Annotated in this window: 53 protein-coding genes and 5 tRNA genes (2 of these 58 cut by a window edge); 22 read left to right on the top strand and 36 right to left on the bottom strand. The window is 47.3% G+C overall.

Annotation, left to right across the window (positions count from 1 at the left end):
- The 18 genes from CBE68_RS08810 to mak all read left to right on the top strand — a co-directional run.
- Nucleotides 1-210, top strand: partial view of a glycosyltransferase gene (locus tag CBE68_RS08810; RefSeq protein WP_158100548.1) — the 3' end only. The gene continues 2,727 nt to the left of window position 1, outside the view; the window shows 210 of its 2,937 coding nt (coding positions 2,728-2,937); the start codon falls outside the window, past its left edge; it ends in the stop codon at nucleotides 208-210.
- 12 nt (nucleotides 211-222) lie between these two features.
- Nucleotides 223-1,182 carry a putative capsular polysaccharide synthesis family protein gene (locus tag CBE68_RS08815; protein WP_087505720.1) on the top strand — a complete coding sequence of 320 codons (960 nt, stop codon included), beginning with the start codon at nucleotides 223-225 and terminating at the stop codon, nucleotides 1,180-1,182.
- 43 nt (nucleotides 1,183-1,225) lie between these two features.
- Nucleotides 1,226-2,182 carry an alginate O-acetyltransferase AlgX-related protein gene (locus CBE68_RS08820; protein ID WP_229744716.1) on the top strand — a complete coding sequence of 319 codons (957 nt, stop codon included), beginning with the start codon at nucleotides 1,226-1,228 and terminating at the stop codon, nucleotides 2,180-2,182.
- A 39-nt stretch (nucleotides 2,183-2,221) separates the two neighbouring features.
- On the top strand, nucleotides 2,222-3,256 hold the full coding sequence (gmd, locus tag CBE68_RS08825) for a GDP-mannose 4,6-dehydratase (protein WP_087505722.1): 1,035 nt from the start codon (nucleotides 2,222-2,224) through the stop codon (nucleotides 3,254-3,256).
- Between the two features lie 2 nt (nucleotides 3,257-3,258).
- A complete protein-coding gene (locus CBE68_RS08830; RefSeq protein ID WP_087505723.1) occupies nucleotides 3,259-4,164 on the top strand; it encodes an NAD-dependent epimerase/dehydratase family protein in 906 nt (301 codons plus the stop codon).
- On the top strand, nucleotides 4,157-5,362 hold the full coding sequence (locus tag CBE68_RS08835) for an FkbM family methyltransferase (RefSeq protein WP_087505724.1): 1,206 nt from the start codon (nucleotides 4,157-4,159) through the stop codon (nucleotides 5,360-5,362). The genes CBE68_RS08830 and CBE68_RS08835 overlap by 8 nt, the downstream gene beginning before the upstream one ends.
- Before the next feature lie 67 nt (nucleotides 5,363-5,429).
- Nucleotides 5,430-8,999, top strand: coding sequence for a rhamnosyltransferase WsaF family glycosyltransferase (locus CBE68_RS08840; RefSeq protein WP_188708130.1), 3,570 nt, complete (start codon nucleotides 5,430-5,432; stop codon nucleotides 8,997-8,999).
- A gap of 48 nt (nucleotides 9,000-9,047) precedes the next feature.
- On the top strand, nucleotides 9,048-10,175 hold the full coding sequence (locus CBE68_RS08845; protein ID WP_087505726.1) for a polysaccharide pyruvyl transferase family protein: 1,128 nt from the start codon (nucleotides 9,048-9,050) through the stop codon (nucleotides 10,173-10,175).
- Nucleotides 10,176-10,195: 20 nt separating this feature from the next.
- Complete coding sequence (locus CBE68_RS08850) at nucleotides 10,196-12,226, top strand: sulfotransferase family 2 domain-containing protein (RefSeq protein WP_158100550.1); 2,031 nt, start codon at nucleotides 10,196-10,198, stop codon at nucleotides 12,224-12,226.
- A gap of 598 nt (nucleotides 12,227-12,824) precedes the next feature.
- Nucleotides 12,825-14,072 carry a glycosyltransferase family 2 protein gene (locus tag CBE68_RS08855; RefSeq protein WP_158100551.1) on the top strand — a complete coding sequence of 416 codons (1,248 nt, stop codon included), beginning with the start codon at nucleotides 12,825-12,827 and terminating at the stop codon, nucleotides 14,070-14,072.
- Nucleotides 14,073-14,123: 51 nt separating this feature from the next.
- Nucleotides 14,124-15,083 carry a glycosyltransferase gene (locus CBE68_RS08860; RefSeq protein ID WP_229744710.1) on the top strand — a complete coding sequence of 320 codons (960 nt, stop codon included), beginning with the start codon at nucleotides 14,124-14,126 and terminating at the stop codon, nucleotides 15,081-15,083.
- Nucleotides 15,080-15,952 carry a glycosyltransferase family 2 protein gene (locus CBE68_RS08865; protein ID WP_087505729.1) on the top strand — a complete coding sequence of 291 codons (873 nt, stop codon included), beginning with the start codon at nucleotides 15,080-15,082 and terminating at the stop codon, nucleotides 15,950-15,952. The genes CBE68_RS08860 and CBE68_RS08865 overlap by 4 nt, the downstream gene beginning before the upstream one ends.
- A gap of 252 nt (nucleotides 15,953-16,204) precedes the next feature.
- Nucleotides 16,205-17,122, top strand: coding sequence for a sulfate adenylyltransferase subunit CysD (gene cysD / locus CBE68_RS08870; protein WP_308477810.1), 918 nt, complete (start codon nucleotides 16,205-16,207; stop codon nucleotides 17,120-17,122).
- Complete coding sequence (cysN, locus tag CBE68_RS08875) at nucleotides 17,122-18,546, top strand: sulfate adenylyltransferase subunit CysN (protein ID WP_087505731.1); 1,425 nt, start codon at nucleotides 17,122-17,124, stop codon at nucleotides 18,544-18,546. The genes cysD and cysN overlap by 1 nt, the downstream gene beginning before the upstream one ends.
- Complete coding sequence (locus CBE68_RS08880) at nucleotides 18,546-20,273, top strand: SLC13 family permease (RefSeq protein ID WP_087505732.1); 1,728 nt, start codon at nucleotides 18,546-18,548, stop codon at nucleotides 20,271-20,273. Before cysN ends, CBE68_RS08880 begins: the two co-directional genes overlap by 1 nt.
- 15 nt (nucleotides 20,274-20,288) lie before the next feature.
- Nucleotides 20,289-20,891: an adenylyl-sulfate kinase gene (gene cysC, locus CBE68_RS08885; RefSeq protein ID WP_087505733.1), complete on the top strand. Its 603-nt coding sequence runs from the start codon at nucleotides 20,289-20,291 to the stop codon at nucleotides 20,889-20,891.
- 147 nt (nucleotides 20,892-21,038) lie between these two features.
- Entirely contained in the window at nucleotides 21,039-21,803 is a 765-nt protein-coding gene (gene cysQ, locus CBE68_RS08890; protein ID WP_188708134.1) for a 3'(2'),5'-bisphosphate nucleotidase CysQ, read from the top strand.
- Between the two features lie 122 nt (nucleotides 21,804-21,925).
- Nucleotides 21,926-22,840 (top strand): fructokinase, encoded by a 915-nt coding sequence (gene mak / locus CBE68_RS08895; RefSeq protein ID WP_087505735.1) that lies wholly within the window; start codon nucleotides 21,926-21,928, stop codon nucleotides 22,838-22,840.
- On the opposite strand, the gene CBE68_RS08900 is transcribed toward mak, so the two are convergent.
- The 5 genes from CBE68_RS08900 to CBE68_RS08920 form a co-directional block, all read right to left on the bottom strand.
- The gene (locus CBE68_RS08900) at nucleotides 22,841-23,476 is read right to left on the bottom strand and encodes a CBS domain-containing protein (RefSeq protein WP_087505736.1); all 636 of its coding nucleotides are present in this window, start codon (nucleotides 23,474-23,476) and stop codon (nucleotides 22,841-22,843) included. It lies immediately after the preceding gene.
- A 257-nt stretch (nucleotides 23,477-23,733) separates the two neighbouring features.
- Nucleotides 23,734-24,699 (bottom strand): lipoyl synthase, encoded by a 966-nt coding sequence (gene lipA, locus CBE68_RS08905; RefSeq protein ID WP_087505737.1) that lies wholly within the window; start codon nucleotides 24,697-24,699, stop codon nucleotides 23,734-23,736.
- Nucleotides 24,692-25,348: a lipoyl(octanoyl) transferase LipB gene (gene lipB, locus CBE68_RS08910; protein ID WP_087505738.1), complete on the bottom strand. Its 657-nt coding sequence runs from the start codon at nucleotides 25,346-25,348 to the stop codon at nucleotides 24,692-24,694. Before lipB ends, lipA begins: the two co-directional genes overlap by 8 nt.
- Before the next feature lie 11 nt (nucleotides 25,349-25,359).
- Nucleotides 25,360-25,623 (bottom strand): DUF493 family protein YbeD, encoded by a 264-nt coding sequence (gene ybeD / locus CBE68_RS08915; RefSeq protein ID WP_087505739.1) that lies wholly within the window; start codon nucleotides 25,621-25,623, stop codon nucleotides 25,360-25,362.
- A 177-nt stretch (nucleotides 25,624-25,800) separates the two neighbouring features.
- On the bottom strand, nucleotides 25,801-26,313 hold the full coding sequence (locus CBE68_RS08920; RefSeq protein WP_087505740.1) for a lactoylglutathione lyase family protein: 513 nt from the start codon (nucleotides 26,311-26,313) through the stop codon (nucleotides 25,801-25,803).
- Nucleotides 26,314-26,424: 111 nt separating this feature from the next.
- On the opposite strand from CBE68_RS08920, the gene CBE68_RS08925 reads away from it, so the two are divergent.
- The gene (locus tag CBE68_RS08925) at nucleotides 26,425-27,297 is read left to right on the top strand and encodes a LysR family transcriptional regulator (RefSeq protein WP_087505741.1); all 873 of its coding nucleotides are present in this window, start codon (nucleotides 26,425-26,427) and stop codon (nucleotides 27,295-27,297) included.
- Nucleotides 27,298-27,311: 14 nt separating this feature from the next.
- Here the strand turns inward: CBE68_RS08925 and CBE68_RS08930 are convergent, their stop codons facing one another.
- The 12 genes from CBE68_RS08930 to leuS form a co-directional block, all read right to left on the bottom strand.
- The gene (locus tag CBE68_RS08930) at nucleotides 27,312-28,739 is read right to left on the bottom strand and encodes a hypothetical protein (RefSeq protein ID WP_087505742.1); all 1,428 of its coding nucleotides are present in this window, start codon (nucleotides 28,737-28,739) and stop codon (nucleotides 27,312-27,314) included.
- Nucleotides 28,740-28,864: 125 nt separating this feature from the next.
- Nucleotides 28,865-30,049: a D-alanyl-D-alanine carboxypeptidase family protein gene (locus tag CBE68_RS08935; protein ID WP_087505743.1), complete on the bottom strand. Its 1,185-nt coding sequence runs from the start codon at nucleotides 30,047-30,049 to the stop codon at nucleotides 28,865-28,867.
- An 81-nt stretch (nucleotides 30,050-30,130) separates the two neighbouring features.
- Complete coding sequence (locus CBE68_RS08940) at nucleotides 30,131-31,024, bottom strand: septal ring lytic transglycosylase RlpA family protein (RefSeq protein ID WP_087505744.1); 894 nt, start codon at nucleotides 31,022-31,024, stop codon at nucleotides 30,131-30,133.
- A gap of 5 nt (nucleotides 31,025-31,029) precedes the next feature.
- On the bottom strand, nucleotides 31,030-32,052 hold the full coding sequence (gene mltB, locus CBE68_RS08945) for a lytic murein transglycosylase B (protein ID WP_229744711.1): 1,023 nt from the start codon (nucleotides 32,050-32,052) through the stop codon (nucleotides 31,030-31,032).
- Nucleotides 32,049-33,176, bottom strand: coding sequence for a rod shape-determining protein RodA (gene rodA, locus CBE68_RS08950; protein WP_229744712.1), 1,128 nt, complete (start codon nucleotides 33,174-33,176; stop codon nucleotides 32,049-32,051). Before rodA ends, mltB begins: the two co-directional genes overlap by 4 nt.
- Nucleotides 33,173-35,068, bottom strand: coding sequence for a penicillin-binding protein 2 (gene mrdA / locus CBE68_RS08955; RefSeq protein ID WP_087505745.1), 1,896 nt, complete (start codon nucleotides 35,066-35,068; stop codon nucleotides 33,173-33,175). The genes rodA and mrdA overlap by 4 nt, the downstream gene beginning before the upstream one ends.
- 11 nt (nucleotides 35,069-35,079) lie before the next feature.
- On the bottom strand, nucleotides 35,080-35,550 hold the full coding sequence (gene rlmH / locus CBE68_RS08960; RefSeq protein WP_087505746.1) for a 23S rRNA (pseudouridine(1915)-N(3))-methyltransferase RlmH: 471 nt from the start codon (nucleotides 35,548-35,550) through the stop codon (nucleotides 35,080-35,082).
- 3 nt (nucleotides 35,551-35,553) lie between these two features.
- Nucleotides 35,554-35,871, bottom strand: coding sequence for a ribosome silencing factor (rsfS, locus tag CBE68_RS08965; RefSeq protein WP_087505804.1), 318 nt, complete (start codon nucleotides 35,869-35,871; stop codon nucleotides 35,554-35,556).
- Nucleotides 35,872-35,946: 75 nt separating this feature from the next.
- Complete coding sequence (gene nadD / locus CBE68_RS08970) at nucleotides 35,947-36,585, bottom strand: nicotinate-nucleotide adenylyltransferase (protein WP_087505747.1); 639 nt, start codon at nucleotides 36,583-36,585, stop codon at nucleotides 35,947-35,949.
- Nucleotides 36,586-36,607: 22 nt separating this feature from the next.
- Entirely contained in the window at nucleotides 36,608-37,657 is a 1,050-nt protein-coding gene (gene holA / locus CBE68_RS08975; protein ID WP_087505748.1) for a DNA polymerase III subunit delta, read from the bottom strand.
- Nucleotides 37,658-37,685: 28 nt separating this feature from the next.
- The gene (locus tag CBE68_RS08980; protein WP_087505749.1) at nucleotides 37,686-38,165 is read right to left on the bottom strand and encodes an LPS-assembly lipoprotein LptE; all 480 of its coding nucleotides are present in this window, start codon (nucleotides 38,163-38,165) and stop codon (nucleotides 37,686-37,688) included.
- 77 nt (nucleotides 38,166-38,242) lie between these two features.
- The gene (gene leuS, locus CBE68_RS08985) at nucleotides 38,243-40,819 is read right to left on the bottom strand and encodes a leucine--tRNA ligase (protein ID WP_087505750.1); all 2,577 of its coding nucleotides are present in this window, start codon (nucleotides 40,817-40,819) and stop codon (nucleotides 38,243-38,245) included.
- A gap of 192 nt (nucleotides 40,820-41,011) precedes the next feature.
- Here leuS and CBE68_RS08990 point away from each other — a divergent pair, with 192 nt between their 5' ends.
- Nucleotides 41,012-41,509 carry a zinc ribbon-containing protein gene (locus CBE68_RS08990; protein WP_158100552.1) on the top strand — a complete coding sequence of 166 codons (498 nt, stop codon included), beginning with the start codon at nucleotides 41,012-41,014 and terminating at the stop codon, nucleotides 41,507-41,509.
- A gap of 556 nt (nucleotides 41,510-42,065) precedes the next feature.
- On the opposite strand, the gene lnt is transcribed toward CBE68_RS08990, so the two are convergent.
- From lnt to miaB, 5 genes are read right to left on the bottom strand one after another with little or no spacing between them, the layout of a single operon-like run.
- On the bottom strand, nucleotides 42,066-43,610 hold the full coding sequence (gene lnt, locus CBE68_RS08995) for an apolipoprotein N-acyltransferase (RefSeq protein ID WP_087505752.1): 1,545 nt from the start codon (nucleotides 43,608-43,610) through the stop codon (nucleotides 42,066-42,068).
- A 42-nt stretch (nucleotides 43,611-43,652) separates the two neighbouring features.
- The gene (corC, locus tag CBE68_RS09000) at nucleotides 43,653-44,534 is read right to left on the bottom strand and encodes a CNNM family magnesium/cobalt transport protein CorC (RefSeq protein WP_087505753.1); all 882 of its coding nucleotides are present in this window, start codon (nucleotides 44,532-44,534) and stop codon (nucleotides 43,653-43,655) included.
- 22 nt (nucleotides 44,535-44,556) lie between these two features.
- On the bottom strand, nucleotides 44,557-45,027 hold the full coding sequence (ybeY, locus tag CBE68_RS09005; RefSeq protein ID WP_087505754.1) for an rRNA maturation RNase YbeY: 471 nt from the start codon (nucleotides 45,025-45,027) through the stop codon (nucleotides 44,557-44,559).
- Nucleotides 45,027-46,103, bottom strand: coding sequence for a PhoH family protein (locus CBE68_RS09010; RefSeq protein WP_087505755.1), 1,077 nt, complete (start codon nucleotides 46,101-46,103; stop codon nucleotides 45,027-45,029). Before CBE68_RS09010 ends, ybeY begins: the two co-directional genes overlap by 1 nt.
- 41 nt (nucleotides 46,104-46,144) lie before the next feature.
- On the bottom strand, nucleotides 46,145-47,575 hold the full coding sequence (gene miaB / locus CBE68_RS09015) for a tRNA (N6-isopentenyl adenosine(37)-C2)-methylthiotransferase MiaB (RefSeq protein ID WP_087505756.1): 1,431 nt from the start codon (nucleotides 47,573-47,575) through the stop codon (nucleotides 46,145-46,147).
- Between the two features lie 235 nt (nucleotides 47,576-47,810).
- On the opposite strand from miaB, the gene CBE68_RS09020 reads away from it, so the two are divergent.
- On the top strand, nucleotides 47,811-49,010 hold the full coding sequence (locus tag CBE68_RS09020) for an FAD-dependent oxidoreductase (protein ID WP_087505757.1): 1,200 nt from the start codon (nucleotides 47,811-47,813) through the stop codon (nucleotides 49,008-49,010).
- Nucleotides 49,011-49,014: 4 nt separating this feature from the next.
- On the opposite strand, the gene CBE68_RS09025 is transcribed toward CBE68_RS09020, so the two are convergent.
- The 7 genes from CBE68_RS09025 to CBE68_RS09055 form a co-directional block, all read right to left on the bottom strand.
- Nucleotides 49,015-49,731: a phytanoyl-CoA dioxygenase family protein gene (locus tag CBE68_RS09025; RefSeq protein WP_087505758.1), complete on the bottom strand. Its 717-nt coding sequence runs from the start codon at nucleotides 49,729-49,731 to the stop codon at nucleotides 49,015-49,017.
- A 196-nt stretch (nucleotides 49,732-49,927) separates the two neighbouring features.
- Nucleotides 49,928-50,002: transfer RNA gene (locus CBE68_RS09030), tRNA-Gln, on the bottom strand.
- 122 nt (nucleotides 50,003-50,124) lie between these two features.
- Nucleotides 50,125-50,199, bottom strand: a tRNA-Gln gene (locus tag CBE68_RS09035).
- 6 nt (nucleotides 50,200-50,205) lie between these two features.
- Nucleotides 50,206-50,290: transfer RNA gene (locus CBE68_RS09040), tRNA-Leu, on the bottom strand.
- 13 nt (nucleotides 50,291-50,303) lie between these two features.
- Nucleotides 50,304-50,380 (bottom strand) — tRNA-Met (locus tag CBE68_RS09045).
- 216 nt (nucleotides 50,381-50,596) lie between these two features.
- On the bottom strand, nucleotides 50,597-51,373 hold the full coding sequence (locus CBE68_RS09050) for a substrate-binding periplasmic protein (protein ID WP_158100553.1): 777 nt from the start codon (nucleotides 51,371-51,373) through the stop codon (nucleotides 50,597-50,599).
- A gap of 521 nt (nucleotides 51,374-51,894) precedes the next feature.
- Nucleotides 51,895-52,452, bottom strand: coding sequence for a hypothetical protein (locus tag CBE68_RS09055; RefSeq protein ID WP_087505760.1), 558 nt, complete (start codon nucleotides 52,450-52,452; stop codon nucleotides 51,895-51,897).
- Between the two features lie 299 nt (nucleotides 52,453-52,751).
- Between CBE68_RS09055 and CBE68_RS09060 the strand changes: the two genes are divergently transcribed.
- The gene (locus tag CBE68_RS09060; RefSeq protein ID WP_087505761.1) at nucleotides 52,752-52,991 is read left to right on the top strand and encodes a TIGR02922 family protein; all 240 of its coding nucleotides are present in this window, start codon (nucleotides 52,752-52,754) and stop codon (nucleotides 52,989-52,991) included.
- A 71-nt stretch (nucleotides 52,992-53,062) separates the two neighbouring features.
- Here CBE68_RS09060 and ychF read toward each other — a convergent pair whose 3' ends face one another.
- The 7 genes from ychF to lolB all read right to left on the bottom strand — a co-directional run.
- On the bottom strand, nucleotides 53,063-54,154 hold the full coding sequence (gene ychF / locus CBE68_RS09065; RefSeq protein ID WP_087505762.1) for a redox-regulated ATPase YchF: 1,092 nt from the start codon (nucleotides 54,152-54,154) through the stop codon (nucleotides 53,063-53,065).
- A gap of 60 nt (nucleotides 54,155-54,214) precedes the next feature.
- The gene (gene pth / locus CBE68_RS09070; protein ID WP_087505763.1) at nucleotides 54,215-54,802 is read right to left on the bottom strand and encodes an aminoacyl-tRNA hydrolase; all 588 of its coding nucleotides are present in this window, start codon (nucleotides 54,800-54,802) and stop codon (nucleotides 54,215-54,217) included.
- Between the two features lie 18 nt (nucleotides 54,803-54,820).
- A complete protein-coding gene (locus CBE68_RS09075; protein ID WP_087505764.1) occupies nucleotides 54,821-55,450 on the bottom strand; it encodes a 50S ribosomal protein L25/general stress protein Ctc in 630 nt (209 codons plus the stop codon).
- A 270-nt stretch (nucleotides 55,451-55,720) separates the two neighbouring features.
- Nucleotides 55,721-56,665 (bottom strand): ribose-phosphate pyrophosphokinase, encoded by a 945-nt coding sequence (locus CBE68_RS09080; protein WP_143824520.1) that lies wholly within the window; start codon nucleotides 56,663-56,665, stop codon nucleotides 55,721-55,723.
- A 43-nt stretch (nucleotides 56,666-56,708) separates the two neighbouring features.
- Nucleotides 56,709-56,783 (bottom strand) — tRNA-Gln (locus CBE68_RS09085).
- 4 nt (nucleotides 56,784-56,787) lie between these two features.
- Nucleotides 56,788-57,636, bottom strand: a complete 849-nt coding sequence (ispE, locus tag CBE68_RS09090; RefSeq protein WP_087505766.1) for a 4-(cytidine 5'-diphospho)-2-C-methyl-D-erythritol kinase — start codon at nucleotides 57,634-57,636, stop codon at nucleotides 56,788-56,790.
- Nucleotides 57,633-57,671 carry the final stretch of a lipoprotein insertase outer membrane protein LolB gene (gene lolB / locus CBE68_RS09095; RefSeq protein WP_158100554.1) on the bottom strand. The gene runs 585 nt beyond the window's last position, so the window shows 39 of its 624 coding nt (coding positions 586-624); its start codon lies beyond the right edge, outside the window; it ends in the stop codon at nucleotides 57,633-57,635. Before lolB ends, ispE begins: the two co-directional genes overlap by 4 nt.

Genomic DNA, 57,671 nt, shown 5'->3' on the forward strand with positions numbered 1-57,671 from the left:
GAGCACTCCTATTTAGTAGATATTGAAATGGTCCATAGCCCAAAAGCATACGGGCCTTATCCTAAAGGCACTAAGTGGGCTAATCCGCTAATTGACTCTGCTGCTAGTAAACTAAAAGCAGCAAAAAATAGCCCCGTAGAGGCGTCAGACATTAAGTCTTTCATACACCAAAAGCTGTCTTCGCATACAGCCTATAAATTTATTAAGTAATAAGGGGGGCATATGAATGATAACTTTCTCCGCTTGAATCAATTAATTCAATCCGAAAAGCTATTTAATAATGCTTTGGGGAATGTTTCAAATATTGGGAATTTGAAATATCTTGTTTTGAGCGATCCTAAAACGGCTTCCACCACTGTAGCTGACAGTCTTCAATTTTCAATTAATGGCACGAAAAAGAAAGATAATGTTATTCATATGCACTCTAATGAAACTTGTTTGCATCGACTATTTCCTATCCTCAAGGAGAATGATGTCGGCATTAAAGAGCTAGTTGAACTGAGAAACTCTGTTAATCGTAATAAGCTGGTTATTTTTACTATTTATAGAGAACCTATAGGCAGAGGCATTAGCCATTTTTTTGAAGATCTCGATTATCGCCATGGTATTAATGCTGACTCTAAAAATATAAATAAATTTGATTATTTGAAAGAGTTGTTTTTATCAACTCAAATTGGTTATCTTTGGCCAAGGCACGTGCATTGGCAAATCAATAAATATTTTGGGTTAGATTTGTTTAAATCAAACTATGACCCTAGTTTGGGTTATGGATATCTTGAGGGGGACATGGCAGACCTGATCGTAATTAACATGCCTAGCCTTGATTCGGCTTCAAGTTTCGTAAAAGAAAAGTGTAATTTGGATTCATTTGTATTGAATGATTCCAACCTCTCCTCAAATAAGTGGTATTCCGAAGTTTATAAAAGGCTTGTGTCTGAAATTGAACTTCCAAAGGAAATTTTGGATAGGGTTGTTTGGTTAGAGGAGCCCTACTTAGATTTTTTCTTTGGTAATGATTCAAATAACTATAAACACGATCTATACCGAAGATTTGGTTACGATTATTTACCATTCTCTAAAGATATTGCACCGGCTACCCCAGAGATATTGCCTGACTTGGAATATGAAAATGCGCTGTACGCGCGTAGATTATCATATATTCATGATGTTCAATATGATTAATTAATTTTGTTTGTTCTAATTGATGGAGAGAGTTTTGAATAAAGTGGTATGCGGTAAAAATGGTCGTTTATTTCTGGACCATGATGCCAATCATGTAATGCTTCAACACTCGGGTGATTTGACCTTTACTGCAGAACAACTTAATGATTGGTTTGAGCTGTTGGCTCGTCGAGCGAATTTTTTTCAACAAAAGAACATTAAGTTTTGTTTCTTAATTGCTCCAGATGCTCAGTCTGTTTTTTATGACGAACTTCCTTTTGAGCCATCTTTAAGGCGTCCTATTCACGATTTTATGGAGCGTATGGCTCCTGCTTTAACGGAAGTGATACATTATCCATTAGATACGTTAAAGGCGCTTAGAAGTTCAAATTATACAGTTTACCCCAAAACTGATACTCACTGGTCTAGCTATAGTTGCTTCAAAATTTATCAGTCATTACAGGGCATTATTGACGAAGAGTTTCTTTCAGATGATGAAGTTTATTTTGACCAAATTAATATTGTCGGGGACTTGGGCAATAAGGTCGTTCCAGAAAGACAATCATCATTCACTGTTGCTAAGGTTAAGCAGCAGAAGTCTCAATTGATTTTTAATAATGGCATGTCAGTTCGAGGCAGGTGCCAAATATTTAGGAATTCCTCTGCTGTTGAAAATGGTAAGGTTTGTTTGTTGTTTGGAGATTCATTCAGTTATGATACTCTTGCCTTTTTTAAAGAAAGCTATGACACTTTTGTTTTTTGTCATTCAGCTTCGATAGATTACGATTTAATATCTTTGTATAAGCCTAATGTGGTTATCTGTGAGATGGCTGAAAGGTTTTTGTTAAATATTCCGTCGGATAACGTTGAATTCAATATAGCAGAAGTTTTTCGTCAAAAACTATTGTTAAACTATAGTGAGGTTGAGGGCGAAAGGATTATTAGCAATATCAATGAGCAAGCAAGTAAATTATCTTTTGATGAGGATATGATCTTCGCTCATCGATTTATTAAAAACTAAGTACTGTGACCGTATAATTATTTATTGCTAGAGGAATGTATGAAATCTGCTATTGTCACCGGTATAACCGGCCAAGATGGAGCTTATTTAGCTGAGCTTTTGTTGAAAAAAGGATATAAAGTTTATGGCACATTTCGCCGAACTAGCTCAGTCAATTTCTGGCGAGTGGAAGAGGTTGGTATTGTCAACCACCCAAACTTTGAGATGGTCGAGTATGACTTAACTGATCTGAGCTCTTCTATTCGCCTAATTGAATCTACAAAAGCGGATGAGGTCTACAACTTAGCGGCGCAAAGTTTTGTTGGCGTAAGTTTTGAACAACCGGTTACTACCGCTGAAATCACCGGTATTGGTGCGGTAAATCTACTCGAAGCGATTCGGATCGTTAACCCCAAGTGCCGCTTTTATCAAGCGTCAACATCCGAGATGTTTGGTAAGGTACAGTCCATTCCACAAACGGAAGATACCCCGTTTTATCCGCGTAGCCCTTACGGCGTGGCTAAGCTCTATGCACATTGGATGACCGTCAATTACCGCGAGTCGTACGGCATCTTCGGCGCAAGTGGTATTTTATTTAATCACGAGTCGCCACTGCGTGGGCGTGAATTTGTAACTCGCAAGATTACCGATTCAGTTGCTAAGATATCGCTCGGTAAGTTGGATGTGCTCGAACTCGGTAATTTAGACGCCAAGCGCGATTGGGGTTACGCAAAAGAATATGTGGAAGGCATGTGGCGCATGTTACAAGCTGATAAACCTGATACTTATGTTTTGGCGACAAATCGTACCGAAACGGTTAGAGACTTTGTATCTCTTGCGTTTAAAGCTGTTGACATCGAAGTTGCGTGGCAGGGCAAAGATGAGCAAGAAGTAGGACTATGTAAAAAGTCTGGAAAAACACTAGTCCAAGTAAATCCTAAATTCTATCGACCCGCTGAAGTTGATTTATTGATTGGTGACCCTGCTAAAGCCAAGCGAGAACTCGGTTGGGAGCCGAACACGACACTCGAGCAGTTATGCCAGATGATGGTTGAGAGTGATGTTAAGCGCAACAAAATAGGATTTTCGTTCTAATTATGGCTAAGAGAGTCCTTATTACAGGAATTGATGGGTTTACGGGCCATCATCTGCGTAGCTTGCTGGAGGCCTCTGGTTTCGACGTGTATGGGATATCTCGTACACAATCCAGTGAAGACACCTATGTTGCAGAACTGCTTGATATTGATGCCTTAGAACAGGTCGTTAAAAAGGTGAACCCTAACTATGTTATTCACCTAGCGGCGATTTCGTTCGTTCAACATGGCTCGGCAAGTGAAATATATCAAACTAATGTAATTGGGACTCTAAATCTTCTAGAAGCATTGAAAAGAAATGCACACCAACTCCAAAGCGTTATTATTGCTAGTTCCGCAAATATCTACGGTAACGACTGTTCGGGCAAAATTTCTGAAGAATCGCTACCGGCTCCTGTAAATTACTACGCGGCTTCTAAAGCTTCAATGGAGTTAGCTGTTGCACCTTACTTTTATGATCTGCCCTTAACTATCGTTCGTCCTTTTAATTACACCGGGGCTGGTCAAAGCAATAACTTTTTGATTCCTAAAATCGTTTCTCATTTCGCACAAGGAAAGCGCGTTATCGAGTTAGGAAATACCAATATCTCGCGAGACTTCTCCGATGTAAGAGATGTGGTTTGTTGTTACAAAGACCTAATGCTTAACTCTCAGTCTATTGGCAAGATATTTAATGTCTGTTCAGGTAAAAGCGTATCGCTTAATGAAATTATTGCTAAGTTAGAACGAATTGCCGGTTATAGTATATCGATAACAACGAATCCAGATTTTGTTCGTAAAAACGATGTGCTGGATTTGTGGGGAAGTAACGATTTGCTATACAAAACGATAGATTACAGATACAAATTTGACATGGATTTGACCCTAAGTTGGATGTTCGAGAGTTTTAAGGGGCAGACCAGTGAGTAGTATTACAGGGTCATTTATTATCGTTGCCCCGTATAAACTTGCAGGCTGGGTTTGGGATGAAAGTGATCCTAACGTAAGGTGTTCTGTTGAAGTCCATGTAAATGACTCCCCCGTTGCTAAACTTGACGCTAACTCCAAACGCCAAGATCTTGCTGATTCAGGCATTGGAGATGGCTGCTATGCATTTTTTCTGGACTTAGACGACTATCTAGTTTTAGGGGAGAATACGATCAATGTGTATGCAGATAATATTTACGAGCTGGATTACCGAAATAACCGGGTCGAAGTGACCAATAACTTTAAACTCCCTAAATTTGATCCTTTTTTCCAACAGGGACTTACATTGCGTCGCACAAAGTTCGGTCATTTAGTTTTAAATGGTCTTGATCGTGGCGTTGATGAAGCGCTGCTTGAGTATGGTGAATGGGGCGTTGACGAAGTTGATGTATTCGGCGCGATTTTATCCGAAGGCGATATTGCTCTTGATGTAGGGGCTAATTTAGGGGCTTCAGGCCTTCCTATGTCGAAAATTGTTGGTAACAGTGGCCAAGTTCATTGTTTCGAACCTCAACGTTATAACTTTTATAGGCTCTGTGCTCATATTTTGATGAATCAAGCAGAGAACATTACACCACATAATGTTGCGGTTGGCGCAGATAGTGGCTCGAAAGTAAAAATACCTGCTATTGATTACAGTAAAATTCACTCAAGTGGCAGCGTTTCAGTAACACACGGTCGTAATGGCAACTATGAAGTTGATTGTATTTCGTTGTCTGATTTTTGTTTTGAGCACGATATTCAGCCCTCTTTAATAAAAGTTGATGTTGAAGGTTTTGAAGTAAATGTAATTAAAGGTGCTCAAAGACTTTGTGAAAGATACGCGCCTGCGGTTTATTTCGAGTGTCATGCTCATAGCGATTTTGAAAGCATTTACAATATGCTTAAATCTTGCAATTCGGATTATCAGTTTTACTGGCATGTGGCTCGCATATTTTCAAATTCTAATTTCAACCGAAGTGAAAGGGATATTTATAATGGAGGCGGGCTTTCATTTAACGTTTTAGCCTCTGTAAATCCCGTTGATGATATAAATCAACCAGGGTTTGTTCCTGTTGCTTCCGTTGCAGAATTTTGGCCGGAGGAACGCTTTCCTCTTTCGTTCAGAAATAAAATCAATATAGTTAAAGGTGAAGCCTGATTTTTTGGGCTTTCAATATTTTTAGATGATTCACAATTTAAAGAAATTACTTCATAAAGCAAAAGCTATGAAGGTTTTGAATGGTTCTCATATTTTCGATCATGAGTACTACAATTTTTTCTCCAATAAGCCTCATTCTAAACAAGAAGCAGTTCGCCATTACTTGGATATTGGCGTTAAGCAGGGGATTAACCCTTGTGAGATGTTTTCGACTAATTACTACTTATTGACTTACCCTGATGTTTTGGAATCGGGTAACAATCCACTCGTTCACTTCATACGCAGTGGCGCTCGCGAGGGGAGGCTCTGCCACCCAGACTTTAACTACGAACGAGCATTAGTTTTGCTGGCGCAGCATCAAGTACCTGGAGACAACTATCTCGAAGGTATTTTAAGCCTTATTAACTCAGGAAAAATCAAAAAGTCAGAAGTTTTCGATAGCAAAGAGCAGTTTATTAGCGAATCAGATATATCAGCTATTGAGTCAAGTGGAGTATTTGACCGAGATTTTTATCTCAATGCATATCCTGATGTATTCGCCGCAAATATGGACCCTTTGCACCACTATCTGCATTTTGGTTTTGCCGAGAAGCGAAACCCTTCATTGGCGTTCGATGGTGATTACTACCAGCGTAAACATATGCAAGCGGGTGATCATTTAAGTCCGCTTTTGCACTATATCCGTGATGAGCAACGTCAACCAGATATCCGGCCTTCTTATGGTTTAGATCTATCTCAAGATGAACACGTTACGTCAAATGCAAAGTTGGCAATACATATTCACCTTTTTTACCCTGATGTACTTGATGAGCTCGTTCCAAAGTTAAGGACGCTCGATCCGAGCATCAATCTGTTGGTCTCAACTTCCAGTAAAAACAAGAAAAAACAGATTGAGTCAAAAATTGCTAGGGCTTCTCTTGAAAATCACGTTGAACTGCGGGTTGTTGAAAACATAGGCCGGGACATTGCCCCCTGGTTTGTTGGTTTTGCTGACCTTTGGCCCCGATACGACTACGTATGCCATTTGCACTCAAAGAAAAGCCCTCACACTCACTTTGGCCGGCGTTGGCGTAGTTACTTGTTCGACCAACTAATAGGGTCTCAAGAGACAGTGAACTCTATCATTGCTCACTTTGAAACTAACTCAAATACAGGGTTCATGTACCCCGATAATTATCATGAAATAAAACCCTTTGTCGGCTGGAATGGGAATGAAGTCGAAGCCAAAGCGTTTCTTAATAGCATAGGGTTCTCAGATGTTGATTTCGACTCGTTACATTGTGAATTTGCTGCTGGCTCTATGTGTTGGGTTCGTACCTCTGCGTTTTCATCAATAAACAGTGGTGAGCTTAAGTTGGAGGATTTCGAATCCGAAAACAACCAAGAGGAAGGTACTCTTGCCCATGTGCTAGAGCGTTGTTTGCCTATTATTCCTCAACTCAACGGTTTTGAAGTTAAGAAATTTTATGCACCAATTAATGATGTTGAGACATACCGCTTAGATTGGTCTAAGGGAGAAGACTTTCCTGCGAAAAATACTCAGGTAACTCAATCAAGGTGGTTACGTGATAACCCCGCTATTGCACTAAACGAGCGTGTAGCGCTAGCGCCGCAATATCCTTATTACAATGAAGACTCTCTTAACATTCACTGGGTGATCCCTGATTTTGGCATTGGTGCTGGCGGGCACATGACTATCTTCAGAATGATAAAATTTCTTGAAGAGTTCGGCCATAGGCAAACAATATGGATTCAGAATGCCCATAATTACAAAACGCCAGCCGAGGCCAAGTTATGTATTCAGGATAATTATCAAGAAATTGGTGGAAATGTTATCGTTCAATTTCTTCCGGAAGATGTCGAGCGTATTGCAGGCGACGTTATTATTGCTACAGATTGTTGGACAGTATTTCCCACCTTAGCAATGTCGCGTTTTAAAGAGCGCTTTTATTTTATACAAGACTGGGAGCCTATGTTTCACCCAGTTGGTGATGCGCATTTGATTGCTCAGCTAACTTATAAGCTCGGCTTCAATGCTTTGTGTGCTGGTAATTGGCTGCACCAGAAAGCTACCGAGGCTGGTTTGTGGGCCCGCAAATGGGACCTCGCGACAGATCAGCGGTTTTATTATCCTGATATTCAGTCAAAACCTCATAATGAAATTCTGCATATAGCGTTTTACGCTAGAGCCTACACTCCTAGACGTGCTGTTATGTTAGGTGTAACAGCATTGAAAGAATTACATCGCAGAGGTGTGGAATTTCATGTGTCCTTTTTTGGTCAAGATAATTTGAATTTCGACGTGGATTTCTCGCATGAGTACTTGGGGATCTTGTCACCAGAGGAACTAGGGAATCTATACCGTGAAGCCGATATAGGCATGGTTTTTTCTGCAACAAATTACTCATTGATTCCACTTGAAATGATGGCTTGTGCGCTGCCAGTCCTTGAGCTAGACGTAGAAAGTACACGAGCAGTATTTGACGACTCTTTTATCGAAATGGCTTCTCCTGACCCTCTCGATATAGCAACTCGCCTTGAGCTTCTTGTAAATGACCGAGCATACGTTGAGAACAAAGCGAAGAAAGCCGAAGAGTTCAGTAAAACGCTGAGTTGGAAGAACAGTGCCCTTGCAATCGAGTCGGCTTTGAAGGAGAAGTTAGTTGAGAGTAATTATGTTCCTATAAACATTGATACTCTAGTGACTCCGCCAGAAAAGCCATATTTGCACAAGGCTGCAGTTATTATTCCTACCTATAATGCAGGAGAGGAATTTAAGCCTGTATTGGAGCAACTGCTAAGGCAACAGTGCGAGTTTAGCTATGAAATCGTAGTCGTCGATAGTGGTTCAACAGACCAAACGATTGAACTTATTAATAGTTATAACGATTCAAAAATTAAGCTAGTGACTATTCCAAACTCCGAATTCCAACACGGTAGGACCCGGAATTTTGCGATCTCACAAACCGATGCTGAATTTGTAGCGGTTATTACCCAAGACGCAACACCGAAGGATAAACACTGGTTAACAAACCTAGTCAAGCCCTTTGATGATGAGCGTGTTGCTGGTGTGTTCGGTGCACACGAAGCGTACCCTAACCATTCAGCTTATGTTCAACGCGACATAAAGAGTGTTTTCGAGCGGTTTGACATGTTTGGCGACAAGTACAAGTGGAGTACAGACTGTGTGGAGCCGGGCAGCATCGAGTGGCAGTTCCTTCTGCAATTCTACTCTGACAACAATTCCTGTATGCGCCGATCAGTTTGGGATGTAATGCCTTACCCAGAGATTGATTGGGGAGAAGACCAAGTATGGGCATGGATGATCGTCCAGTTAGGGTTTGTAAAGGCATATGCAGCTGAATCCATCGTTTACCATTCCCATGATGATAGTTATCAAAAACGCTTTGATACTGCAAAGATTGAAGGGCGATTTTTCACTGAGTGCTTTGGGCTGAAACTATACAAGAGTGATGATGATATTGATGCCATTATCCGTGCTGCTCAGGATAATGACAGGCATTACGGGACAGAGCTTAAGTTAAACGATGAAGAGATTGATTCGCAAATGGCGTTGATCGAGGCTTCTCATCTTGGTCGCTTCAACGGTAACTTTATTAACGATAGAAACAGCTAACTATAGCTTTGTAATCATACATATAAAATATTAAATATTAGGCTGAAAATGTTAACCAAACCATATTTAACCGGGATCGCTGGTGGTGTAAGGAATGTTGAAAAATACACCGTTTCAGAGCTATTTAAGCGAGCAGGAGCTAATACCGGGAACTTCCTATTTGTTTCTGCTTTGAGAAATATTTTAGGGCAAGAAAAGCATATTTATGATCACCAAGCTGATATTAAATATGAACAAGAAAGCTTCGACTATATTGCGATGTCTGCAGCTAACTGGATTAACCCCGATGTTGACCTAACTCGAACTGTAGATTTCATTGAGTCAACAGATTTACCTTGTTTACTTGTTGGCTTGGGTGCGCAGGTTAACTTTGGTGAAAAACCACCAAAATTGAAAAAAGGTACTGAACGTTTTTTAAAAGTAGTATCGGAAAGGTGTAAGCATATTTCTGTCCGGGGACCTCATACTCAAGAAGTTCTTGAGCATTATGGAGTCACTAATACTTGGGTCACTGGTTGTCCATCTATAGTCGGTGCTAATTTGGCATTCGATCCAAGTGTGATTAATGTTGACGTCAACATTCAACTTAAAGATGTAATTCTTCAAGGAACTCGGCATGATGATAACAATAAAGTTTTTTCAGACAAGCTTGTAGATCAGATTAACCTTAGTATTTATAGGACCGCATTTAAACGGCGCTCGCCGTTGCTTCTTCAAAGTGAACTTCCAGATATCTATCACGCATTAGGTCGATTAAATAATGAAAAACTAATCGAAAAGTCGAAAGGTTTTCTAGAAAAAGTCTATAACGCTCCATTAAATGAGGTATCTCCATACCTAAAGGAGTCGGCAATGATTTTCTGGGATGTCGATCTTTGGTTTAATGAACTTTCAAAGTTTAAATACTTAATTGGCAATCGAATCCATGGTGTTGTATCTGGCTTGTTGTCAGGTGTGCCATCTGTTTTGCTAGCGCACGATTATAGGACGTTAGAGCTTGCAGAAACAATGAATATTCCACATGTTGATTTGCGTGATTTGGATAAATTTGATGAGGCTACTATTTATTCAATCATAGATTCATCTGATTTTTCTAAGTTTAAGTCAGGATTCTCTGAATATAAAGATAACTTCATCAAGTTCTTTGAAGCAAATGATTGTAAACATTATCTATAATTTAATTCCGGTATTTTATTTTGGATAATATCAATGCTCTAATTCATATTGGCTCTCCTAAGGCTGGCTCATCTGCGCTTCAGAAGTACTTAGTTACCAATGCAATTCAATTACGCCAGCAAGGTTTCTTTTATCCCAAGCATTCGCTCGATAATAATGGAATAAGTTCGGGTAATGTTCTGTCTGTTTATGATCGTTTGGAAGATGGGAGCCTTGTTTTAAGTAGACGTAAAATCGCTAAGTTAATTGATGATTTTAAAGGTTCGGGCTGTCATACTCTGCTATTGAGTTCGGAGGCATTTTTTCAAAGAGTAATCGAACTTAGCAGGGTGTTCACGGACTGCAAGTTTATTGCTTATGTTCGATCACCTCTAGATGTTTTCGAGTCAGGGTACAATCAGCTTATTAAAAGGCATGGGCAACATAAATTTATTGGTTTAAATAAAAAACTGTCAATTAATGGGATTGAGCTTTTAATCAGAAGTATTGAAGGTGTTGGAGCCGATAGGTTTGATTTGAGAGCATACGCTATAAACTGCTTTCAAGGCGGAAATATAATAAATGATTTTTTCAAGGCTACTGGGATTTCTGATTGTTCAGTTCAAGATGGAGCTTATGTTAACCGGTCTTACTGTTTAGAAGCATTGGAAGCTAAAAGGTGGCTAAACTCCTTGTTACTTCCTAAGAAAATTGATGATCAAATAGACTTACTTCTTCAGTCTTATAATGGGCCGACAAGAGAGTACTCATTACTCCCTTGTGATGTTTATGAAAGATTACGGCAGCAGGCTATCACTGCTTTGGAAAGGTTAAATAGTGTGACCGCTATTGAGTCATTTGATAGATTTATTGAGTCTGTTAAGACAACCCCTCAACGTAAATACATTTCTCAAGCTGAATCAAGACACTTTGCATTAAATGGGTTTGAATTTATTTTTAAAGAAAATCCGCGATTGTATTTTTGTATTGCGGAGTATGTGTCGAAGGAAGTTGATGGTGCTTCTGATTTCTTTTCCGTCTCAAAACCAAATAGCTATTTAGAAAGGCTGTATTATTTTTTTAAGGGCAGAAGATCTCCTAACCGTGATTTGCAGAGCTCCTTTTTGATTTTTTTGCACGTTCCTAAGACTGCTGGAACTAGCTTTAGGAGTGCTCTTTGTTCTTACTATGGAGCGCGTAAGGTTTGCACAGATTATCGCGGTGGCTCACAATTAGTTAGTAGTATTATTCGAAAGTATTTAATAGAAAAAAATGATTTAGACGGTTTTAAGTCTGCGCTAGGTCGAAGTTCTTATAAAGCGTTAAGTGGTCACTTTAACGCTGAACGATACTCAGGAAGCTTTCGTCCCGATATGTTTGTTTCATTTGTGCGAGAGCCAATATCTCGATTAGTCTCCCTATACCTACATAAAAAACGCCATAATAACTTGTCGTGCGGATTATTTGAGTTTGCTTTGGAACCCAAACTTCACAACGTTCAAACTAAATTATTTTCTGGCCTCCCTTGGCCTTGCTTTTCTTTTGTTGGGGTTACCGAGCGTTATACAGATTCTCTGACCTGTATTAACAATCAATTAAATACTAAATTCGTAGAGCTAGTAAAAAATACTGCGTCGAACGACATAAAGGATGAAGTAAGTATTTCCGACGAACAGCTCGAAGTTCTGAGAGCCAAAAACTTAGATGATATTGCGCTGGTTAACTCGGTTAATCAATACTTAGATTATCAGCTCGCTGCTCAGGTTGAAGGTTACTCATTTATCAAGGGATGGTTTTCAATCAATGAGTCTGGTCAACTTGAGGGCTGGCTATTTCCTAAGGAACATATGTTGTCAGTCAGTATTGAGGTGTGCTCTAAAGATGAATCAATCAGCTACATTGATGCGGAAGTTAAACGAATCCGAGACTCTCAGTCGCCGCTGAATGGTATGCGGGCTGCTCGACTGCATATGCAATTACCCGAAACCTGTATTGGCGAAAAGATTGAGCTCTATGTTCAAGATACAAAGCAGCCTATATTGAAGTTGAAAAAGGGATTTTCAGGCTGCTAGTTTAGTGGGCCCTTACAACCTAACTTTTAATGCCTTTTAGTCTAAATTGTTCTGCTTGGCTCTATTGGTGATTGCTCACAATTTTATGAAGAAGCCTCTTATTCGCCTGTTGAAAGGCGTAGTGAATACACTACCCAAAAGTGTTAAGCAACTTCTGGCCGATTTGTCTGGGTTAACAGCTTGGTATCGAAAAAACTTAAATCAACACTACTTTGAGTCTTATAACTTCGACTCAAGCGCTAGGACCTCAACTTATCAAGACTGGTGCCTCAAGCAGTCCGCTCATACAGAGCATAGCGATCCACAAGTTGCTATTGCGTGCGTTATCAACGCCAGCACTGCTAATAGGTTAGAGAAACTTCCTGACTCTCTGAATTCAATCTCAAATGGCTCTATACAGCCATCTTTGGTCCTAGTTAATGCAGATAGCGAGCTGAAGCCGCAAGTTTTAAACTTAGTGGGGCAGTGCCTGTGTCCCTCGATAACTTGGGCATTTGCTGATCAAACAGAAAATGTAGTCGAGCAGGCCCTTTATTGTTGCTTTATCAATGCTGGTGATCGATTAGCAGCCGATGCATTTGCACAGTTGCAATATGAGGTGACTCAACACCCCAACAGCTCGGTTATCTATGCTGACCATGACTATTTGAATCAACATGGCGAACGTTATCTGCCCCAGTTTAAACCTGCATGGAATTTAGATCTGCAACTGACTACTCACTACGTCTCCAATGCTGGGTTCTGGCTATTGGGTTGTGAGGAGCTAGAAGGGGTATTGTCGGCGACTGATAATTTGGACAATATCTTATATAACTTAACTGTTGAGCGAGCATTGAATGGCAAAAGTGATATTAGCCATACCGCCAAAATGCTTTTCCATTTCGATGGAAACCCCACGTCTCACAACCTTGAAGCACTAAATTTATCTTCGGCTAATCTCGCATCATTAGGTTTGTCTGCCGGTGCGGTGACATTTAGCAACGGTTGTTTCAATATAAGTTGGCCATTACCTGCTGATAAGCCACTTGTTAGCCTGATCATCCCTACAAAAAATGCGCTCAAGCTCGTCAAATCATGCATCAACTCCATTCTGGAAAAAACTGACTACGACAACTTTGAAATATTGCTAGTCGATAACCAAAGTGATGAGCCAGCATCGCTAAAGTATTTTGAGCGGTTAAGCCATCATCCTAAGATTCGAGTTATCAAATATGATGCGCCGTTCAACTACTCTGCCATTAACAATTTTGCGGTTGAGCAAGCGAGCGGTGAGATTATCGCGCTGGTAAATAATGATATTGAAGTGATCGATGACAATTGGCTTTCAGAAATGGTGAGCCATGCATTGCGGCCAAGCGTCGGCTGTGTTGGTGCCAAGTTGTTTTATTCCGACAATACCATTCAGCATGCGGGGGTTATTATTGGCTACGGTGGTGTGGCGGGGCATGCCCACAAGCATTTTCCTATGCACCATTCGGGCTATATGAATCGATTACAGGCGGTGCAAAACTTCAGTGCCGTCACCGCAGCTTGTTTAGTAGTGAAGAAAGACATTTATCATCAAGTTGGCGGACTCAACGAGCAAGATTTAACGGTAGCCTTTAATGATGTCGATTTTTGTTTGAAAGTTCAGGCGGCTGGCTACCGCAATGTGTGGACGCCTTATGCGCGATTGTATCACCATGAGAGCGTTTCTCGAGGTAGCGATCAAAGTGGAGCCAAACTGAAGCGCTTTGAAGCAGAAATAGATTTCATGAAAAACACATGGAAAACAGACATTCAGCCAGATCCAGCATATAATCCCAACCTAACGCTTAAGCGGGAAGACTTCGGCTTGCCCGAATAGAACTTGTTTCGGCCTCAAATTTACTGCACAAGGATGTGGAGTGTCACCTGAATGGAATTATCTATTGATAATGCGCAACTAAGGAATACCGTTAGCCCCATGCTGATGGAAACCAGAAAACAATCCGATTTTGTTATCTACTCACATTTCCACCTCGCTAACATCGAGGTTGAAAGTATTGTTGGTATGGCTGTTTATGCCGGGGATCGGGTAGATTGGGTCGCTCTGGCTATTGAAAGTGTACTTCGTCAAACTTATCAAGATTTTTTGCTTTGTGTGGTTATTGATGGCCCCATAGCACCTGATATGCGTGACCTGCTAACGAAGTTGGACAAAGAGCAGCAGCGAATGGTGTTAATTGAGTCCGAAACAAATCTTGGCTTGGCAGCTTGCATGAACGGTGTGATTGATTATGCCAATGAATTTTCGCCGAGCTTCTTCTTTCGGATGGATTCGGATGATATCTGCTTCCGTGGTCGCCTAGCTCGACAAGTTAAGTTTTTCAGAGATAACCCTGGCGTGTCAGTCGTTGGTTCTTCACTAGTTGAGATTGATGAAAAAGGTAGCAGTGTTGGTCGGCGTAAAATGCCAAAGAAGCACCATGAAATTATGAGGTTCATGCCAAAGCGGTGCTCATTAAACCACCCGACTATCGCGATACGATACGATGTACTGGAACAAGGATTTCGATACAACCCTCAATTACAGAATACGCAAGACTACTTTCTATGGGTTGACCTCGCAGTGGCTGGTTTTCAGTTTGCTAACATCAATAAACCGCTGCTTAAGTTTCGTCGCGCCAAAGGTTTTTTCAAGCGCCGCGGGTTGAGTAAATCATTTAACGAGTTTAGGGCTCGACTCTATGCAATGAAAAAACTCGACCGAGTCAGTCCGGGCAATTTGTTTTATGCCTGCTCAGTTTTCGTTATCCGAATGATGCCACCTCCACTATTAAAATTCGCATACAAGTTAGATCGGGTATTGCTCCATTTTCTGGTTCGCAATAAATGATCGCAGCCATTGTCGTCGCCTATTTTCCTGAGGCGGCTCAGCTTGTTAGCCTATTGTTAAAATTGTCCAAACAAGCGCAACATGTCGTTGTTGTTGACAATACGCCAGAACAGTTCGGTACTCCATCTTGGTTGGCTGATTTGGCCACGAGTAACATTCAATGGATAGCTCAAGGTGCCAACGTTGGTATTGCCGAAGCACACAACATAGGAATCAAAGCCGCACAGCTCAGCGGCGCAGAGCAAGTCATCTTATTTGATCAAGACAGCCAAGTTGGTGATGATTTTATTTTGTTACTCTCTAGTGCGGCCTATAAGTTGCGGCAACAGGGGATAAAATTAGCTTGTATCGGTCCTCGGCCATTTTGCATCCATGCGAATCAGCAATCGCGGCCACGTGTCCAACGAGAGTTGCAGCGCTTGGCGGATGTGACGTTAGTTCGGCAGATTATCGCATCGGGCATGCTTATTCGTGTAGCGGACTATAAAGATATTGGCCCAAAAGAAGCGGGGTTGTTTATCGATGGTGTTGATCATGAATGGTGTTGGCGTGCAGCTAGCAAAGGCTACACGGTTGCGATTTGTGAGTCGGTGATTATGCCCCACAAACTGGGTGATGACAGGGGGCGAATAATCGGTATCAGCTACAAAGTTGGTAGTCCTATCCGCCTTTACTACCAGTTTCGCAATACCTGGGTATTAGCTCGCAGATCATATGTGCCAACCTATTGGAAGCTTAGAAACATTGTTGCTCAGCCCGTTCGTTTTGTTTTGATGGGGCTGTTTCAATCGCCTCGGCGGCTGCGCATCAGATATATGCTTAAAGGCGTTTTACATGGTCTGCTGAAGAAACAAGGTCCATACAAATAGCTAGAAGTTGCTCTTGAAGGTTTACAGCTTTTAATTTGGTCTATATTTCTGTTCGCTATAAAAACCCATCTTTATATAGCTATTCCAAACTTATCTTTTCCTTCAACCATAAAAGCTTTACTATTGGCTCCAACTCGAGGCCCAACAACAGAAAGCTGCCAGGCCAAGATTATAGAGTGAGATCTACCTCACGGTTTTCTGGTGGAATCAGATTTCATTCGTTAGACTCCTGATTAGTTTAGCTGGACGAAGATATCGCATATGGACGCTCATACCCTTACCCACCTCAAGGCGCTTGAAGCCGAAAGTATTCACATTATCCGCGAAGTAGCTGCCGAGTTTGATAACCCGGTGATGCTTTACTCTATTGGTAAAGATTCTGCTGTGATGTTGCACCTTGCCCGCAAGGCGTTTGCGCCGGGGAATCTGCCATTTCCACTACTTCACGTCGATACTGACTGGAAATTCCGCGAAATGATTGAGTTTCGCGACAATCTAGCCAAGAAGTATGGCTTTGAACTGTTGGTGCACAAAAACCCCGAAGGCATGGCAATGGGAATGAACCCATTTGACTTTGGTAGTGCTAAACACACCGACGTGATGAAAACCCAAGGCTTGAAACAAGCGCTGGATAAGTATCAGTTTGATGCTGCATTTGGTGGCGCTCGTCGTGACGAAGAGAAGTCGCGCGCGAAAGAACGAGTTTATTCATTCCGCGATAAAAACCACCGTTGGGATCCAAAAAACCAACGCCCGGAGTTGTGGAACATCTACAACGGTAAAGTGAACAAAGGCGAAAGTATTCGCGTGTTCCCATTATCGAACTGGACTGAACTCGATATTTGGCAATACATCTACCTCGAAAACATTGAAATTGTGCCGCTATACAAGTCTGCGGTGCGTCCGGTGGTTGAGCGTGATGGTACATTAATCATGGTTGATGATGACCGTATGCCGCTGGAAGAAGGCGAAGTGCCGATGCAGAAGATGGTTCGCTTCCGTACCTTGGGTTGTTACCCATTGACCGGTGCCGTCGAATCTGAGGCGACAACCTTGCCAGAAATTATTCAGGAAATGCTGCTGACCAAGACGTCAGAGCGTCAGGGCCGAGTCATTGACCATGATCAGGCTGGCTCCATGGAGCAGAAGAAGAAGGAGGGCTACTTCTAATGAGTCACGCATCTGATTTAATCGCCGAAGATATTCAGGCCTACCTGAAACAGCACGAACAAAAAGAACTGCTGCGCTTTTTAACCTGCGGCAGCGTCGATGACGGCAAAAGCACCCTGATTGGTCGTTTGCTGCACGATTCGAAAATGATCTATGAAGATCAACTGTCAGCGATCAAGAAAGACTCGCAGAAGTTCAACACTACCGATGAAGAGTTTGACTTGGCGCTGCTAGTTGATGGCCTGCAGTCTGAACGCGAGCAAGGTATCACCATTGACGTGGCTTATCGCTACTTCTCTACCGACAAGCGTAAGTTCATTATTGCCGACACCCCAGGCCATGAGCAGTACACGCGTAACATGGCGACCGGTGCCTCAACCTGTGATTTGGCCATTTTGATGATTGATGCCCGCCATGGCGTGCAAGTGCAAACCAAGCGTCACAGCTTTATTGTGTCGCTATTGGGCATTCGCCAAGTGGTTGTTGCGGTAAACAAAATGGACTTGATGGACTTCTCTGAAGAGGTCTACAACAAGATCAAAGCCGATTACGAGAAGTTTGCTGAAAAGCTCAATATCCCAAACATTAAGTTTGTACCTATCTCAGCGCTGAAAGGCGACAACGTGGTTGAGCGCAGTGACCAAAGCCCTTGGTATCACGGTGAAACCTTGATGTCGATGCTGGAGAGTGCGGAAATTGCCGCCGCTCGCAACCTGTCTGACTTCCGTTTGCCAGTGCAGTACGTGAATCGTCCTAACCTTAACTTCCGTGGCTTCTGCGGCACTATTGCTGCCGGTATTGTTCGCGTCGGTGACGAAATTACGGCATTACCATCGGGTAAAAGCTCGAAGGTGAAGTCGATTGTTACCTTCGAGGGAGAGTTGCAAGAGGCCTATGCGCCAATGGCAATTACTTTGACGCTGGAAGATGAAATCGACATCAGCCGTGGTGACATGATTGTCCATAGTAACAATCAACCAGAAGTGGCTGGCGCGTTGGACGTCCACATTGTTTGGATGTCTGAAGATGCCTTGGTGGCAAACAAACAGTATGACTTCAAGTTGGCGACTAAGACTGCTAGCGGCTCAATCGCTGACATTCAGTACGCCATTGACGTTAATACCCTAGAGCATGACGATTCTGCGGTCCGTTTGAGCCTTAATGAAATTGGCCGTTGCCAGTTGCATCTGAATCAGCCCGTTGCTTTTGATGCCTATGACAAAATTCCGGGTACTGGTGCCTTTGTCATTATCGACCGCTTGACCAACGTCACTGTTGGCGCAGGTATGGTGATTGGTAAGGGCTCTGATGATAAGTCAGGTGCACAAGCAACTTACAGTGAATTTGAGTGGGAGCTCAATGCACTGATTCGCAAACACTTCCCGCACTGGGAAGCAAAAGATCTGCGCGAGTTATTGAAGTAATGACAACGCAAAGCTGGCTGGTGGTGGCAATATTTATTGCTACCCTGGCCGGTTTAATTCGCTTTCAAAAGCGACCAGCAAAAGTGTTTGGCTGCACTTTGTTGGCGGTCTTTGGTTTTGGTTTGGTATCCACCGAGCAAATGCTATCTAGCTTGGTGAATCCGGGCCTCATCACTCTCATTCTACTGATCATCTGTTCGTTTGCCTTGGAGAAGACCCGTTTTCTGCGATTGATTGCATCAACGGTGATCAAACCTGGGTTTAAACTCACTTGGTTGCGCTTGTTTGGCTCGACCGTCGTTTCATCCGCCTTACTTAACAACACTGCAGTGGTTGCCACCCTGATCGCGCCGATTCGCAGCAACCCGCATCATCCGGCTGGCAAGCTGTTGCTGCCGTTATCCTATGCCGCAATATTGGGCGGCACGCTGACCCTGATTGGCACCTCTACCAACCTGATTGTCGATAGTATGCTGTATGAAACCAGCAACGAGCGCTTAGACTTTTTCGCCTTTACTAGTGTCGGGGTGTTGTTGGTGATTGCTGGAGGCGTGACGTTGTTTTTGTCATCCCGCTGGTTGCCAGATACGCGCGTCACCCAGGGTGACAGCGCCGGCTATTTTCTTGACGCCCAAGTACAGCCCGACTCATCCATGATTGGTAAATCGGTTGAAGAGAATGGTTTGCGTCACCTTGAATCGTTGTTCTTAGTGGAGATTGCCCGCGCTGACCGGCTAATTTCTCCGGTAACACCCGCGGAGACCATTCTTCCTGGCGATCGTTTGGTGTTTTCAGGTGATATTTCCAAGGTGATGCAATTGAGCCAGTTTGATGGCTTAAAAACATTTGCTGATGAAAGCGGCATGCTCGCCTCAAACTTGACTGAAGTGGTTGTTCGCCCCGACAGTTCACTGATTGGCTTATCGCTTAAAAATGCCGGTTTTCGGGCCCGCTTTGATGCCGCTGTCGTTGCCATGCGGCGTGACGGTCAACGTCTGTCTGGCAAGTTAGGTGAAGTGAAGATTCAAGCCGGCGACTTTTTGGTGTTAGCCGTTGGCCCAGACTTCTCATCTCGAAACAACTTAACCAAAAACTTCATTGTTATCTCCGGAGTGGAGCCAGAGACGCGGCTGTCTGGTCAACGAGAATGGATTGCCGGTTTAGGTTTTCTCGCTGTTGTGGCCCTTGCGGCTACTGGAACTTTGAGCTTACTCAAAGGTTTAATGCTATTTTTGGCTGTCCTCTACTTCACCGATTGCCTAAGCTTAAATGAAGTGCAGCGGCGCTTACCGCTCGATATTTGGTTGGTGGTGGCATCAGCACTAACGTTAGCCCATGCGCTAACAAACTCCGGCATGGTGGCAGAGTTTGCAAATTTATTTGCACAGTCATTTGATACCAGCCAGATTTATTTGGCCTTTGTTGGGGTCTATATCATGACGCTGGTGTTGACCGAGTTGGTTACCAATAATGCAGCAGCTGCGTTGGTGTTTCCGATGGCGTACGGCATGGCCCTCGGTTTTAATGTCGACCCAATGCCGTTTGTTATGGCCGTGGCGTTTGGCGCTAGCGCCAGTTTTGTTAGCCCTTATGGCTATCAAACTAACTTGATGGTGTATAACGCCGGTCAGTATCAATTAAAAGATTTTTTACGCGCCGGACTACCGGTGTCACTGGTGTACAGTGTGGTGGTGCTGCTCGCAGTACCTTACTTCTTCCCTTTTTAATGGTGGGACAAGAGCATGGCTGAGAATATTGTTTGGCATGAGCACAAAATTACCCGTGAGCAACGTAATGAGCTTTGTGGACATAAATCTTGCGTACTGTGGTACACAGGTTTAAGCGGCTCCGGTAAATCAACCGTTGCCAACGCAGTAGATGAATTACTGCACAAGCGAGGAGTTCACACTTACGTGCTCGATGGCGACAATGTTCGCCATGGTCTAAATGGTGACTTGGGATTTTCTGACAAAGAACGGGTGGAAAACATCCGCCGCGTTGGTGAGGTGTCTAAGTTGTTTGTGGACGCAGGCATCATCGTTACAACGGCCTTCATTTCACCATTTCGTGCCGATCGCAAATTGGCGCGAAAACTGTTTCCGGAAGGCGAATTTGTTGAAGTGTTTATCGATACGCCGCTGGATGTCTGTGAGAGCCGCGATCCAAAGGGTTTATACAAGAAGGCTCGCGCTGGCAAGATCCCGCACTTTACCGGTATTGATTCGGCTTACGAAGAGCCAGAAGCCGCTGAAGTTCGAGTCGAAACCGATGGCCGCAGTGTGATTGATTGCGCGCATCAAATCGTTGCTTACTTGTCTGACAACGGCTATCTCGCCAGCGAGTAACACATTAAGAAGGGCGGGTCGTTCCGCCTTTCCTGACAGTTTGGTGTGGTGATCTCGCCATACTTACCCTTAAACTAATATTGCTAGCAAACCGCTAGTCGCAATAATCTGCTATTACAAAACAAGGACGACTTGATGTCTGAACTTATTAACCAAGGTTTGGTCGATGCCGTCATCGCAACGGCAAAGAAAGCCGGTGCGGAAATCATGGCAATCTACGACCGAGATTTTTCCATTTACGAGAAAGATGACAAGAGTCCGTTGACTGAGGCTGACTTAGCGGCTCATAAAGTGATTGTCGCCGGTTTGCAGCAACTGCCAGTGTTCTATCCCATTCTTTCTGAAGAGAATGCCGATATTGATTGGGCTGAACGCCAACAATGGGATACTTACTGGTTGGTTGATCCGCTGGATGGCACCAAAGAATTCATCAAGAAAAATGGCGAGTTTACCGTCAATATTGCCCTAGTCAGCAATGGTGTGCCGGTGATGGGCGTGGTTTATGCACCTGCAATTGATACCTTGTACTGGGGCGCAGAAGGCCTTGGTGCTTACAAACAAGTCGCGGACGCAGCGGCCACAACAATCAAAGCCGCTGCAGCTGCAGCCGGTGAAACGGTCAAAGTGGTCGGCAGTCGTTCTCACCCAAGCCCAGATATGGCCGCTTACTTAGAGCAGTTCGACAGCCATGAAATGGTCGCCATGGGAAGTTCACTGAAACTATGCTTGGTGGCCGAAGGCGCGGCTCATGTGTATCCTCGCTTGGGGCCAACATCGGAATGGGACACTGGTGCTGCTCACGGTGTTGCTTTGCAAGCCGGGGCTCGTGTGGTGACTGTTGAAGGTGCGCCGCTGACATATAACCAAAAAGAGTCAGTACTCAACCCGTACTTTATTGTTGAGCCAGTGTGATATCGAATACCTGTGTCGGATCATGATTGACAGAAAGCTGGTAGCCTTTGGCGCCAGCTTTTTTCGTTTTTGGCTCCAACCAATCAGCGCTAACATGAATTCATTTAATCCCAGAGGACAGCATGACCCAGCAACTAAGAATCGGGATTGATCTCGGCGGCACTAAAATCGAATGCATTGCTTTGTCTGCAAACACCGGCCAAGAGTTGTGGCGCCGCCGTGTTGCCACGCCGCGTGGCGATTATTCTGCCACACTTAAAGCCATTACTGACTTGGTCGCTGACGCCGAGTCGACGCTCGCCATCTGTGGTACGGTGGGTCTGGGCATTCCAGGGACCATCTCGGGTCAAACCGGGCGCGTCAAAAATGCTAATTCGACATGGCTTAATGGCGAGGATTTGCAGACTGATCTGGAACAACGATTAAAGCGCCCTGTTCGCATCAGTAACGACGCCAACTGCTTTGCCGTGTCAGAAGCTGTCGACGGTGCCGGCGCTGGTTATGACGCGGTATTTGGCGTCATCCTGGGCACAGGGGTTGGAGCTGGCATTGCTATTCATCAGCAAGCTTGGGGAGGGCACAATGGTGTTGGTGGTGAGTGGGGCCACAACCCGTTGCCTTGGACCACCGAGCAAGAACAGCGGCTGCAGCAAGATTGCTATTGTGGTCGCAGCGGCTGTATCGAAACTTGGCTGGCAGGACCGTCTTTTGCTCGGGTTTACCAACAAATGGGTGGTGAGCCGCTGACTGCGCCGGAAGTGATGAAGCGGGTTACTCATCAAGAGCCTCTGGCCCAGCAAGCCTTTGAGGATTATTGTCAGCGATTAGCGCGATCGCTGGCACATGTGGTCAATGTGCTCGATCCCGGAATCATCGTGCTCGGCGGCGGTATGTCCAATGTCGATGCTATATATCCCAAAGTGAACGAGCTATTGGCTGATTGGGTGTTTGGCCAAGAATGCGTCACGCCAGTTGTGAAGAATCAGCATGGCGACTCCAGCGGCGTTAGAGGTGCCGCTTGGTTGTGGAATACTTGACTAGCACCACAATGACAGTGGCGGATCTTTTGCCAAACAGGACAAAATATCGCGCTTGGTCACTATACCCAACACCCCACCATTGGGTTCAACGACCGGTAATGACGGCGTTTGTTGTTCGATAATGATTTGCGCTGCGCGACGAACATCGGTCACTGGCGCGGTTGAGATCACTTCTGGCTCCAGCAGCTCTGGCGTGTCATTGAGCGTCAGCTGGTGGAACTTAGGAGATGGTAGCTCTAATAGATAATCGGTGAATTTGTGACGCTGGATCAACGAGTGAAGCTGCTGGTTGGCATTGACCACAGGAAAGGCGCTGAATTGATATTGCTTAAATGCTTGGTATATCGACGATAGGCTGGCTGTAAGGTCCAACACTTTAACCGGCTTGGTCATCACCTGATACACGTGGTAGATCAATTCGCGTTGGTTTTTTTCCGGCAGAGTTGCCTTGTAACGAGCAATGGCGCTATGGCTTGGCTGTTGTGATTCCTCGTCGCCTTGAGATAGGTGCACCGATGAATTGGAAAAGTCGGTATTCAGTGACGGCGTGGTTCGGTCGGTGTGATTAACCTGGTAGAGCTTTTCTAAGGGACCGCCAAACAACTTGCCGTTGGTGCTAAATACATAAAACATCCGCGTTCTCCTGTGGTTGCGAATATTGATGCCGCCTCAGCTAAGATGCGGACTGGTTCTTGCTCTCCCGTATAATCATTGTTGTTCTTGGCAGTCTAATGATTGCAATCATTTGAAAAATGCACTGTGCTTGTTCGGCTTACGAATCCAAGCTCGATCGGATCACTACCGTTGTTTTTGTTGTCACAGTAATCTGGTTTTTTGCGACAAAAAAGCCAGTCACAAAGGACTGGCTTGAAAATCAAGTTGGTCAGCGGTTACTTCACTTCTTCACCAGCTGCTTGCTTATCAGCGTGGTAGCTGGAACGAACCAACGGGCCGCAAGCTGCATGCTCAAAGCCCATCTCATAGGCTCGCTCACGGAACATGTCAAACTCGGTTGGATGGACGTAGCGAGTGACAGGTAAGTGATGCAAGCTTGGCTGCAAATACTGGCCAATGGTTAACATGGTGGCATTGTGAGCGCGTAAATCTTCCATCACTTCGAGGATTTGTTCGTTGGTTTCGCCTAAACCCACCATCAAACCTGACTTGGTTGGGATATCTGGGAACATTTCACCAAAGCGACGAATCAATTCCAACGACCACTTGTAGTTGGCACCGGGGCGAGCCATTTTGTATAGCGCTGGTGCTGTTTCCAAGTTGTGGTTGAAGACATCTGGTGGATGCTTCGCCAGCGCTTCCAGTGCGACATCCATCCGGCCACGGAAATCCGGTACTAGAATTTCAATTTGAATATCAGGGCTGTGGCGTCGAATTGCTTCAACACAGGCTGCAAAGTGAGCTGCGCCGCCATCGCGCAAATCGTCACGGTCCACCGATGTGATGACCACATAACGCAAACCCATATCGGCGATAGTACGGCCTAACTTCTCTGGCTCATTCTCGTCGAGCGGTAACGGCTTACCATTGGCGACGTCGCAGAATGGACATTTACGAGTGCAAATGTCACCCATGATCATAAAGGTCGCTGTGCCTTTGTGGAAACATTCTGCGAGGTTAGGGCAGGATGCTTCTTCGCACACTGAGTGCAGGCCGTGTTTACGCATGCCATCTTTAACGCGTTGAATATTGGCGTTATTGGCTGGCAGCTTTACTTTCATCCACTCGGGTTTGCGGAGCAATTGCTCCTTCTCACTGGGGATGACAGTAATCGGAATATGTTGGACTTTATCGGCGTCGCGCTTTTTTACGCCTGCTTCATTTCTTACAGACTTAGTCATTAACTACACTCGGCAATTGGTCAGTATGTTGGGTTGCTGCGTATCCCAAGCGCTCAGCCAATAGTTTGGCGAGTTTGGGTGCGGCTTCGGAGGTGGTGTTGGGGCCGCCCAGAGCTGAACTCTGAGTCATTGCCATGCCGGCGTAGCCGCATGGGTTTATTGTCAGAAATGGTGACAGATCCATGTCGACGTTTAATGCCAAACCATGGAAGGTACAGCCTTTGCGAACGCGGAGCCCTAGGGATGCAATTTTAGCATCATCAACATAGACCCCAGGAGCATCGCACTTGGCGTAAGCTTCGATACCATACTCGTTGAGCAAGCCGATAATAGCCTGCTCCATGTGGGTCACTAGATCGCGAACGGAGATTTTCAAGCGCCGCAAATCCAGCAATAAGTAAATGATTTGCTGACCCGGGCCGTGATAAGTCACTTGACCACCACGATCGGCTTTAACGATAGGAATCTTAGTTTGGCTCAGAATGTGCTCTTCTTTGCCTGCCTGACCTAAAGTAAACACAGGATCGTGCTCGAGCAGCCACAGCTCATCGGCCGTGCTGCTATCACGGCTATTAGTAAAGTCTTGCATCCATTGCCAGCATTGCTGATACGGCTGCTGGCCAATGGTGCGAATAATGAGATTGCTCAACGTCGTCAGTCTTACAGTACGTAACGGACCAAGTCGATGTCACCGAGCGCTTTGTAAAGCGTCTCAACATGTTCTTTACTGGTCACAGTGACGTCGATAGTGACGCTGTGGTAGTTACCTTTTGAGCTTGGCTTTACCTTAGGGGCGTAATCGCCGGGGGCATGCTGCTGAACGACGGCAACAATTTTATCTGGCAATGACTCGTCAGCAACACCCAACACTTTGAAAGGGAAGTTGCAGGGAAAATCGAGTAATTCACCAAATTTGGTATCCATCTTGTTGCTCCAAAAGCTAGCGGTTAAACAGGTAAAGCGGATAAATGGGGATTCTATCACGATCTTTCAACAGTGGATTGCAGATCTTTGTCTGAGTTGTTCTCGCAGCATTCGATAGCTAGTGTATAAAAAACAAACCCCAGGCCTTTGGCGCTGGGGTTTTGATAGTAACTAAGGTTAGTTATAGGCACCGCTAGAGTAATGTAACTCATAGCTATGGCTGTAGATTTCTAGAATGTTGCCAAACGGGTCTTCCATGTAGATCATCCGGTATGGCTTCTCCCCTGGGTAGTAATAACGTGGCGCCTTCATGCGTTTTTTACCGCCAGCAGCAACAATTTTTTCTGCCAAACCTTCAACATCAGGGTCTTGAACACAGAAGTGGAAAACGCCGGTTTTCCAGTATTCAAAGTTGTTTTCAGGGTTTTCCTGATTATCGAATTGGAACAATTCAACACCAATGCGATCGCCAGTCGACATGTGAGCGATGCGAAAGTGTTTCCACCCTGAGCCGAATACATCAGTACACATTTCACCAATGGCAGAGTCGTCTTCGTTGACGTCTGTTGGTGGCATGATGAGATACCAGCCTAGTACTTCGGTATAGAACTTTACTGCTGCTTCCAAGTCAGGCACCGAAATACCGATGTGGGAAAAGGTGCGAGGGTAAGTTGTGTGTTGTTCGGTCATGGGTCTCACCTGTTGTGGTCAATGTCAACTGGGATGAAGTTTAGTCGGACAACGATGAAATTTTAAATTATCATTAATCATCATTTTGATAATTTATATTTATTATTATTCATGTTGAATCCGCTTTATTTGCGTACGTTTTGTCAGTTGGTTGAGACCAAAAATTTTACTCGTACAGCAGAAGCTCTGTTTATGACCCAGCCAGGGGTGACACAGCACATCAAACGCCTCGAGGAGGCTGTCGGTCAACCCTTGCTAAACCGCTTTGGCAAGCAGTTTGAATTGACCATAGCCGGCGAACAGTTGCACCGCTACGCCTTGCAACAACGAGTTGCGGAGCAACAGCTCATGACAGCAATGCAACAAGATCGCGATGATGCCGGTGAGTGTCGCTTAGCTTGTTCTGGTGCCGTCGCTTTGCGCTTGTATCCGGCATTACTGGCGTTGCAGCAGCGGCGATCAGGGTTGAGCTTCTATCTGGAGGCTGCGCCATCAGGACGGATTATTGAGCGAATCAAACTTGGCGATATCGCGGTTGGCATTTGTTCTGAGCAGGTCAATGATGCCACATTGAGTCAACAGAGTTTTGCCACTGACGAGCTGTGCTTGGTGCTGCCGCATACCACTAAGCTCAGTTGGCAGGCATTGATTGAGTTGGGCTTTATCAATCATCCGGATGGTCATCACTTTGCCACGTCGGTATTGCAAGCAAATTTCGCCGAACAGTTTGCTGGCATGGCCGCTATTCCGGAACGAGGTTATGTCAACCAAATCGGTCAGATCTTAACGCCTGTTGCTCTCGGGTTGGGTTTCACTGTGTTGCCAAGGTCGGCAGTTGCAAGCGCGGCAGAGGGGCATCGACTGAAGGTCGCGGCATTGCAACAACCGGTGTATCAAACCTTGTATTGGACAGAAAAAAGACACAAACCACTGGCCAAGCGTTATGGCCGAGTGTTTGATACCGTCAAGCAGCTACTCAATTGAGCAGCTGCGTGTTGTTAGTCGCCAAGCCAATCAATGAGTAGTTCGAAAATTCCGGCTTCGTTACCGGCAAAGACGCTATCTTGATTGTCCAGTGGATGTTCGTTGCTGTTAGGTAATGCGACCAGACCTGCTGAAATCCCCGCGGTAGTGATATAGCCCTCACTACTATCCGGCATATTGCTGGCGGCATACACACCGACAAAAACACTATCAACGAGTCGCTCGATGTCCTCGATGGGAAATTGAAGCTTTGATTGGCGCAGCACCTTCGGATCCATGCTCATAAACGCATAGGTTTGCGTGGCGCTGTCATCGAATATGATGCCAGAGATGACTTTCGGCTTAGCCACGCCATTGTCACTCCAATCGATAGATATTGGATCCAGGCTGATATCTCCGATGTCAATTTGCTGAAGTTCGAAAGCTATTTCCTCCGAGCTGGCGGCGAATTCTCGATTGTGAAGAGCGGAAGACTCTGCTGACCAAACAAAGCGATCAAAGCCGATGGCATCAAATGCTGGCAGTAAGCCGGAAGTGATTGGCGCGGGCAATGACTCTGCTTCTTCCTCTTGCAACGGAGGGGTGTAAAGCCTAATGATGGTCTCCCAGTCTTGGTGCTTACCCGAGACGGTGTAGTAGTAATTGACCGGCACGCTTGAGGTCCAGGGTACCATCCGTGCTTCATGCTCGATGCGAAGCTCCAACACATCGTTGTCGTTGAGTTGCTGGTAGAATTCAAAGCCATAGCTAATGTCGCCATCAATGTCTTGAGTAACAACCATTAAGTAACTATCAGTGCCTTGAAGCGGGCATAGGCTAACGGAATCTATCCACGCCTTTGCGCCCTCAACGATGTCGGCTTTGGTCTCTTGTCCGTTTAACAATAACCGCCTATTTGCTGCAGTGGTAAGGTCATCAATACGAACCGAAACATCTCGACAACCTGAATCAGTTGGTTGCGCTGGCGAATCGATGTCGCTGGAGTCAAACGTCATGTAATCGCCGGCCGGTACGCCGTAGAACAAATGTACTCGTTCTGAGCCATTGGCCTTGGTATTGATCACTCGAAAATATGCCAGTTCATTGTCTTGTAATTCGATGTGATAGCTACCATCGGCACTGACATCAACCGGTTCATATATGCCCAGAGGGGTTAGCTGTTCTACTTCGCCATTGGGACTAAGCGCAGAATCGGAACTATCACCAGAGAGAAAAGCATCGCGATAGATATGGGTAAGTCGAGCGTAACTCAAGGCTGGAGCCTGTTGCTTTGGGGATACGTCTGGCCCATTTGAAGGGAGCACTGCAGTGGTGGTTGGAATAGCAGATTTAGGCTGAGATGTGGAACTCGAACCGCCAGAGCCACCGCCGCAACCACTGAACACAACGGCAAAAATAACAACGAGAGAAAACCGAGCCAAGCGGCTTAGCTGCGTAAACATAATGGAATCCTTTCCAAACTAATTTTGGGGTTGTTGAATTGAGCCAAGCGCGACGCGCTGAGCATTTATTCAAGTTCGCCAAAAAGTATAAAAGAAAAAGCCGCCAGGCGGCGGCTTTTTGAGTATTAGTTTGTCAAATTATGTATAAACAATAAGATATGGTCGATTAACTTGCTCATCCAACCGGCTTCTTCGACATCATGCAAAGCGACGAGCGGGTAGGTGGCAATGTCTTCACCGTCCAGAGTGACGTGAACAACACCGAATTGCTGCCCCTTGCTAATCGGCGCTTCTGGCCGCGAGGTCAGTTCAAAATCTGCTTTTAGGTTCTTCCGTTGACCTTTTGGCAGCGTGGTGGCGACCGTTTCCAAAACACCCAGCTCAATAGTTTCTTGGGTACCAAACCACACTCGCTCTTCAGCAAACACAGTGCCTGGATCATAAGGCACCACGGTTTCAAAGAAACGGAAGCCGTATTGCAGTAGCTTGCGGCTCTCGGCGTTACGAGCACGAGTACTGTCAGTGCCCATCACCACCGCGACCAAGCGCATGTCATCTTTTACTGCAGAAGATACCAAGCTATAACCGGCCTCATTGGTATGGCCGGTTTTAATGCCATCAGCACCTAGGTCTTTGTCCCACAGCAGCGCATTGCGGTTGAACTGCTCACGGCCATCCCAGGTGTAACTTTTATCAGCATAAATGGCATATTCTTCGGGCAAATCGCGGATCAGCGCAGAACCAAGAGTGGCCATGTCGCGAGCGGTAGTGTAGTGCTCAGGATGGTCGAGGCCATGGCTGTTCATAAAATGCGAACCGGACATACCAAGGTGATCGGCATAGGCATTCATCATATCGGCGAAAGCATCTTCAGTGCCGGCCAAATGTTCTGCCACCGCAATACAAGCGTCATTGCCCGATACCACGATAATCCCGCGATTCAATTCACCAAGCGGTACTTCGGTATCGACTTGAACAAACATTAGCGAGGAGCCACGTAACTCTGCATTGGTATAAAGCGAAGCGTTTGGGCCAATTTTGACCATGTCCTGTTCGGTGACATTGCCGTTCTTGATTTCCGTACCCAGCACATAGCTGGTCATCATCTTAGTGAGGCTTGCAGGAGCTAAACGCTCATCGGCATTGTGCTGCACTAGGGTGCGGCCGGTTAGATGGTCGACGAGCACGTATCCTTTGGCGTTAACCTTTGGTGGATCAGGCGTCACAACCGGCGCAGCAAAAGAGATACACGACGTTGCCAGAGCAACCAAACCTGCGGTAAGAGAACGTATTGTTGTGTGCTGAAGCATAATTCGTTTTAGGAGTTGTATGGGTTAAGACTTGTGAGTGTGGCGCTAGCATAACACGCTTGCCGCCCGATGCTCACCGTTTCATTGATAGACCTTAAAGGCGGAAGAAAATTCACCTTTTTTTAATATTTCCAGCAATTTGTTTGCAGATTGCTCGTCAGCAAAAGGTCCAAGCTGGATTTTGTGTAATTTTTGTTCAGAGACTGTTCTTCCTTGAGCATCAAATAACGATGCGAGTTGCTGAATCAGATGGTCTGCTCTGGCTTTATCTTGGGTGGCAGCAACTTGGACAAACCACGCGCGATCACTGGCTGGCGCCACGGTTGATTGGGAACTAGCAGCAACCTTAAGCGGCAGTTTAGGACCCTCAGCCTGCTGCTGTTGCACCAACGCCATAATAGGGTCGGGTTGCTGCCATGGCGGCGTGACGGTTATGGCTTCAATTTTCACCGCCGCCGTGCCGGTTTTTAGCATACCTAGTTTATGAGCTGCGGCGTAGGACAAGTCAATGATTCGGCCACGATGAAACGGGCCGCGATCATTGACTCGAACTACGACCTGCTGACCTGTGTCGAGCCGAGTCACTTTCACAAATGAGGGCAAGGGCAAATGTTTATGGGCTGCCGACATGGCATACATGTTGTAAATTTCGCCATTACTGGTTTTGTGGCCATGGAATTTATTGCCATACCAACTAGCATTGCCTGTTTCGCTGAATCCATCTGCTGAATTCATGACCTTATAGTGCTTGCCGCGAACCGTGTAGTGACGGTTGCCGCCGCGGGATTTGGCCTCGTATTTAGGAATAGCATCTGGAACTTTCGATACGTCAATCGGATCGGCTGGCGCTGAATCTTCACTTTGATGATATCGCTCGGCCTGATAGCGATCTGATTTGCTCATGCCAGAACTGGCGCAGCCCGACAGCAGCGCCACCAAAGTCAAAACCCCGGTTAGTTTGGCTTGATCGATCATGTTTGTTAGCTGGCTGACTGTTGTTCTCGCCAAGCCGCTTCAATTTGCTGACTCAAACGGTAAACCGCCATGGCATAGAGCCGGCTATGGTTGTATCGGGTGATAACATAAAAGTTGTTACAACCTAAGTAGTGATGGGTCAACTGTTCACTTTCAGCCAATGGAAATACCATGACTTTGTCATCATCTGCGAGCTGTTGGCTGGTCTCAATGCCTGCATTTTTTGCGTCAGCCCACACATGTTTAATCTTGGTATTGGTCTGAACTAACGACTCCGCTGCGGGCGGCAATGTCACTTGCTCAACCATACAGGTACCCGGAGTCCAGCCGTGTTCAGCAAAATAATTGGCGACGCTACCAATGGCATCTTGCGGAGAATTCAACAAGTCACGCTGGCCATCGCCATTAAAGTCGACGGCGTAGGCGCGGTAACTTGAACTAATAAACTGTGGAAAACCCATCGCTCCGGCGTAGGAGCCATTGATGGCCGTCGGATCCCAACCTTGCTCATGGCTCAGGGCAAGAAAATGGCCTAGCTCTGAGCGAAAGAACTTCGCTCGTTTCGGGTAATGAAAGCCAAGGGTGTAGAGCGAATCAAGCACCCCTTTGTCACCTTTGAAGCGACCAAAATAGGTTTCAACACCAATGATAGCGACGATGAATTGCGCTGGCACGCCATATGTTTGCTCGGCGCGAGCGAGGGTATCTTGATGGCTTTGCCAGAACTCGACTGCTTGCTCGACCCGCTCAGGCTTGAGGAATATGGTTTGATATTGATACCAAGGCTTGGCCTCCCAAGGGGTGGTGATGCGCTCGATAATATCTTGCTTAAAGGCCGCATGTTGAACTTGCGCGGCGACCCAACTTGGGTCGAGGTTATAACTGGATGAAACCTCATCAATAAAGGTTTGATCAATGGTATTGGTTGCTGACACTGCGGGTGTGGCGGATAGCGCGGCAACTGTCAGTGTTGCTGACATGCCGATGGCCTGCGCACATTGACGCAAACGGCCGAGGAAAAAATTCATATAATCATCCGTCGGTGGGTATGAATGCCCATTAAGATGCCAAAGCCTGCCAACAATGTCACCATCGATGTGCCTCCATAACTGACCAATGGCAGCGGCACCCCAACTACCGGCAGGATGCCCGACACCATGCCGATGTTGACAAAGACATAGACGAAGAAGGTCAAAGTAATGCTGCCTGCGAGCAGACTGCCAAAGGTTGTCTGGGCATTAGCAGCGATGTACAAGCCGCGAAACACGATCAGTAAGTAAAGCAAAAGCAGCAACAATACGCCGGTTAGGCCAAACTCTTCGCTAAATACAGCAAAAATAAAGTCGGTATGCCGCTCAGGTAGGAATTCCAATTGCGATTGGGTGCCCTGCAACCAGCCTTTGCCGCTGATTCCGCCTGAGCCGATAGCGATGGTCGATTGAATAATGTGGTAACCAGAGCCGAGCGGATCGCGCTCAGGGTCAAATAACGTTAATACCCGTTGGCGCTGATAGTCGCGCATTAGATAAAACCACAGCACTGGGATGAAGCCGGCAACGGCAACTGCACCAGCAGCGATGAGCTTCCAGCTAACGCCTGCGAGAAATATTACGAACACCCCAGAAGCAGCAATCAATAGTGAGGTTCCCAGATCGGGCTGACGGGCAATAAGCAGGGTAGGAATTAGGATCAAGACAAAGGCAATGATGACTTTACCAAAACGCGCGGGCAACGCATCGCTGGCGAGGAAGTGGGCGGCCGCGATGGGAACAATCAGCTTCATGATCTCAGAGGGCTGAAAGCGCATAAAACCCAGGTCAATCCAGCGTTGAGCGCCTTTGCCGACCACTCCGACAACGAGGACTGCGACCAGCATCAATGTGCCGATGACGTATATTGGATACGCCCAACGGCGGTAGTTTTCAGGGTTGATTTGAGCCAGAGCGAGCATCACAAACACTGCCACACTGAGGCGGATGATCTGACGGGTGCCCAAGTCCATACTTTGACCGCCAGCGCTGTATATCACCATCAAGCCTACTGCCATCAATACCAATAGCAGCATCAACAAGTAAGCATCAATATGCAGCTTAAACCACACGCTTGGCTTGCGCATTTGCGCTTCGAGCCGCTCAACTGAGCCAAAAATCATGGCGTAGGGATCCCGATTGGCAGAGTGGATTCAAAACCAGTGGTTTCAACATAATGATCGATCACCGCTCTGGCAATAGGTGCAGCGTTTGATGAGCCGCCGCCTTGGTTTTCAATGGCCACGGCAACGACTATTTGCGGGTCATTGATTGGTGCAAAGGCGACGAACATTGCGTTGTCGTGTTTGCGTTTGTTGAGTTTTTCGGCGTCGTATTCTTCATCTTGCTTGAGACTGAATACTTGGGCGGTGCCAGATTTGCCAGCAGACACGTAACTGGTATCGGCAAACGCTTTGCGCGCGGTGCCTTTTTCGGAGTGGTTGACTCGGCGCATGCCCTCGATGGCTTCATCCCAATAAGTGTCTTTTTTCAGTACCACCGGGGGACGTTGATCAGGTGGCATTTGAATGCTGCCTGAGTCCGTCTGAATCGATTGCACCATCCTCGGGGTATAGTTTTTGCCGTGCCGCGCCATAATACCGATGGCGTGAGCCAGTTGCAGTGGCGTTGCGGTCCAATAGCCCTGACCAATGCCGATATTGACGGTATCGCCGAGATACCAAGGCTGGCCGTGGCGCGCTCGCTTCCAGGAGCGAGAAGGTTGCACCGCCGCACTCTCTTCGCGAATATCAATCCCTGTGTATTCACCAAAACCGAATTGACTGGCGAATTCATCAATCTTATCGATACCCAACTTGGTTGCCGCATCGAAGAAGTATATGTTGCACGATTGCTCAATGGCCGAATACAAATCGACCCAGCCGTGGCCCCACTTCTTCCAATCGCGATACTTACGTTTAACGCCCTCGATACGGAACCAACCCGGATCCCAAATTCGGGTTTCGGGGGTGACAATACCTTCATTTAGCGCCAGTAGTGCCAAGATAGGCTTCACCGTCGATGCGGGTGGATACTGGCCCTGCGTTGTCCGGTTGATCAGGGGCCGATCTTCGGAGTTGAGTAACGACCGATAGGCTTTGCCGCTAATGCCTTGAACGAAGGGGTTGGGGTCATAACTGGGGGCCGAAACCAACGCCAGTACGCTGCCGTCGCGCGGGTCGAGTGCCACCACAGCACCGCGCATACCGGTCAACAATTCCTGTGCTTTGAGTTGCAGCTGAATATCTAAACTAAGGCGCAAATCGCTGCCCGGTACGGGCGGCTCAAAAGCAACGGTACGAGTAATACGGCCACGGTTATTGACCTCGACTTCTTGATAGCCAACAGTGCCATGCAATACATCTTCGTAATAGCGCTCAAGGCCTTGTTTGCCGATGTCACGGGTGGCCTTGTAGTTGGCTAGCTTACCGGCTTTGTCGAGATTTTCGACGTCACGCTTATTGATCTTGGCGACATAGCCGACAGCATGAGTGAGGGCGTCGCCGAATGGATAATGGCGTTTCAGTCGGGCTTCGACATAGATGCCAGGATATTGATGCTGACTGACGCTGATCAACGCCACTTCTTGCTCAGTCAGATTTTCTTTCAGAGGGAGCTTTTTGAAGCGCCGAGTGACTCGTGATTGGTCGAGAAATTTCTGCTGCTGCTCTTCTGGAATGGCCAGCATTTGCGACAAACTGGCAACCGTCGCAGGCAAATCATCGACCTCTTCGGGTACTAATTCTAATGAGTAGACCGGCCGATTATCGGCCAACAAAATGCCGTTGCGGTCGTAGATTAAGCCGCGGTTCGGAGCGACTGGTAAGACTCGAATGCGGTTATCGTTTGAGCGGGTGTTAAAGTCTTCGTGGCGGGTAACTTGGAGTTTGTAGAGGTTCGATACCAGAAGCGCCAGCATGACAAACACGATCAACAAAGCGACCACAGCACGGCGATAAAAAAGTGCTGCTTCGGCTTGTCTATCACGAATGGTAATGCGTTGACGCGCTGCCATCGAGCTACCCGCTACTCCCTGTGATACGGATGGTTATTTAACAGACTCCAAGCCCGATAAAGGCTTTCGGCTATGATCACTCGCACCATTGGGTGAGGCAGTGTCAGTGCTGACAACGACCAACGTTGATCTGCTGCGGCAATGCAATCAGGAGCTAGCCCTTCGGGGCCTCCGACCAACAAACTGACGTTGCGTCCGTCCATTTGCCAGTTGGCTAATTGTTTTGATAGTTGCGGCGTGTCCCAAGGTTTACCGGTGACTTCTAAAGTCACAATGCGATTGCCTTTGCCTACGGCACTGAGCATACGTTCGCCTTCTTGCGCCAGAATACGCGGAATATCAGCGTTTTTTCCACGTTTGCCAGCAGCGACCTCGACCAGCTCAAAGGCGCAGTCGCGAGGAAAGCGACCCTGATAGTCGTTAAATGCGGTGGTGACCCAGGCGGGCATACGTTGACCCACCGCGATTAACTGTAAGCGCACGGCTTAACCCCAGAGTTTTTCCAGTTGATAGAACTCGCGCGCATTTTCTTGCATGACGTGTAGGATCACGTCACCGAGATCAACCAAGACCCACTCGCCTTCATCTTGCCCTTCCAAGCCTAGCGCAGGTAAACCTGCATGTTTGGCTTCCGTTGCCACGTGTTCTGCGATGGACTGGACATGACGCTTAGAGTTTCCTGAGCAAATAATCAGGGTATCTGTAATGGTGCTGCGCTCCGCTACATCCAAGGTCATGATGTCCCGACCTTTCATGTCGTCAATTTTGTCAACGATGAAATCAATCAGCTCTTTACCGTGCAACTTGTTCTCCTGCTCTCGGATAGGTTCAAAATACAACCGGGTAAGGTTATCAAATTTAGCTGGCTTGCGTCAGCGCTATTGCTGATAAAGTTGATGGTCGGCGACATATTGCGCAACCGTTGGCGGCAATAGTTGGCTCGCGCAAGCGCCGTGAAGCAATTGCTGGCGGATTTCAGTCGATGAGATTGGCCACAATGGATTGTCTAAGCAAACAATGTGGCCTGCGATTGGTAAGTTAGACAACTCGCTGATACTCAGACCAAACTGTTGCCAAAGCAGTGCTTCCGGGCCCTGTTCGGGGATTTGATCGCCGGGGCGTTGGCAAACCACTAGATGGCAATAGTTCAGCAAATCCTGCCATTGATACCAGCTACTGAGTTTGACGAAGGAGTCCATGCCCATGGTAAAGAATAAGCGGTCCTCTGGATGCTGCTGGCGCAATTGGCGCAAGGTATCAACAGAATAAGATGGTTGTTGTCGACCCAATTCGATGGCGTTAACTTCAAGTCTTGGCTGGTCATTGACTGCCGCTTCGGTCATCGCCAAACGGTGTTTGGCGGTCACCAGAGGTTGCTCTTTGTGCGGTGGTAAATGGTTGGGCAAAAGCTGCATGACATCGAGCTGCAGTTGCTGGCGCACAAAGTTAGCCAGTTGCAGATGACCATTATGAATTGGGTTAAATGTGCCGCCTAGTAAGCCGATGCGTTTAGTCATGGGGTTGTTTCGCTCTGACTCGCTAAACTTGTTCTGCGGCTAGCAACCAGTCAGCAGAAGCATTGGTATTCATCAGTAACTGACAGCATTGACTGATTAACGGCCAACTGGCTTGGGGATCGGCTTCGGCCCCTTTGACGTTGCGTTCTAATTTTGCCACCACCAGTAGTGCCTGCTGTAGTTGCTCGGCTGATAGTTGGTTGAGGGCTTGTTTCAGCACTGGCTGGCGCGATGGCCAGATGCGAAACTGCTTGAATAGCTGTGCTTGATTCGACGGGTGCTGCTTGAGTTGCAGCAGCTGACTGATTTCTCTGCTCAGCGCCCAACAAACCACCACGGGTTCCGCGCCCTCATCACGGAGTTGACTGAGCATGTGACTGAGCGCTTGCTGATTGCCAGCAAGCAAGGTGTCGGTCAGTTGAAAGACATCGAATCTCGATTGATCGATTAATGACTGATGCAATTGTTGGACTGATATCGGTTGGTTGGGATAAAGCAGAGCTAACTTTTCCAACTCCTGGCTCAGCGCCATTAAATTGCCTTCATGATGATCTTGCAGGTACTGCAATGCATCGAGCGGTAATTGGACGCCGTGTGTGCGGGCTCGTTGCTGTAGCCAGCGAGTCAAGCGGTCGCCGCTTGGTACATTGATAGCCACGGTTACTGCCAACTTACCCAAGGCTTTAAACCATTTGGCGTTTTGCTGTGCCTTTTCCAACTTAGTACCGTGGCAAATCAGCAATAAATCTGGGCTTGGTTGCTCGGCGTAGTGCTCGAAAATTTGCCCCGCATCTTTGCCTATCTTGCCATTGCCAACATCCACCACGATAATTCGCCGACTGGCAAACAAACTCATACCTTGCAGTGCTTCGGCCAATTGCATAGCGTCATCTGTGGTGTCGAGATAGAGTCGTTCGGTCTCGTCAAAGCCCTGTGCTTTGCCAGCATCAACGATGGCACTGACTGACTCAAAGCGTTGCAGTGGTTCGTCGCCAAATACTAGATAAGCGGGTTGAACAGATTGCTGCAATGCCTGTGGCAGTTGGTTGGGATAAAGTCTGGCAGTGGCCATGGCTGGTGCTCAATAATGCCTGAGTGGTCTACAGCGATGACAGCTGAGCAAGCAGTTGAAACGAGATCTGCTCTCGCATTTCTTGCAGTAAGATTTCTCGCTCGCGGCGCTTAGCTAACGCTTGGCGAGGGTCATCGAGGTAATCGCGCTGCACTTGAAGGTCTAACTTCTTGGGCTTTTGGCCCGGTTGTATGACGTTAACATTGAGCCGATAGACCAAGCGGTATTCCGCTACCTGACCATCAGGGTAAACCGATAGATTAGTGCGCTCTAATCGGTCTTTGCCGAGAATCACTCGAGGTGCTTCGTCCGTTGCAACATCCAGCAATACGATGCCGCTGTCTTTAAAGCGTTTGCTCACCTCGCGGGAAATCGCCGCGTATGGGTCTTGTACCTGCAAATGCAATTGTTGGAATTGGTCGGGAAGGGTGTAGCTACCACGAAGCTGGAAACCGCAAGCACTCAACAAGGTGCATAGCACGAGAGGGAAAAGCCAGCGTTTTAACATTTATTGCTCCTGCAAATGCGGTCGCTACCAGTGTAATTGAAGCCGGCGGACAGCGCTATGACTGACCGCCGAATGCGTTAGTTTGCAACGATATTCAGAAGTTTACCCGGTACGTAAATTATTTTACGAACGGTTTTGCCTTCGGTGAACTTGCTCACATTGGCATCATTCAAACCAGCTTCTTCAACGACTTCTTTACTGGCATCGGCTGCAACGGTAATTTTGCCACGCACTTTGCCGTTCACTTGAACAACGATTAGCTTTTCGTCTTCTACCATGACGCTATCATCAGCTTGTGGCCAAGGGGCATCCTCGGCATTGCTGTTGCCAAGCGCGCGCCACAGTTCATCACAGACGTGAGGTGCAATTGGGTTGAGCATCAATACAATGGCTTCGGCCGCTTCGGCGAGAACGGCTTTGTCTTGGTCGCTTTCTGCCGATGCTTTGGTCAGGGTGTTCATCAATTCCATTACCGCGGCAATGGCGGTGTTGAAGGTTTGACGACGGCCTAAATCATCAGACACTTTGGCGATGGTTTTGTGAACGGCACGACGTAAGTCTTTTTGGGCTTTGTTCAAGCTGGCCGCATCTAAAGCTGGTACCGACTCGAAAGCGGCTACGTCTTGGACGAACTTCCAAACACGCTTAACAAAACGGTGTGAACCTTCAACGCCAGACTCTTGCCATTCCAGTGTTGCTTCTGGCGGTGCGGCAAACATCATGAACAAGCGCACGGTATCGGCACCGTACTTTTCAACCATGAGTTGTGGGTCGATGCCGTTATTTTTCGACTTCGACATCTTGCTCATACCGGCATAGTTCAATTCGGTGCCATCGGTGCTGGTGGCCTTGGTGATACGGCCTTTGTCATCTTTTTCCAGCTCGACGTCCGTTGGTGATACCCACACTTGACCACCTTTCTCGTCGGTGTGGTAAAACGCATCTGCCAACACCATGCCTTGGCATAATAGCTTTTTGAATGGCTCGTCAGACTGAACTAGACCTGTGTCACGCAATAACTTATGGAAGAAACGTGAGTACAACAGGTGCATCACCGCGTGCTCGATACCACCGACATATTGATCCACTGGCAACCAATAGTTAGCAGCGTCTGAATCCAACATGCCTTCATCAAAGTTTGAACAGCAATAACGGGCGTAGTACCAGCTTGATTCCATGAAGGTATCGAAGGTGTCCGTCTCGCGGGTCATAGGCTGACCATTGACTTCAACTTTGGCCCATTCGGGATCGGCTTTAATTGGGCTGGTGACGCCATCCATAACGACGTCTTCTGGCAGAATCACCGGTAATTGGTCTTCTGGTGCCGGTACCGTGTTGCCGTCGGCATCGGTCAACATTGGGATTGGTGTACCCCAATAACGCTGGCGGCTAACGCCCCAATCGCGGAGACGATAGTTAACCTTGCGCTCGCCTTTGTTGTCGGCTTCCAGTTTACTGGCAATGGCATCAAAAGCTGCCTGGAATTCCAAACCGTCAAATTCGCCAGAGTTAAACAAAACACCTTTGTCGGTGTATGCCGCTTCGGAAATATCAACTTCGCCATCGGCTGGTTTAATCACCGCCTCAATCGGTAAACCATAGGCTTGAGCAAACTCGTAGTCACGTTGGTCATGACCTGGCACTGACATTACTGCACCGGTGCCGTAATCCATCAGCACGAAGTTAGCGACCCAGATTGGTACTTGCTTGCCGGTCAGCGGGTGAACCGCAAACAGGCCAGTGGCAATACCTTTTTTCTCCATGGTTGCCATGTCGGCTTCGGCGACCTTGTTGTTTTTGCATTCGTCAACAAAGGCGGCTAGCTCGGCATTGCCTTCAGCGGCTTTGGCTGCCAATGGGTGACCCGCTGCGATCGCCACGTAAGTGACACCCATAACGGTGTCGGGGCGAGTGGTATAAATGTGTAGAGGCTCATCTTGGCCAGCGACATCAAAGGCCATTTCAATGCCTTCAGAACGACCAATCCAGTTACGCTGCATGGTTTTAACCGTGTCTGGCCAACCTTCTAACTGGTCGATGTCGTTCAACAGCTCTTCGGCGTAATCGGTGATCTTGATGAACCACTGGGGAATTTCTTTCTGCTCGACTAGAGCGCCTGAGCGCCAACCGCGGCCGTCCACTACTTGCTCGTTGGCCAGTACGGTTTGGTCCACTGGATCCCAGTTCACCGTGGCCATCTTCTTGTATACCAAGCCTTTGTCATAAAGCTTGGTGAAGAACCATTGCTCCCAGCGATAGTACTCTGGCGTACAAGTCGCCAGCTCGCGATCCCAATCGTAGCCAAAACCCAGCATTTTCAGCTGGTTCTTCATGTACTCAATATTTTCATAAGTCCAAGGCGCTGGCGCTGTTTTGTTTTTGATTGCGGCGTTTTCCGCAGGGAGGCCAAAGGCATCCCAACCAATTGGTTGCAATACGTTTTTGCCTTGCATTCGTTGGAAGCGAGCAATCACATCACCAAGCGTGTAATTCCGAACGTGACCCATGTGCAAGCGGCCGCTAGGGTATGGGAACATCGACAGGCAGTAGTATTTTTCTTTGTCGTTGTCTTCTTGAACAGAGAAGGTTTTTGCTTGCTGCCAAGCAGACTGAACTTGCGATTCAATCTCGCGGTGGTTGTATGGCACGTCCATTGATGGTTCCGTTAATTACACTGTGAGCGCCGAGCCGAAATGTCTGGTGCAACCAGAGTCCGACTGACTTTGAAAATTTAAGGCCGCATAGGATACCGCATCCGTGATCCAGCCAACAAGACTAAACCGCCGGTTTATCTAAACTGATTGTATGGAATGCCGAAGTTCGACGTCGATCCAAAGGTGGACACCATGAGTAATGAAAACAACAAAGACTATGAAACGCTCATCGATAAAGTGTTGGAGCGACTAAAACACGAGCAACACTTAACCGCTGATGCCCTAGATCATTGGCTCGAGCGTGCTGCTGAGTATGTCGGGGCGGCAAGCGATTTAACCAAGGATGAGCTGACCTTGATGCGCGATTATCTGAAGCGTGACTTTCAGGCTTTTGCCGATTCGATGGATCCGGACTCTAAGACCCATCCACCATCCGTTTGGCTAACAGGGATCAGTCAAGGTATTTGGCATAACCTAATGGAAATTACCGATAAAACCCAATGTGAGTGGCGTGAATTGTCGGATGATTTGAAGCATGACGGGGTGTATCGCCGAGGGGAGTATGTTGGTTTTGGCGTACTCCGTTGTTGCAACTGTGATCATGTCTTAGAAGTTTATCACCCGACCCAATTGAGTAGCTGCGCCAATTGCGGCCACGATGAATTTGCCAGAGAGCCGTTTGAGCCTTGATTAATGGTTAAGCACTGCAGTTTCCGAAGAGCGGACCAAATGTTTCATCAACAAGCTTCTGCTGCAGGACGCAGCAGTAGAGCCATCAGGGAAGATTTTACGGCATCTTGTTGAGGGAACCTTTGGTTCGGTCTTTTCCTCATACAAGCTTTCTTGAAGTAGTTGTTGTTCGGTGCTTACCAAGAATGCCTTCGGAGCATCACGGAGGCAGGCAACAACACGAACCGGTGACGCTCAAGTCCATCCATGGAACGCTCTGCACCCGGCATCCATGCCGGCTGAAGCACCTCTCGCGTTGCTTCCTACCTCCTTGGGAACCTCTGGTTGGCTGCTATCTGCTTAGGTGGAGATTTCGGGTCAAAAGGGAAATCGCTGGAGCTTCTGAAGAGCGGACCAAGTGTTTCATCAACAAGCTTCTGCTGCAGGACGCAGCAGTAGAGCCATCAGGGAAGATTTTACGGCGTCTTGTTGAGGGAATCTTTGGTTCGGTCTTTCCTCGCATCAGCTTTGGGCTCTGGCAAATCGCAGCCTGCCGATGGAACTTGCAGGGAAGTGATTACTTGTACCGCCAGCGGCGCCAAGCCGCAATCAGAATAATCAAACCTGACAGCGCCAAAACTGGCCCGTGACCGGTGCGGGCGAACAGCGTTTGGCCGCGATATTGGGCTACTTCGGCAGTTAACACAGCTTCGGTGAACTGCGGCGCCTTGGCCATAATCGAACCATCGGCATCGATCACTGCGGTCACGCCATTATTGGTGGCGCGCAGTACCGGGCGAGCGAGCTCTTTGGCGCGCATTTGAGCGATTTGCAAATGCTGGTGTGGGCCAATAGAGTCGCCAAACCACGCATCATTACTCACAGTTAGAATAAAATCGGTATCTTGTTGAATGTTCTGGCGAACCTGCTCTGCAAACAGGATTTCGTAGCAAATCGCCGAGGCCAGCTTCCAGCCATTGGCTTCCAAATTGTGCTGTACGTAACCGCCCCGACTAAACGAACTCATGGGTAAATTAAACAGTGGCGCTAATGGTCTAAGAATATCGCCAAACGGCACGAATTCGCCGATTGGTAACAGGTGGTGTTTGCTGTACCGGTTGTTGTGACCGTAGATATAACTGCTTTTATCAAGCTCCGGCGCTCGGCGCCCCAACACAATCAAGTTGTTGAAGAACACTTGGCTGTAGGGTTGATAATCGATGATACCGGTGATTAGAGCACTACCTTTCCAGGCCAATGTTGCATCGATGTTTTGTAAGTAGCTTTGGGCTTGGATTTCGATCGCTGGAATTGCTGCTTCAGGCCAAATTAACAAGTCATGGTCGTAGTATGGCCGGCTCATGTCCTGATATTTGCTCATGGTTGGCCATTGTTGGTCTGGCTCCCACTTTAGGCTTTGCTTAATATTACCCTGCACCAAAGCGACTTGAGCTGACTTGTCGGTCGGTTGGGTAATCTCTTGCTGGTTGAGCCAATAGGTTGTAGCAGCAATGACAGCAAAAGCAGGTACCAGCCAGTACAAATTTTGCTTGTTAGTCAGGTAACTCACCATTACCGCCAAGCAAGCGACTAACCAGCCAATGCCCATGACCCCGATAAACGGAGCCCAGGCGAACAGCCAACTACTGGTCTGACTGTAGCCTAACGCCAACCAAGGAAAGCCCGTAAGTAGTTCGCCGCGAAGCACTTCACCGAGTAGCCACAATGACGGGAATAATAATAAATTAAATGCTGGCGGAACTGTGTCTCGCAGACGGTACCAAAGCCAACCTGAAAAAGCGGGGAACAATGCCAGATAGCCACACAGCAAACACATCAACAGTAGTGACACTGCGAGTGGTAGGCCGCCAAATGAATCAATAGAAACGTGAACCCAACTGATACCAACGGTAAATTGACCAAAACCAAAGGCAAACCCAATTGCAGCGGACTGGCGCCATGACGCAGCCATTTTCAATAGATTGAATAGCCCGGCCATTGCCAAAATGGCAACGATGGCCTGCTCAAATGGCGCGTAGGCCAATGGATACGTGGTACCAAATAGGAACGCCGCCAGCATCAGTAGCCAACGGCGGTAGTTAGTTGCAGTTGCTTTGTTCATTGGTTAGTGGCAAACATCAATGTTATGGCGCTTCGGGGCAGGCTATTCAGCAACAGTCTCTTCGGCCTGTTGTTTGAGCACCTTAACCTGCAATTGTGACACCCTGCGTTTGTCGGTCGCCATCACTTTAAATTGGAAACCACTCAACTTAATTGATTCGCCTCGTTCTGGCATATGACCAAATGCGTGGACCACCATGCCACCGACCGTATCAAACTCTTCGTCGCTAAAATCAGTGTCAAAATAATGATTAAACTGATCGATAGCGGTTAGTGCTTGAACCGAATAGAGGCGTTTGCTGACCTGACGAATTGGGTCGCCATCACTTTCGACATCATCAGTTTCGTCTTCAATCTCACCGACGATGACTTCCAAAATGTCTTCAATAGTGACCAGACCTGATACCCCGCCGTACTCGTCGATGACGATGGCCATGTGATAGCGATTGGCGCGGAATTCTCTGAGCATGACGTCTACTCGTTTGCTCTCAGGTACCACAACCGCTGGTCGTAGGACGTCTTCGAGGCTAAACGGGTTATCATTGCGGCCAAAGGCATACGGCAGTAGATCCTTCGCCAATAGCATGCCTTCGATATGGTCTTTGTCTTCTGAGATCACCGGGAAGCGAGAGTGAGCTGAATCCAGCACTGTCGGCATGAACTCATCAACGGTTTGAGTGAGCTCAACGGTGACCATTTGCGAACGCGGGATCATGATGTCCCGAACTCTCAGATCATCAACTTCCAACACGCCCTCAATCATTTGAGCAATGTCGGTATCAAATAGACCGTTGGATTGGGCGTCTTTGATAATTTCGATAAGTTCTTGCTGATTTTTCGGCTCTGCATGGAATAATTGGCCCAGTTTTTCTAGCCAGCCTTTCGGCGCAGAGCCGCTGCTAGAGTGGGGGTTATCGTCGCTCATGATGTCCTGTTTCGTTGTACTATCAACGTTCGATGTAAGGATCTGGAATTGCAAGCTGCGCTAAAATCTCGCGCTCTTTTTGCTCCATTACCTCAGCCTCATCATCTTGTATATGATCATAGCCGAGTAAATGCAAGAGGCCATGGATGACCATGTGGGCCCAATGATGTTCTAGTGGCTTTTGCTGCTGTTGTGCCTCAATCGCGACAACTTCGGCGCAAATCACTAAATCACCGAGCAATGGCAAGACAATTCCTGGCGGTGCTTCAAACGGAAACGACAGCACATTGGTTGGTTTTTCTTTGCCGCGATAAGTGCTATTGAGTTCCTGACTTTCGTCGCTATCAACCACACGAATCGTGATTTCCTGCAGAGCAGCAGGCGCATGTGGTTGCACCGCAACGAATGCAGTATCAAGCCATGTTTCAAACATGGCTTCGCTAGGAATAGCAGAGCACTCTGTTGCTCGCTGTAAATCAAGCTCAATGGCCATTAAGCATTTGAATCCGTGGTTTTGGCAGCGGCTGCTTTTTCAGCATCGGCTGCACGTTTAGCCTCAGCCTTAATTTTAGCCTGCTTTTGGTCGTGGGCATCGTATGCCTGGACAATTCGCTGAACTACCGGGTGACGGACGACGTCTTCAGCCATAAACATATTGAAGCTAATACCATCCACTCCTTCGAGAACTTCAATGGCATGGCGCAAGCCAGATTTCTGGTTTTTCGGTAAGTCGATTTGGGTGATGTCACCGGTGATCACCGCTCTGGAATTAAAGCCAATTCGAGTCAAGAACATCTTCATTTGCTCGACTGTGGTGTTCTGACTTTCGTCAAGAATGATAAAGGCGTCATTCAGAGTACGGCCGCGCATGTAGGCCAATGGTGCGACTTCAATGACATTGCGTTCGATCAATCGCTCAACCTTCTCAAAGCCCATCATTTCAAATAGCGCATCGTAGAGCGGACGCAGATAAGGGTCGACCTTTTGACTCAAGTCGCCGGGCAAAAAGCCGAGCTTTTCGCCTGCTTCCACGGCTGGGCGAGTGAGCAGGATGCGACGGATTTCTTGCCGCTCCAACGCATCGACAGCCGCCGCTACCGCCAGATAGGTCTTGCCGGTGCCTGCTGGACCAATGCCATAGGCAATATCGTGGCTCAAAATGTTCGCTACATACTGAGCTTGATTTGGGCCACGAGGGCGGATCACGCCACGCTTGGTTTTGATGAAGGTTTCTTTGCCTTGCCACGCGTGCTCGGCGGCTTTGTCGCGCTGTTGCTCCAGCGCATTGCTCTCTTGTATTTCAAGATGAACTTGCTCAGGCTCGATATCGCTGTAGATGCCTTTTACCGGCGCCGTTTCTAAGTAAAGACGACGCAATACGTCAGCAGCGGCTTGGGCCGGAATGTCAGAGCCGATGGCTTTGAAGTTGTTGCCATTGTAGGCAATCTCAACGCCGAGGCGACGCTCGATTTGTTTGATGTTGTCATCAAACGGGCCACAGAGGGCAGAAAGCCGGCGACTTTCGGCCGGCTCGAGGGAAAACTCAACAGTAGTTAGTGTTTGGCTCAATGTGTTTTGCCTTGTCTCTCTTAGAGTTATGTCAATCGTAATTAGGCGTTCGGGTCGAACATCACGGCGCCATTGCTTTCTTCAGCAACCTGACGACGGGCCAGAATTTCTGCCGGAGCCGTTTCGACCCGTAAGCCCATCTCGTCTTCTGAGCGAATAAATTCGCCACGCAGTGAGTTGGGGAACACATCAACAATCTTGACGTCAGCAAATTTGCCGATTAAGCGATGGTCGCCTTCAAAATTCACCACCCGGTTGTTCTCGGTACGGCCGCGAAGCTCCATTGGATTTTTCTTCGAAGGTCCCTCAACCAAAATGCGCTGCTCGGTACCGTGCATGTCGCGAGCAATTTTCTGTGCCTGTTGGTTGATGCGTGCTTGCAAGATGTGCAAACGCTGTTTCTTTTCTTCTTCGGTGACATCATCTGGCAGATCCGCCGCCGGAGTGCCCGGACGGGCGCTGTAAATGAAACTAAAGCTAATGTCGTAATCCACCGCTTTAATCAGATTCATGGTGGCTTCAAAGTCTTCCGCTGTTTCACCTGGGTAGCCAACAATGAAGTCACTGCTCATGCAGATGTTCGGCCGAATTTTCTTCAATCGACGAATCTTGGATTTGTACTCAATGGCGGTGTGGCCGCGCTTCATCAGGTTCAGAATCCGGTCAGAGCCTGATTGAACTGGCAAGTGCAGGTGATCGACCAACTCAGGCACATCGGCATACGCTTCAATGATGTCATCAGTGAATTCAACTGGATGAGAAGTGGTGTAACGAATGCGATCAATGCCATCGATGCTGGCGACTAAGCGCAGCAACTCTGAGAAATGACAGATCTCGCCATCATGAGTTGCGCCACGATAGGCGTTCACGTTTTGACCGAGTAGGTTCACTTCACGAACACCTTGGTCGGCTAACTGAGCGATTTCATACAGCACGTCATCAAGTGGCCGACTGACTTCTTCCCCGCGGGTATATGGCACCACGCAGAAGGTACAGTACTTAGAACAGCCTTCCATGATCGATACGAATGCAGTCGGTCCTTCAGCGCGAGGTTCTGGCAAACGGTCGAATTTCTCGATTTCAGGGAACGAGACATCGACCACTGGCTCACCGGCTTGCGCTGCGGCGATCATTTCCGGTAAACGGTGCAAGGTTTGCGGGCCGAAAATGACGTCAATAATTGGCGCGCGTTGGCGTAAATCAGCCCCTTCTTGCGAGGCAACACAGCCACCCACGCCAATGACTAAGTCAGGGTTACTTGCTTTTAACTCTTTCCAGCGGCCCAGTTGGTGAAACACTTTTTCCTGCGCTTTTTCACGGATCGAGCAGGTGTTAAGCAGCAACACATCGGCTTCTTCCGGCTCTTCAGTGTATTCATAACCGGAATTTGAATTGAGGAGATCGGCCATTTTTGATGAATCGTACTCGTTCATCTGGCAACCCCAAGTTTTGATATGAAGTTTTTTGCTCATTCGTGTTTTGGCCTTTAATACCGCTGGCTGAAAAATAAGGAGGCGTATTTTAGCGCCTGTTTTGGCTGCTGACCATAGTTGTGGTGAATGATTTTTATACAGTCAGCATCAGGGCCAAGCTTCTGTGCGTTTGCGGCAGGTGATTCAGTCGCTAAATCAGGACATAATGTCATGCCCAAGCGCGACAGCTACTGCTTTCAGATTACCCATCTTGCGCAGTGAGAGAAGGACAACGATGAACGCCAGCAAACAAACCCCAACAAGCCCAAAGTCTACTTCGGCCTCCCTAGATGTACTCATCGTTGGTGGCGGTATGGTTGGTTGCGCTGCGGCCTTGTTGCTCGCCGAGCAGGGCAAACGAGTGATGGTGCTGGAGCGATTTGAGCCAAAATCGATTGATGCCGCTTCGCCAATGGGGCTGCGAGTGTCTGCGCTAAACCTCGCCAGCGAGCAGTTACTTGCTGAAGTCGGCTGCTGGTCTGATATTGCTGCGGTTCGGGTTTGCCCCTATCGTCGTTTGGCTGTTTGGGAAGATCAATTGGAGCCGGTGGAGTTCCGAGCCAGCGATATTGAACAGTCCCATTTGGGGCATATTGTAGAAAATGAGTTGGTGCAGATGCTCTTGTGGCAACGATGCCAGCAGCACCCGTTGGTCGATTGCCGATTAATTCAAGCTGTTGAATCGCTGTCGCAGAGTGATGAATGGGCAACGTTAACGGTTGATGGACAGTTGTATCAGGCGCAACTCATTCTCGCCTGCGATGGTGGCTTGTCGCGTGTCCGTCAACTGGCCGGTATTGGCGTCGAAGGCTGGCAGTATCAGCAGCACGCGCTGGTGGTCGGTATTGATACTCAAACTGAGTCGCAAGATATTACTTGGCAACAGATGTCGGCTACGGGGCCCAAGGCCTTTTTGCCGCTGGCACAAGGCAAAGGCTCACTGGTGTGGTATCACCAGGCCGACAAAGTCGCTCGATTAAAGCAGTTACCAACGGCTCAGCTCAAGAGTGAGCTGTTGCAAGCATTTCCTGCTGTGCTGGGCGATTTTACCATTGAGCAGGTGGCTTCCTTCCCGCTGACTCGTCAGCATGCGCAGACATATTCCAAGGGCAGAGTGGTGCTGGTTGGTGATTCTGCTCATTTGATTAACCCACTGGCAGGACAGGGAGTTAACCTCGGCTTTAGAGATGTCAGAGCGTTAGCTGCAGTGATGGCTGACAACCAAGACTGGGCAAGTTCCGAAACACTGAAGCGCTATCAACAGCAGCGCAAGCGCGACAACCTCACCATGATGTCGGCGATGGACGCCATTTATGCGACTTTTAGCAATGATTTGCCGCCACTTAAACTCGCCCGTCAATTAGGACTTAGCTTGGTCAACAAGTTGCCAATCGCTAAGCGACTGGCAACTGAATACGCCTGTGGCTTGAAATAAGTTGTTAGGCGTTGGCGAGTCGATCTTCAATCACTTCGTTAGTTTTAAAGCTGTAACGCATATTGGGGTAGACGCATATGTCGGTCACGTCTTTCGGTACACCGGCCGGTATCGCGCGACAGTTGGTAGAAATTCGATATTTGCCGATCACAGGCTCGACTCGGTGCCAAGCATGACCATGCAACAGTACTAGGGTGCCCTTACGAGGTTTAATCACCACTTGGTCTTCATAGAAGGTGTCGTTTTCTTCGCTCGCTGGCAGTACACCTGCTTTATGACTTTTTGGCACTACCAAGGTGTAGCCACCGATGTCTTCAGTGACATCCATGGTGTAACTCAAACGGTTGATGTTAAACAGCTTGGGATCTTCCGGCGGGCAGTCTTGATGCCATGATTGACCTTTGGTACCGCTCTTGGAGAACATCACCATGCTATACAGCGCTTCCCAGCCTTCACCCAGAATTGCTTTGGTTAAGCCAACTAAGTGCTCATGGTTATCAAAGTAATCAAACTCTTTGACTCCTTCCCATTGCGGAAACCAAGGGATCACCTCGGTTTTTGCTTTCTCTAGAAATTCTTCGTTGTGAAAAAACTCAGGGGATTCGCCAAAGTAGTCGAGGATCTGCTGATTAAATTGATCCATGATTTCATCTTCAAAGAAATTTTCGAAGATCAAATACCCTTGTTCCCAGAATTGCTTGGCTAACTGTTCGTAGTTCATAGATTCGCTCCCACCACTTCGCTTTTTTTATTGAGTATCGTTTAGACGATGTTTTATTGGTTTCAGGCTAACCGGAGCGGCGATAAAGGTGGATTTCGTATTTTCAGATTCGAATTACTATTTTTGCCGGAACTGGATTCGGAGTGGTAGGCAACAACAAAAAAAGCCCACTCAAATGAGTGGGCTTTCTGAATAATGGCTGGGGTACCTGGATTTGAACCAGGGAATGGCGGCATCAAAAGCCGCTGCCTTACCGCTTGGCGATACCCCAACAAAACTGGGTCATTAAAAAAGCCTGCACAAGCAAGCTTTTTACGGCAACAACGCTAAGTGGCTAGCTTGTTACCAGAATCAAGATTGTTGCTAAACGCAATCATCTCAACTCAAGAATAATGGCTGGGGTACCTGGATTTGAACCAGGGAATGGCGGCATCAAAAGCCGCTGCCTTACCGCTTGGCGATACCCCAACAAAATGGTGCGGAAGGAGAGACTTGAACTCTCACACCTTGCGGCGCCAGAACCTAAATCTGGTGCGTCTACCAATTCCGCCACTTCCGCACATAAGAAGACATGGTGGCTATGGCGGGACTTGAACCTGCGACCCCAGCATTATGAGTGCTGTGCTCTAACCAGCTGAGCTACATAGCCATCTTCTTTTTACCTTCGGCTTGGGTGTTACCCTTGCCGTTGGTGGCGCGTATTATGCGAATCGAAGGGGGTGTCGTCAAGCCCCTTTTTTAGCAATTTTTTCGCTTGCTCATGATTTGAACTATTTTCGTCGAAACTGGTGTTATTTTCGGCAAAAAAGCGAATTGCATGAGTGATTATCAGGCTTGCATGTGGGCGAACAGGTCGAGACCATGACTATTTTGTGGTTTTTTGCGTCGCAAGCACATCCATTTGATTGGGGTGGCCGCGGCGGGGAAGTTTTAAGATAGCAGTACGATCAATTTTGCCTTGGTGCTCTAACTGCCTCAGTTGGCTTGTAATCAGCGGCACTAATTGATGATGTTTTTTATGTAAGTAATGATAAAACATCAGATCGCGATCCAGCGATCTTAAAATCTTCAGTTTGTTGCCCTCGTTTTCACTGATGAGCTGCATCGCCTCACTTTCAGTTAAAAAGATGGCATCGACGCGGTCTTTGAGTAGCATATCGATTAACACATCATTCTGAGTGACCCGAACAACATTCAATTGGTATTTATCCGCCATGTTTTCATGGTCGACGAATCCTAAGGTAATGCCGAGTCGATAGTCCCGCATTTGCTCAAATGATTGCGCTTTGACGCGTTGATTCGCCACCATTACCGATTTCAATTGACACAGTGGTACAGGGATTTGCATTAAGTTTGGATATTGAATGTCGGTGCCGGCAACCCGCAGCATTTCACCATCAGCCAAACCAGCATTGGCGATCGTGAGTGAACGTTTACTAGGTAACACCAAGTACTCAACGGCAATGTCCAATTGTTCATATGCTTTGGCGAGAGCCCGTTGCGCGCAAATGAAGTTTTCCCCCAAGCTGTTTCGGGTGATGGTGATGGTGGTATTGTCCGCGAGTGCTGAGTACGGCAGCGTAGTTATTGCAACTAACAAGGTTGCAATGGCTGATTTGATAAGTCGTGTGATACTCGGCATATGGATATACTCCTCTTTCTCGCGGCCTTGGTCTGCGCAATTCATTGCTATCCCACTGCGGCCTGAGCATTGCGATTGGCACTCTATCGCCTAGCTGCTCGTTCGATATCCATTCATGCAACGGCAAATTCGTTGGGTTTAACGTCCACTGTTTCACAGTAGTCACAAATCTTACATCAAACATAGTATGTTTAACATCATCATAACTATAACTGTGATGCAAGTTGGTCTCTAAAGTGCAGCGGCTACTGCCGGTGACGCTCGTGAGTAGGTGGATCTAATCGGAAAACTCGAGAGGGGGTATGACGGTTGGATATCGAAGTGTTCTGTAGCAGGGGCTGCCGGATAGCTAAGCAGATCTGATTAAAAATGGCTCTGAAGCAGATAAGGTCGCTGGTCGTATCGGTTTTGATATTGAGTATGTCAGGGGCCGGCAAAAACAATAAGTTAGTTGCTGAGTAGATTAAAAAGGTTGCCAGTTGGCAACCTTTTTATTGCGGCACTTTGGCGCCAGTGCGGCATTAAATTGCACCATGGGTTTCCTTTTTCGCACTGGTGGCATTGGCTATCATCTCTGCGAGAGGAATGAACGGGAATGATGGTTCATAGCACTTGAGCTCATCATAGGCGGTCGCAACCTTGTCTGCGGCAGACAGTCCTTTAAAGTCGCTTTTCTCCAATCGCAACTCTTCGGTCAGTTGTGCCCACACCATAGCTTCCCATGGCAGCAGGTAACCGCTGACACCAGCGATATCAACTTTTGCTTCGGTATGAGCATTGGGAGCTAGCAAGAATATAGAAGCATCTGGCGCAAGATCAGTTGCATAGCGTTCGATGAAAAGCTGAATGTCAGCAACTGCATCGAGACCTCCCACTACCATTTGCAACTTGTCGTTGTTGGCCAGTAGTACAACATCGCGTACCAAAGACGTGGGAGGTTTGCGACGGCCAGATGTGTCGGCTACTTCGCCTTCAACTAATACCAGCTCACCACGGTATGCTTGTACGCCATCACTGGTCATGGCCTTGAAGTTGGTATTGAAAAGCACACCTTGTTGTTCATATTGATCTAACAGCATGTTCAGCTCCGGATAATCGTTTCATGTTTGGGTGTCATCTAGCGATCCAGAGTGCAAAATCTGCTCCGTTTAGGATGTGATAATAAATATATAAATAACAATTGGTTAGGATGATTAGATAATTAAGTGTATTGTTACAAGCATCACAGGGTGTCGCATTTAGCACCAAAAGCGAGGACCACGACGGCTGTATTGTTTAAATGTTTGATTTGCCTCCTACCTAGTTTTGCTGCATCTTGTTAGTGTCATTGTTCAAGCAATAAGCCTCCTAGTTGCGGGCTGTTTTAGGAAGGGACGCAATGAAGACTGTAACCGTTTTGTACTACACCAACTCAGATCTGAGATTATCTGATTCGATACTTGAGCTGGATGTGAGAACAAATGGTCGGGTAGTGATCCCGGCAGATTTCAAGCAAGGAAAACAGATCATTGCTGTACTTGAAGGTGAGTGTAAACTGCTCAATCGTTTAGGTGAGCGGATTGTGCCTCAAGATGCAGAGGAAACAGCGAGCGAAGGAAGTCAGCTTTACTGGGATTAGTACCGAGCTAAATGTGACAAAAAAGGCTGCCGTAGGGCAGCCTTTTTGTTAAACAACTGATAGCTCAGCCGTTAGACGTTGAAGCGGAAGTGAATCACGTCACCATCTTTAACGATGTATTCTTTACCTTCAAGACGCCACTTACCAGCATCTTTGGCACCACTTTCACCGTTGTTGTCAATGTAGTCATCAAAGCCAACGACTTCGGCGCGAATGAAGCCTTTTTCAAAATCGGTGTGAATCTTACCGGCAGCTTGTGGCGCAGTCGCGCCCACAGGTACCGTCCATGCACGTACTTCTTTAACACCCGCAGTAAAGTAAGTGTGTAGATGAAGCAATTCATAGCCGCCGCGAATCACGCGGTTCAGACCTGGCTCTTCTAAGCCCATATCGGCCATGAATTCTTCCAGTTCTTCATCTTCTAGTTCGGCCAGCTCAGATTCGATTTCAGCACAAACCGGCACAACCACGGCATTCTCTTTCTCGGCAATCTCACGGACCACATCCAAGTACGGGTTGTTTTCAAAGCCATCATCATTGACGTTGGCGATATACATGGTCGGCTTGATGGTGAGGAAGTTAAGGTAGTTGATGGCAGCCTTTTCTTCTTTGGTCAGCTCCAAGGTACGAATCATGTCGCCTTCTTCGAGCACCGCTTGAATACGCTCGAGAATTGGCAGTTCGAACTTGGCATCCTTATCGCCGCCTTTGGCTTTTTTCAGATTGCGCTGAATAGCACGTTCGCAGGCTTCTAAGTCAGATAACGCCAGCTCAGTGTTGATCACTTCAATATCTGAGGCCGGATCAACCTTGCCATCAACGTGAACGATGTTTTCATTTTCAAAGCAACGAACAACGTGGCCAATGGCATCCGTCTCGCGGATATTACCAAGGAATTTGTTACCCAAGCCTTCACCGGTAGATGCGCCTTTTACCAAACCGGCAATATCGACGAACTCCATGGTCGTTGGCAGAATTTTTTGCGGGTTGACGATATCCGCCAATTGCTGCAAGCGTGGATCGGGAACCGGAACCACGCCCGTGTTTGGCTCAATGGTACAAAACGGGAAGTTAGCTGCTTCGATGCCAGCTTTAGTCAAGGCGTTGAACAGGGTTGATTTACCAACGTTTGGCAAACCGACGATGCCACATTTAAATCCCATAACAGGTTCCTCAGATATTGATTGCCAACGTGCTAGTTGAGCTGGCCAGAAATCTTGTGGTTATGCTTTAAAGCTATGAAGGCGGTTCATGGCCTTGGCCAAACCGTCTTTGCCGATAATATCGAAGCAGCGGGCAGCTTCGTCAATGGCGGCATCAATTGCTTGTTGCTCTGCTTGCGGTGCTTTACCTAAGACATAACCGCTCACGCGATTTTTGTCGCCAGGATGGTCAATGCCAATTCGCAAGCGAAGGAAATTCTTGTTGTTGCCCATTTTACTGATGATGTCACGCAGACCGTTATGACCACCGTGCCCGCCGCCACGTTTGAACTTAGCCACGCCCGGCGGCATGTCGAGTTCGTCGTGTGCCACTAAGATTTCTTCTGCTTCGATTTGGTAGAAGCGGGCAAGAGCGGCAACAGCCTGACCACTGCGATTCATGAAAGTGGTTGGTACCAGTAAGCGAAAGTCGGTGCCGTTTTGCTGGATGCGAGCGGTATAGCCATGAAACTTGGCTTCGGGTTTGAGCGTGACGTGGTGGATGCGGGCAAGCTCCTCCACAAACCAAACACCCGCGTTATGGCGGGTGTTGGTATATTCGGGGCCTGGATTTCCCAGGCCCACGACGAGTTTGATTGGATGGTCCATATCAGGGGACTATCAATCTTACTCAGCGTCGCCTTCAGCGGCTTCGCCTTCTGCTTCTTCAGCAGCGCCACCTTTGGCAGCAGAGATGCTAACAACAGCCAAGTCGTGAGACTCACCTTTTGCTAGTTCTACAGACTCAACGCCTTCTGGCAGCTTGATTTCTGACAAGTGAATTGTTTGACCAATTTCAACGTCAGCCAAGTCAACTTCGATGAACTCAGGTAGGTTAGCTGGCAAGCAAGAGATAGCAATCTCGTTCGCCAAGTGGTTTACAATACCGCCGTTCTTAACTGCAGCAGCCGTTTCTTCGTTCAAGAAGTGAACTGGAACAGTAGTAACCAAAGCGTGAGTAGCGTCAACGCGCAAGAAGTCCAAGTGAGTAACTTTTGGCTTGAACGGGTGACGTTGCATATCTTTAACGATTGCTTGTACCGCAGTACCGTCGATGTTCAAGTTGATTACAGAGCTGTAGAAAGACTCAGCTTCTTGAGCTTTCAATACTTTGCTGTGTTCCAGAGTCAAAGCTGTAGGCTCTTGCTCGGCACCGTAAAGGATCGCAGGAACTTTGTCGGCGTGACGTAGGCGGCGGCTCGCACCTTTCCCCAGGTCAGTACGGACTACTGCATCCAGAGTAATTTGATCAGACATTTGTCGTCTCCAATAGAGTTAAAGATGTTGGTTTTTGCGACCAAAACCAACGTTAATAAAACACCCTGATGTCAGGGGCGCGGTATTCTATCCCGCAGACGGTAGCGCTGCAAGCTGTTTGTTAGGGGATAAATTGCCAGCTAACTGGTGGCAACCGCTGTGGCAATAAAAAAGCGAGCTAACAAGCTCGCTTTTTTATGGTTGCGCAATTGGCAACTGCCACTTTGAACGGATGTTTTCTTAACGCAACGATCTTTACCGGTACTATTTTTACCGGAACATTGCCGAAATCGATTCTTCGTTGCTAACCCGGCGAATGGCTTCTGCCAACAAACCAGACATGGTCAGCTGACTAACTACTGGTAGGGCGGCCATTTCTGGATGGAGTGGAATGGTATCAGTGATTACCACTTCATCCAGCACTGAGTTCTTAATATTCTCAATGGCATTGCCAGAGAAAACAGGGTGAGTGGCGTAAGCAAATACTCGCTTCGCGCCTTGCTCTTTCAGGGCTTTTGCCGCTTGGCATAGAGTACCGCCAGTATCGATCATGTCATCGACCAAAATACAGTCACGGTCTTTAACATCACCGATGATGTTCATCACCTGAGAGATGTTGGCGCGAGGACGGCGCTTATCGATAATGGCCAGATCGCAATCGTTCATCATCTTGGCTACAGCGCGAGCACGCACTACACCACCAATGTCTGGTGACACAATCACTGGATCATTGAAGTCTTTTGACAACATGTCTTCGAGCAGGATTGGTGAGCCGAAACAGTTGTCCACCGGCACATCAAAGAAGCCCTGGATTTGCTCAGCATGCAAATCAACAGTCAATACGCGGTCAACGCCAACGCTTGATAAGAAGTCAGCCACCACTTTAGCGGTAATTGGTACCCGAGCAGAACGTACACGACGGTCCTGACGAGAATAGCCAAAGTAAGGAATCACTGCGGTGATACGGCCCGCTGAGGCGCGACGCATTGCATCAACCATCACAATCAATTCCATTAGGTTGTCGTTGGTTGGTGCACAAGTACTTTGGATGATAAAGACATCCAAACCACGCACATTTTCTTTAATTTCAACGGCAATTTCGCCATCGCTAAAACGGCCTACTGATGCTTGGCCAAGGCGGACGTACAAACGGTCTGCAATTTTTTGAGCGAGTTCTGGCGTTGCGTTGCCAGCGAAGAGCTTCATATCGGGCACGGTGTTAACCTCGTCGGGGTCGTGGCTGCCTGTGTATTGATGATGGCTGGGGTACCTGGATTTGAACCAGGGAATGGCGGCATCAAAAGCCGCTGCCTTACCGCTTGGCGATACCCCAATCGTTATTGTTGCTGCTGCAATGCCGTGTGCAAAGGCGAAGTGTTACAGCCTTTGGCGACAAATCCTGTCATTGGCTCCGGTAAGTCTAGCAGCGCCTGATGAGCTTGCTGTTGGGTTTGAAATGGAGCAAACACACAACTGCCTGTACCCGTCAGTTTGGACGGCGCGTATTCTAGCAACCAGCGCAAGGCTTTTTCAACTTGCGGATAGGTTTTAGCCACTAATTGTTGACAATCGTTACCGAGTTCATTTGGCTTGATGTCAGTGCTTACTAACTTGGCAGTTGAACGGGGTAAGTCGGGGTGATTGAATATGGTGCCAGTGTTAACGTGAACACTTGGATAAACGATTAAATACCAAGGTTGTTCTGGATCAACGTCGGTAAACTTTTCGCCCACCCCTTCGGCAAATGTGGCTTTGCCGTGAACAAATACGGGGACGTCGGCGCCGAGTTGCAGTCCCAATTGAGCGAGCTCTTCGAGTGGCAACTTGGTGTTCCAAATGTAATTACAGGCTAACAGCACCGTTGCGGCATTTGAGCTGCCGCCGCCAATACCGCCGCCCATCGGTAATATCTTATCGATGCTGATCTGTATGCCTTGCTGACAGCCGGTATGTTGCTGCAGCAGACGAGCAGCTCGGACAATCAGGTTGTCATCATGAGCAACGCCGTCGAACTCGGTGATCAATATAACCTCGCCGTCGTCGCGTGGCTCAAAGGTCATGGTGTCGCCGTAGTCTACAAACTGAAATACGGTTTGCAGCTCGTGGTAACCGTTTGGCAATCGACCATTAATGTGAAGAAACAGATTGAGCTTTGCCGGTGACGGCAGTGTTAATGGAAATTTCATTGTGATTGCCAACGGCTAATAGCTAACTTAAGTGT

Origin of the sequence: Neiella marina, assembly GCF_002165625.1 — a bacterium.
Classification (GTDB): domain Bacteria; phylum Pseudomonadota; class Gammaproteobacteria; order Enterobacterales; family Neiellaceae; genus Neiella; species Neiella marina.

Coding starts and splice junctions, on each gene's coding strand:
- CBE68_RS08840 (WP_188708130.1), top strand. CDS start 5,430: ATGAAGGTTTTGAATGGTTCTCATATTTTCGATCATGAGTACTACAAT.
- CBE68_RS08860 (WP_229744710.1), top strand. CDS start 14,124: ATGGAATTATCTATTGATAATGCGCAACTAAGGAATACCGTTAGCCCC.
- nadD (WP_087505747.1), bottom strand. CDS start 36,585: ATGACTAAACGCATCGGCTTACTAGGCGGCACATTTAACCCAATTCAT.
- cysC (WP_087505733.1), top strand. CDS start 20,289: ATGGCTGAGAATATTGTTTGGCATGAGCACAAAATTACCCGTGAGCAA.
- CBE68_RS09050 (WP_158100553.1), bottom strand. CDS start 51,373: ATGCCGAGTATCACACGACTTATCAAATCAGCCATTGCAACCTTGTTA.
- gmd (WP_087505722.1), top strand. CDS start 2,222: ATGAAATCTGCTATTGTCACCGGTATAACCGGCCAAGATGGAGCTTAT.
- CBE68_RS08845 (WP_087505726.1), top strand. CDS start 9,048: ATGTTAACCAAACCATATTTAACCGGGATCGCTGGTGGTGTAAGGAAT.
- CBE68_RS08880 (WP_087505732.1), top strand. CDS start 18,546: ATGACAACGCAAAGCTGGCTGGTGGTGGCAATATTTATTGCTACCCTG.
- ybeD (WP_087505739.1), bottom strand. CDS start 25,623: ATGGATACCAAATTTGGTGAATTACTCGATTTTCCCTGCAACTTCCCT.
- CBE68_RS08830 (WP_087505723.1), top strand. CDS start 3,259: ATGGCTAAGAGAGTCCTTATTACAGGAATTGATGGGTTTACGGGCCAT.
- CBE68_RS08935 (WP_087505743.1), bottom strand. CDS start 30,049: ATGCTTCAGCACACAACAATACGTTCTCTTACCGCAGGTTTGGTTGCT.
- CBE68_RS09060 (WP_087505761.1), top strand. CDS start 52,752: ATGAAGACTGTAACCGTTTTGTACTACACCAACTCAGATCTGAGATTA.
- CBE68_RS08920 (WP_087505740.1), bottom strand. CDS start 26,313: ATGACCGAACAACACACAACTTACCCTCGCACCTTTTCCCACATCGGT.
- miaB (WP_087505756.1), bottom strand. CDS start 47,575: ATGAGCAAAAAACTTCATATCAAAACTTGGGGTTGCCAGATGAACGAG.
- holA (WP_087505748.1), bottom strand. CDS start 37,657: ATGGCCACTGCCAGACTTTATCCCAACCAACTGCCACAGGCATTGCAG.
- pth (WP_087505763.1), bottom strand. CDS start 54,802: ATGGACCATCCAATCAAACTCGTCGTGGGCCTGGGAAATCCAGGCCCC.
- CBE68_RS09075 (WP_087505764.1), bottom strand. CDS start 55,450: ATGTCTGATCAAATTACTCTGGATGCAGTAGTCCGTACTGACCTGGGG.
- CBE68_RS08940 (WP_087505744.1), bottom strand. CDS start 31,024: ATGATCGATCAAGCCAAACTAACCGGGGTTTTGACTTTGGTGGCGCTG.
- CBE68_RS08815 (WP_087505720.1), top strand. CDS start 223: ATGAATGATAACTTTCTCCGCTTGAATCAATTAATTCAATCCGAAAAG.
- CBE68_RS08925 (WP_087505741.1), top strand. CDS start 26,425: ATGTTGAATCCGCTTTATTTGCGTACGTTTTGTCAGTTGGTTGAGACC.
- CBE68_RS09055 (WP_087505760.1), bottom strand. CDS start 52,452: ATGCTGTTAGATCAATATGAACAACAAGGTGTGCTTTTCAATACCAAC.
- mrdA (WP_087505745.1), bottom strand. CDS start 35,068: ATGGCAGCGCGTCAACGCATTACCATTCGTGATAGACAAGCCGAAGCA.
- ychF (WP_087505762.1), bottom strand. CDS start 54,154: ATGGGATTTAAATGTGGCATCGTCGGTTTGCCAAACGTTGGTAAATCA.
- mak (WP_087505735.1), top strand. CDS start 21,926: ATGACCCAGCAACTAAGAATCGGGATTGATCTCGGCGGCACTAAAATC.
- CBE68_RS08930 (WP_087505742.1), bottom strand. CDS start 28,739: ATGTTTACGCAGCTAAGCCGCTTGGCTCGGTTTTCTCTCGTTGTTATT.
- corC (WP_087505753.1), bottom strand. CDS start 44,534: ATGAGCGACGATAACCCCCACTCTAGCAGCGGCTCTGCGCCGAAAGGC.
- lipA (WP_087505737.1), bottom strand. CDS start 24,699: ATGACTAAGTCTGTAAGAAATGAAGCAGGCGTAAAAAAGCGCGACGCC.
- CBE68_RS09020 (WP_087505757.1), top strand. CDS start 47,811: ATGAACGCCAGCAAACAAACCCCAACAAGCCCAAAGTCTACTTCGGCC.
- CBE68_RS08990 (WP_158100552.1), top strand. CDS start 41,012: ATGAGTAATGAAAACAACAAAGACTATGAAACGCTCATCGATAAAGTG.
- leuS (WP_087505750.1), bottom strand. CDS start 40,819: ATGGACGTGCCATACAACCACCGCGAGATTGAATCGCAAGTTCAGTCT.
- cysN (WP_087505731.1), top strand. CDS start 17,122: ATGAGTCACGCATCTGATTTAATCGCCGAAGATATTCAGGCCTACCTG.
- ybeY (WP_087505754.1), bottom strand. CDS start 45,027: ATGGCCATTGAGCTTGATTTACAGCGAGCAACAGAGTGCTCTGCTATT.
- CBE68_RS08865 (WP_087505729.1), top strand. CDS start 15,080: ATGATCGCAGCCATTGTCGTCGCCTATTTTCCTGAGGCGGCTCAGCTT.
- CBE68_RS08900 (WP_087505736.1), bottom strand. CDS start 23,476: ATGTTTTATGTATTTAGCACCAACGGCAAGTTGTTTGGCGGTCCCTTA.
- mltB (WP_229744711.1), bottom strand. CDS start 32,052: ATGAATTTTTTCCTCGGCCGTTTGCGTCAATGTGCGCAGGCCATCGGC.
- lnt (WP_087505752.1), bottom strand. CDS start 43,610: ATGAACAAAGCAACTGCAACTAACTACCGCCGTTGGCTACTGATGCTG.
- CBE68_RS08980 (WP_087505749.1), bottom strand. CDS start 38,165: ATGTTAAAACGCTGGCTTTTCCCTCTCGTGCTATGCACCTTGTTGAGT.
- rodA (WP_229744712.1), bottom strand. CDS start 33,176: ATGATTTTTGGCTCAGTTGAGCGGCTCGAAGCGCAAATGCGCAAGCCA.
- CBE68_RS09025 (WP_087505758.1), bottom strand. CDS start 49,731: ATGAACTACGAACAGTTAGCCAAGCAATTCTGGGAACAAGGGTATTTG.
- ispE (WP_087505766.1), bottom strand. CDS start 57,636: ATGAAATTTCCATTAACACTGCCGTCACCGGCAAAGCTCAATCTGTTT.